The 57,671-nt window shown below is 63.3% G+C and carries 48 protein-coding genes, 1 tRNA gene and 1 riboswitch; of the genes, 26 read left to right on the forward strand and 23 right to left on the reverse strand.

Annotation, left to right across the window (positions count from 1 at the left end):
• Positions 1-144 precede the first annotated feature (144 nt).
• The gene (locus ABD833_RS11675) at positions 145-819 is read right to left on the reverse strand and encodes a TetR/AcrR family transcriptional regulator (RefSeq protein WP_345073174.1); all 675 of its coding nucleotides are present in this window, start codon (positions 817-819) and stop codon (positions 145-147) included.
• A gap of 93 nt (positions 820-912) precedes the next feature.
• A complete protein-coding gene (locus ABD833_RS11680) occupies positions 913-2,397 on the reverse strand; it encodes an NADP-dependent isocitrate dehydrogenase (RefSeq protein WP_345073175.1) in 1,485 nt (494 codons plus the stop codon).
• A 230-nt stretch (positions 2,398-2,627) separates the two neighbouring features.
• On the opposite strand from ABD833_RS11680, the gene ABD833_RS11685 reads away from it, so the two are divergent.
• From ABD833_RS11685 to ABD833_RS11720, 8 genes are all read left to right on the forward strand, one after another.
• Positions 2,628-3,680, forward strand: a complete 1,053-nt coding sequence (locus tag ABD833_RS11685) for a prohibitin family protein (RefSeq protein WP_345073177.1) — start codon at positions 2,628-2,630, stop codon at positions 3,678-3,680.
• Between the two features lie 14 nt (positions 3,681-3,694).
• Positions 3,695-4,519, forward strand: coding sequence for a hypothetical protein (locus tag ABD833_RS11690; protein WP_345073178.1), 825 nt, complete (start codon positions 3,695-3,697; stop codon positions 4,517-4,519).
• Positions 4,520-4,564: 45 nt separating this feature from the next.
• Positions 4,565-5,065, forward strand: coding sequence for a hypothetical protein (locus ABD833_RS11695; protein WP_345073179.1), 501 nt, complete (start codon positions 4,565-4,567; stop codon positions 5,063-5,065).
• Positions 5,066-5,123: 58 nt separating this feature from the next.
• On the forward strand, positions 5,124-5,648 hold the full coding sequence (locus tag ABD833_RS11700; RefSeq protein WP_345073180.1) for a hypothetical protein: 525 nt from the start codon (positions 5,124-5,126) through the stop codon (positions 5,646-5,648).
• A 69-nt stretch (positions 5,649-5,717) separates the two neighbouring features.
• Positions 5,718-6,032, forward strand: a complete 315-nt coding sequence (locus ABD833_RS11705) for a hypothetical protein (protein WP_345073181.1) — start codon at positions 5,718-5,720, stop codon at positions 6,030-6,032.
• Positions 6,033-6,357: 325 nt separating this feature from the next.
• Positions 6,358-7,146 (forward strand): TonB family protein, encoded by a 789-nt coding sequence (locus ABD833_RS11710; protein ID WP_345073182.1) that lies wholly within the window; start codon positions 6,358-6,360, stop codon positions 7,144-7,146.
• A gap of 433 nt (positions 7,147-7,579) precedes the next feature.
• A complete protein-coding gene (gene gatB, locus ABD833_RS11715) occupies positions 7,580-9,037 on the forward strand; it encodes an Asp-tRNA(Asn)/Glu-tRNA(Gln) amidotransferase subunit GatB (RefSeq protein ID WP_345073183.1) in 1,458 nt (485 codons plus the stop codon).
• A 402-nt stretch (positions 9,038-9,439) separates the two neighbouring features.
• A complete protein-coding gene (locus ABD833_RS11720) occupies positions 9,440-10,573 on the forward strand; it encodes a redoxin family protein (protein ID WP_345073184.1) in 1,134 nt (377 codons plus the stop codon).
• Between the two features lie 298 nt (positions 10,574-10,871).
• On the opposite strand, the gene ABD833_RS11725 is transcribed toward ABD833_RS11720, so the two are convergent.
• From ABD833_RS11725 to ABD833_RS11735, 3 genes are all read right to left on the reverse strand, one after another.
• Positions 10,872-11,720 (reverse strand): hypothetical protein, encoded by an 849-nt coding sequence (locus tag ABD833_RS11725; RefSeq protein WP_345073186.1) that lies wholly within the window; start codon positions 11,718-11,720, stop codon positions 10,872-10,874.
• 114 nt (positions 11,721-11,834) lie between these two features.
• A complete protein-coding gene (locus ABD833_RS11730; protein WP_425553641.1) occupies positions 11,835-12,353 on the reverse strand; it encodes an acyl-CoA thioesterase in 519 nt (172 codons plus the stop codon).
• Between the two features lie 162 nt (positions 12,354-12,515).
• A complete protein-coding gene (locus ABD833_RS11735) occupies positions 12,516-13,175 on the reverse strand; it encodes a protein-L-isoaspartate(D-aspartate) O-methyltransferase (protein WP_345073188.1) in 660 nt (219 codons plus the stop codon).
• 190 nt (positions 13,176-13,365) lie between these two features.
• On the opposite strand from ABD833_RS11735, the gene ABD833_RS11740 reads away from it, so the two are divergent.
• The 4 genes from ABD833_RS11740 to ABD833_RS11755 all read left to right on the forward strand — a co-directional run bounded on the left by ABD833_RS11740 (position 13,366) and on the right by ABD833_RS11755 (position 17,476).
• A complete protein-coding gene (locus tag ABD833_RS11740; protein ID WP_345073189.1) occupies positions 13,366-14,784 on the forward strand; it encodes a sugar transferase in 1,419 nt (472 codons plus the stop codon).
• Positions 14,785-14,888: 104 nt separating this feature from the next.
• A complete protein-coding gene (locus tag ABD833_RS11745) occupies positions 14,889-15,479 on the forward strand; it encodes a riboflavin synthase (RefSeq protein WP_345073190.1) in 591 nt (196 codons plus the stop codon).
• A 232-nt stretch (positions 15,480-15,711) separates the two neighbouring features.
• Positions 15,712-16,104 carry a hypothetical protein gene (locus ABD833_RS11750; RefSeq protein WP_345073191.1) on the forward strand — a complete coding sequence of 131 codons (393 nt, stop codon included), beginning with the start codon at positions 15,712-15,714 and terminating at the stop codon, positions 16,102-16,104.
• Between the two features lie 139 nt (positions 16,105-16,243).
• The gene (locus tag ABD833_RS11755) at positions 16,244-17,476 is read left to right on the forward strand and encodes an NADP-dependent isocitrate dehydrogenase (RefSeq protein WP_345073192.1); all 1,233 of its coding nucleotides are present in this window, start codon (positions 16,244-16,246) and stop codon (positions 17,474-17,476) included.
• A 920-nt stretch (positions 17,477-18,396) separates the two neighbouring features.
• Here the strand turns inward: ABD833_RS11755 and ABD833_RS11760 are convergent.
• The 3 genes from ABD833_RS11760 to ABD833_RS11770 all read right to left on the reverse strand — a co-directional run bounded on the left by ABD833_RS11760 (position 18,397) and on the right by ABD833_RS11770 (position 20,568).
• Complete coding sequence (locus tag ABD833_RS11760; protein WP_345073194.1) at positions 18,397-18,972, reverse strand: phosphatase PAP2 family protein; 576 nt, start codon at positions 18,970-18,972, stop codon at positions 18,397-18,399.
• The gene (gene hemF, locus ABD833_RS11765; RefSeq protein WP_345073196.1) at positions 18,969-19,928 is read right to left on the reverse strand and encodes an oxygen-dependent coproporphyrinogen oxidase; all 960 of its coding nucleotides are present in this window, start codon (positions 19,926-19,928) and stop codon (positions 18,969-18,971) included. Before hemF ends, ABD833_RS11760 begins: the two co-directional genes overlap by 4 nt.
• A 121-nt stretch (positions 19,929-20,049) precedes the next feature.
• The gene (locus tag ABD833_RS11770) at positions 20,050-20,568 is read right to left on the reverse strand and encodes a GNAT family N-acetyltransferase (protein ID WP_345073198.1); all 519 of its coding nucleotides are present in this window, start codon (positions 20,566-20,568) and stop codon (positions 20,050-20,052) included.
• Between the two features lie 153 nt (positions 20,569-20,721).
• Here ABD833_RS11770 and ABD833_RS11775 point away from each other — a divergent pair, with 153 nt between their 5' ends.
• Positions 20,722-22,926 (forward strand): alpha-ketoacid dehydrogenase subunit alpha/beta, encoded by a 2,205-nt coding sequence (locus tag ABD833_RS11775; protein ID WP_345073199.1) that lies wholly within the window; start codon positions 20,722-20,724, stop codon positions 22,924-22,926.
• 115 nt (positions 22,927-23,041) lie between these two features.
• Here ABD833_RS11775 and tamL read toward each other — a convergent pair whose 3' ends face one another.
• On the reverse strand, positions 23,042-25,555 hold the full coding sequence (gene tamL / locus ABD833_RS11780) for a translocation and assembly module lipoprotein TamL (protein WP_345073201.1): 2,514 nt from the start codon (positions 25,553-25,555) through the stop codon (positions 23,042-23,044).
• 47 nt (positions 25,556-25,602) lie between these two features.
• On the opposite strand from tamL, the gene ABD833_RS11785 reads away from it, so the two are divergent.
• On the forward strand, positions 25,603-26,346 hold the full coding sequence (locus ABD833_RS11785) for a TrmH family RNA methyltransferase (RefSeq protein WP_345073203.1): 744 nt from the start codon (positions 25,603-25,605) through the stop codon (positions 26,344-26,346).
• A gap of 94 nt (positions 26,347-26,440) precedes the next feature.
• Here the strand turns inward: ABD833_RS11785 and ABD833_RS11790 are convergent, their stop codons facing one another.
• The 8 genes from ABD833_RS11790 to ABD833_RS11825 form a co-directional block, all read right to left on the reverse strand.
• Positions 26,441-27,559: an outer membrane beta-barrel protein gene (locus ABD833_RS11790; RefSeq protein ID WP_345073205.1), complete on the reverse strand. Its 1,119-nt coding sequence runs from the start codon at positions 27,557-27,559 to the stop codon at positions 26,441-26,443.
• A 19-nt stretch (positions 27,560-27,578) separates the two neighbouring features.
• Positions 27,579-28,472: a hypothetical protein gene (locus ABD833_RS11795; protein WP_345073207.1), complete on the reverse strand. Its 894-nt coding sequence runs from the start codon at positions 28,470-28,472 to the stop codon at positions 27,579-27,581.
• On the reverse strand, positions 28,453-29,031 hold the full coding sequence (locus tag ABD833_RS11800) for an RNA polymerase sigma factor (RefSeq protein ID WP_345073209.1): 579 nt from the start codon (positions 29,029-29,031) through the stop codon (positions 28,453-28,455). Before ABD833_RS11800 ends, ABD833_RS11795 begins: the two co-directional genes overlap by 20 nt.
• Before the next feature lie 557 nt (positions 29,032-29,588).
• The gene (locus ABD833_RS11805) at positions 29,589-32,882 is read right to left on the reverse strand and encodes a CHAT domain-containing protein (RefSeq protein WP_345073210.1); all 3,294 of its coding nucleotides are present in this window, start codon (positions 32,880-32,882) and stop codon (positions 29,589-29,591) included.
• A gap of 123 nt (positions 32,883-33,005) precedes the next feature.
• The gene (locus tag ABD833_RS11810; RefSeq protein WP_345073211.1) at positions 33,006-35,849 is read right to left on the reverse strand and encodes a caspase family protein; all 2,844 of its coding nucleotides are present in this window, start codon (positions 35,847-35,849) and stop codon (positions 33,006-33,008) included.
• Positions 35,850-36,037: 188 nt separating this feature from the next.
• Positions 36,038-36,397, reverse strand: coding sequence for a CoA-binding protein (locus tag ABD833_RS11815; RefSeq protein WP_345073212.1), 360 nt, complete (start codon positions 36,395-36,397; stop codon positions 36,038-36,040).
• Between the two features lie 136 nt (positions 36,398-36,533).
• Positions 36,534-38,099 carry an NAD(P)/FAD-dependent oxidoreductase gene (locus ABD833_RS11820; protein WP_345073213.1) on the reverse strand — a complete coding sequence of 522 codons (1,566 nt, stop codon included), beginning with the start codon at positions 38,097-38,099 and terminating at the stop codon, positions 36,534-36,536.
• A 433-nt stretch (positions 38,100-38,532) separates the two neighbouring features.
• Positions 38,533-38,922, reverse strand: a complete 390-nt coding sequence (locus tag ABD833_RS11825; protein WP_345073214.1) for an acyl-CoA thioesterase — start codon at positions 38,920-38,922, stop codon at positions 38,533-38,535.
• A 162-nt stretch (positions 38,923-39,084) separates the two neighbouring features.
• A riboswitch (cobalamin riboswitch) is annotated at positions 39,085-39,279 on the reverse strand.
• A 302-nt stretch (positions 39,280-39,581) separates the two neighbouring features.
• Between ABD833_RS11825 and ABD833_RS11830 the strand changes: the two genes are divergently transcribed.
• Positions 39,582-40,919: an MFS transporter gene (locus ABD833_RS11830; RefSeq protein ID WP_345073215.1), complete on the forward strand. Its 1,338-nt coding sequence runs from the start codon at positions 39,582-39,584 to the stop codon at positions 40,917-40,919.
• Between the two features lie 223 nt (positions 40,920-41,142).
• Positions 41,143-41,679, forward strand: a complete 537-nt coding sequence (locus ABD833_RS11835) for a DUF2911 domain-containing protein (protein WP_345073217.1) — start codon at positions 41,143-41,145, stop codon at positions 41,677-41,679.
• An 83-nt stretch (positions 41,680-41,762) separates the two neighbouring features.
• Here the strand turns inward: ABD833_RS11835 and ABD833_RS11840 are convergent, their stop codons facing one another.
• Complete coding sequence (locus ABD833_RS11840; protein WP_345073219.1) at positions 41,763-42,740, reverse strand: tryptophan 2,3-dioxygenase family protein; 978 nt, start codon at positions 42,738-42,740, stop codon at positions 41,763-41,765.
• 212 nt (positions 42,741-42,952) lie between these two features.
• Here ABD833_RS11840 and sdaAB point away from each other — a divergent pair, with 212 nt between their 5' ends.
• The 6 genes from sdaAB to ABD833_RS11870 all read left to right on the forward strand — a co-directional run bounded on the left by sdaAB (position 42,953) and on the right by ABD833_RS11870 (position 48,863).
• Complete coding sequence (sdaAB, locus tag ABD833_RS11845; protein ID WP_345073221.1) at positions 42,953-43,633, forward strand: L-serine ammonia-lyase, iron-sulfur-dependent subunit beta; 681 nt, start codon at positions 42,953-42,955, stop codon at positions 43,631-43,633.
• Between the two features lie 30 nt (positions 43,634-43,663).
• Positions 43,664-45,199: a TolC family protein gene (locus ABD833_RS11850; protein WP_345073222.1), complete on the forward strand. Its 1,536-nt coding sequence runs from the start codon at positions 43,664-43,666 to the stop codon at positions 45,197-45,199.
• Positions 45,200-45,372: 173 nt separating this feature from the next.
• Positions 45,373-46,779 (forward strand): efflux RND transporter periplasmic adaptor subunit, encoded by a 1,407-nt coding sequence (locus ABD833_RS11855; protein WP_345073224.1) that lies wholly within the window; start codon positions 45,373-45,375, stop codon positions 46,777-46,779.
• Between the two features lie 175 nt (positions 46,780-46,954).
• Positions 46,955-47,944 (forward strand): NAD(P)H-dependent glycerol-3-phosphate dehydrogenase, encoded by a 990-nt coding sequence (locus ABD833_RS11860; protein ID WP_345073225.1) that lies wholly within the window; start codon positions 46,955-46,957, stop codon positions 47,942-47,944.
• Positions 47,941-48,426 carry a hypothetical protein gene (locus ABD833_RS11865; protein WP_345073226.1) on the forward strand — a complete coding sequence of 162 codons (486 nt, stop codon included), beginning with the start codon at positions 47,941-47,943 and terminating at the stop codon, positions 48,424-48,426. Before ABD833_RS11860 ends, ABD833_RS11865 begins: the two co-directional genes overlap by 4 nt.
• A gap of 8 nt (positions 48,427-48,434) precedes the next feature.
• Entirely contained in the window at positions 48,435-48,863 is a 429-nt protein-coding gene (locus tag ABD833_RS11870; RefSeq protein ID WP_345073227.1) for an EamA family transporter, read from the forward strand.
• A gap of 123 nt (positions 48,864-48,986) precedes the next feature.
• On the opposite strand, the gene ABD833_RS11875 is transcribed toward ABD833_RS11870, so the two are convergent.
• A complete protein-coding gene (locus tag ABD833_RS11875; protein WP_345073228.1) occupies positions 48,987-49,409 on the reverse strand; it encodes a hypothetical protein in 423 nt (140 codons plus the stop codon).
• Between the two features lie 178 nt (positions 49,410-49,587).
• Here ABD833_RS11875 and ABD833_RS11880 point away from each other — a divergent pair, with 178 nt between their 5' ends.
• Positions 49,588-49,992, forward strand: coding sequence for a DUF4259 domain-containing protein (locus ABD833_RS11880; RefSeq protein ID WP_345073229.1), 405 nt, complete (start codon positions 49,588-49,590; stop codon positions 49,990-49,992).
• Positions 49,993-50,442: 450 nt separating this feature from the next.
• Here ABD833_RS11880 and ABD833_RS11885 read toward each other — a convergent pair whose 3' ends face one another.
• From ABD833_RS11885 to pdxH, 3 genes are all read right to left on the reverse strand, one after another.
• Positions 50,443-51,042, reverse strand: coding sequence for a Maf family nucleotide pyrophosphatase (locus ABD833_RS11885; RefSeq protein WP_345073231.1), 600 nt, complete (start codon positions 51,040-51,042; stop codon positions 50,443-50,445).
• On the reverse strand, positions 51,008-52,330 hold the full coding sequence (locus ABD833_RS11890; RefSeq protein ID WP_345073232.1) for a DUF1015 domain-containing protein: 1,323 nt from the start codon (positions 52,328-52,330) through the stop codon (positions 51,008-51,010). Before ABD833_RS11890 ends, ABD833_RS11885 begins: the two co-directional genes overlap by 35 nt.
• Positions 52,331-52,675: 345 nt before the next feature.
• Positions 52,676-53,326, reverse strand: coding sequence for a pyridoxamine 5'-phosphate oxidase (gene pdxH / locus ABD833_RS11895; RefSeq protein WP_345073233.1), 651 nt, complete (start codon positions 53,324-53,326; stop codon positions 52,676-52,678).
• A 241-nt stretch (positions 53,327-53,567) separates the two neighbouring features.
• On the opposite strand from pdxH, the gene ABD833_RS11900 reads away from it, so the two are divergent.
• The 3 genes from ABD833_RS11900 to ABD833_RS11910 all read left to right on the forward strand — a co-directional run bounded on the left by ABD833_RS11900 (position 53,568) and on the right by ABD833_RS11910 (position 56,952).
• A complete protein-coding gene (locus ABD833_RS11900) occupies positions 53,568-54,134 on the forward strand; it encodes a YqgE/AlgH family protein (RefSeq protein WP_345073235.1) in 567 nt (188 codons plus the stop codon).
• Positions 54,135-54,190: 56 nt separating this feature from the next.
• On the forward strand, positions 54,191-56,668 hold the full coding sequence (locus ABD833_RS11905) for a DUF349 domain-containing protein (RefSeq protein ID WP_345073236.1): 2,478 nt from the start codon (positions 54,191-54,193) through the stop codon (positions 56,666-56,668).
• Between the two features lie 211 nt (positions 56,669-56,879).
• A tRNA-Thr gene (locus ABD833_RS11910) sits at positions 56,880-56,952 on the forward strand.
• Between the two features lie 143 nt (positions 56,953-57,095).
• On the opposite strand, the gene ABD833_RS11915 is transcribed toward ABD833_RS11910, so the two are convergent.
• Positions 57,096-57,485: a hypothetical protein gene (locus tag ABD833_RS11915; RefSeq protein ID WP_345073238.1), complete on the reverse strand. Its 390-nt coding sequence runs from the start codon at positions 57,483-57,485 to the stop codon at positions 57,096-57,098.
• Positions 57,486-57,671: the final 186 nt, after the last annotated feature.

The raw sequence follows: 57,671 nt of genomic DNA on the forward strand, positions 1-57,671 counted from the left end.
GTAGAGGTAGGTGATGTCGCGCCGCTCGGAGGCCAGTAGCCGCCACAGGCGCTGGCCGGGCGTGAGGGAAAAAGGGGGCAGGTCCGCCATGAGGGGAAGAGAGTCGGATTAGTCAGGTACTTAGAGCGGAGCCGGGTGCGGCCGCTAGGCGAGGGTGGCAAAAGCCACTTGGGTCAGGAAGGCTTGAAGGGTGTTTTCGACCCCGTCCCCGGTGATGGCATCGGTGAGCGAGGGCAGGTGCTGGGCGAAGAAGAGCTGCTTGCGCGCCGACTCCAGCAGGGTGCTCACCAGCGCGTGGGGGTAGGGGTAGGCGGGGTTAATTTCCTGCACCACGGTCACGATGCCGGCCGCCAGCTGCTTGTACTCCCGAAACAGTCCCTCCCGGTTGTCGCCGTCCACGTCGCGGGTCAGGTAGGATTTGGATGCCTCGTGCACCACGATGCGGTACAAGGCCGCCTCATCGAGCTGAGTGGTGACCGGGTCGTCCTGGTGGGCCCGGGTGAGAATGCCCAGAATCAGCCGCAGCCGCTCGCGGGCGTCGGGCACGTTGTGGGTGTGAAACCGGATCTGGTAGCGCAGCCAGGCCCAGTGCCAGCTCACGAGGTAAACGAGCAACTTGTGCTTGTTCTCGAAATAGCGGTAGAGCGAGGCCTCGGTGGACTCCATCCGTTGGGCCAGCTTCTTGAAAGTGAACTGCTCGAAGCCGATTTTGTCAATCAGCAGCACGCTTTCGGCCACCAGCCGCCGGCCCAAATCGGTGCCCTGAGGGTCGCGCAGGTAGAGTTTTTCGTTTAAGTCGATGCGGAGGATGTTGTGCATACAAAAGGAAGACTAGTGTGCGTGAAAGGAAACCCCATCCCAAAGGAACGGTTTACCGCGCGTTCGGGTGGCCTCTTCCCCCCGAGTGCGGCGCTATTCGCCCTGGCCCAGCGAGAAAACCCGTTGGCCGTCCATCAAATACAGGTGCTCGGTTTTGATGATGTACAACTGGTTGTCGACCAGGCGGTGCAGCAGGGCCAACACGTCCAGGAACGGCACGGGGGTAAACTTGAGCGTTGAGTCGCCCACCAGGGCATCGGCTGCTACGAAGCGGCAGCGCCAGTGGTCGGTGCAGAACGTCTCGGGGTGGCCGTCGGGGTATACCTTCACCCCGCGGTTCGTGATGAGCTTGAGCTGCATCCGGTGGCCGGTGATGGTTTCGAGCTGGCGGCCTAACTCGGCGGGCTGCTTCCCGTCCCAGCGCAGGAACACGTCCACGCCCACCAGCTGCTGCTGCACGGGGGCCTTGCCGTACAAGGGCGCGGGGCTAACCGTGGGGGCCGGCGTCGCCGCTCCCCGCGCGGGCATGGCCGCCAGCTGCCGCGGCTCCTGGCCGAGGCGCGCAATCACGGCATCCGCGAATTCCACGGTGCTGACTTTCTTCTGGCTGGTTTCGGGGTGGAAGATGTCGGCCGGGTGCAGGCCGTCTTCCAGCGCGCACAGCCAGGCATTGTGGAGGCGGGCCGCCACGTCGTGCTGGCCCAAGTGGCCCAGCATGAGCACCGCAGCCTGCAGCAGCCCCGAGGGATTGGCCACATTCTGGCCCGCAATGTCGGGGGCCGAGCCGTGGATGGCCTCAAACAAGGCCCCGTGGTCGCCCACGTTGGCCGAGCCGGCCAGCCCCACCGAGCCCGTGAGCTGGGCCACCACGTCGGAAATGATGTCGCCGTACAAATTCATCGTCACCACCACGTCGTAGCGCTCGGGCGTGTCGGCCAGCCGCGCCGTGCCGATGTCGATAATCTGGTGGTCCTGCTCGATGTCGGGGTACTCGCGCCCGATTTCCATGAACACCCGGTGAAACAGGCCGTCGGTGAGCTTCATGATGTTGTCCTTGGTCATGCACGTGAGCTTGCGGCGTCCGTGCTGCCGGCAGTACTCGAAGGCGTAGCGCACGATTTTCTCGCAGCCGGGCCGCGACACCAGCTTGAGGCACTGCACCACGTCGGGGGTTTGCTGGTGCTCGATGCCGGCGTACAGGTCCTCCTCGTTTTCGCGGATAATGACCACGTCCAGGTTGGGGTGGCGGGTGGCCACGGCCGGGTGCAGCGAGCGGCAGGGCCGCACGTTGGCGTAGAGGCCCAGGGTTTTGCGCAAGGTCACGTTCAGACTTTTGTAGCCCCCGCCCAGCGGCGTGGTGATGGGGGCCTTAAGCAGCACCCGCGTGCGCCGCAACGACTCCCAGGCGGCCGGATGGATGCCGGAGCTGTAGCCGGCGTGGTATACCTGCTCGCCGACTTCGATGAATTCCGGCTCCAGCGCCGCCCCGGCGGCTTCCAGTATCCGCAGGGTCTGGGTCATGATTTCGGGACCGATGCCGTCGCCGACGGCTACCGTGATGAGGGTTTTGGGCTGCATGAAGGGGGAAGTGTAGTGAAGGAATGACCACGGACCAACCGGGCCCGGTAGTTGCAAATTTAGCCACACTTTTCTAAATAATAGTTTTACTTCTCAAAAAAGAAGTCGGATAATCTATCGCGGAAGCTTTACTAAAAATAATTAGTGGCTGCTGCAACCTTAATATCCCGACTCTGGTATATAATAGTAAAACTACTAATAATGGTAGTTTAACTTAATTTTCATCCACCATGATACAGCTCCCTGTTTTCCGCCCCCGGTTGATAAGGCGGCCGTTCGCTACGCTGCGCCCCATACTCGCGCTCCCGGCGTCGGCCGTGAACAAGGTGCTGGGCCGCGAAAAGGTGCGCGTGCTGCTGGAAACGTTCCGCTCTTACAGCCTGCACCGTTCCCTGATGACGCTCCGCCGGCCATTGGTGCTGCTGCTGCTGGCCGGGGCCACGGCGCTGAGCAGCTGTACCACGGTGCGCCAGGGCGAGGTGGGCGTGAAGCGCACGCTCGGCCGCCTCGACCAGCAAATCGTGGTGTCGGGCCCGAAGGCGTTCAACCCTTTCCTGACGACCATCATCAAGGTGCCCGTCACGACCCAGAACCTGGAAATCCGCTCGAGCCTGCCCTCGAAGGAAGGCTTGTCCATTGCTTCCGACATTTCCATTCTCTACCGCGTGAAGGCCGACCAGGTGCCCAACATCCTGCAAACCACCGGCCTCGCGTACGAGAACATTCTGATTCTACCCGTCTTCCGCTCGGCCGCCGCCGACGTGTGCGCCCGCTACTTCGCCAAGGACATGTACAGCGCCGAGCGCTCGGCGATTGAGAAGGCTATTCTCACGCAGATGAACGGGGTGCTCACCACCCGCGGCTTCGAGATTGAGAACGTGCTGCTCAAGAACATTACCCTGCCCGCCGGCCTGGCCAAGGCCATTGAGGACAAGCTCGAATCGGAGCAGGAGGCTTTGCGCATGGAGTTTCTCAAGCAGCGCGAAACCCGCGACGCCGAGCGCCGCGTGATTGAGGCCGAGGGCCAGAAGCGCATCGCCGTGGTGCGGGCCACGGGCGAGCAGGAAGCCGCCATCATCCAGGCCCAGGGCAAGGCCGAGGCCATGCGCATCGAGGCGCAGGCCGTGCGCTTCACCAACCAGCTCATCCACCGCGACCTGAGCCCGGCCGTGCTCCGGTACAAGTCCATCGAGGCCTTCCGGGAGCTGGCGAAGTCGCAGAACGCGAAAACCATCATTACCGGCGGTGGCAACACGCCTATCGTCAACATGCTGGCCGAATGACCCTACCTGTTTTTTTGCGCACCTCATCCCGGTCGCCGCCCCGGGCGGCCGGACCCCGCCGGTATTCCGGGGCCCCGCCGGCGTGGTGGCTCGGGCTGGCTTTGCTGCTGGGGCTAGCGCAACCGGCGCGGGCGCAGCAGAACCTGTTCAACATCCCGGCCGGCGACCTCACCCCGCGCGGCAAGGTGTTCTACCAGCATCAGACCAACGTGTACGGCCTCGGGGACCTGGAATCGAAAAATCACTTCGTGTACGGGCTGGGCCGGGGCTGGGAAGCAGGCTTGAACGTGCTCAACCTCAAAATGGATTTCCGCAACCGTGGCGACGTGTTCACCGTGAACCGCGACGACCCGGGCCGACCGCTCAAGCCGCTGGTGCAGCTCACGGGGCAGAAGTTTTTCGTGGTCGGTCCCGCGCTTAGTACCAGCCTGGGCACCCAGGTCGGCACCAACCCGCTCCGCTTCGGCGGGGCCCGCCGCCGGCTCACCCACTTCAGCTACAACACCTGGGTGTGGAGCCCGCGGCACCACGTGAAGGTGGTGGCCGGCCCCTACCTCTCCGACCGGGGCACGCTGGGAGCCGGCAACCGGGCCGGAGTGCTGCTGGGAGCCGAATACCCGGTATCGAAAAAGCTGCTGCTCATGGGCGACTTCGTCTCGGGCCGCAACGCCACCAGCGTGTCGGTGCTGGGCATCAACTACCTGGCCACCCGGCGGGTGCAGCTCTGCCTGGGCGTGCTGCTGCCCAACCCCGGCAGCCAAAACCGGGCCGGGGTGGTGTTCGAGCTGAACCTGCTCGGCTACGACGCCGAAGACGATGCCCCGCCCGGCCCGCTCTGAGTGGGCCGCAACTTTCTCTCTTTCATCTCCTAATCCTTCTGCGCCATGTGCCGTTTGCTGCTGTTGCTTTTCGCGTTGCTGCTGCCCGGATTGCCCGCCGTGGCCCAGGACCTGGAACCGGTCCAGAACCGTGCCTTCCAGGTGAAATACGCCGTGCCCCCGCACTGGACCGTGACGCACCAGCGCACCGACTCGGTGGAGGTGCTCCGCTACCACAGCCCCGAGGACGACGCCCGGCTGTGGGTGGGCCAGCTCCGGGGCCGCCACGCCGCGCTGCCGCCCGCCCGCGCCCTGCAGCGGCTGCTGCGCCACCTGGGCGCCACCCGCCACGAAGAGCACCGGGTGTCGTCCCACGGCCTCGACTTTCTGGAGAGCACCGGCACCTGTTTCGTCGGGGGCCGCGAGCTGCGCTACGACGCCCGCGTAACCACCTACCAGGGCCACGTGCTGGTGGTGTACTTCTACGCCACCCCCGCCACCTTTACCACCCAGGCCCCGCTGCTGCACCGGGTACTGGATAGCCTCACGCCGCTTAGGGGCAAGTAAGTGCCCCTAAGCGGCTCGCTTTTTCACTTTTTTTACCACCCTTTTTTCGCGTATCGCCATGAAATCTTTGCTCCTGCTGCTCGCCCTGCTGTTGCCGCTGGGCCTGCGGGCCCAATCCGAACCCGAAATACACTATGAGTCCGTCCACAGTCCCCAGTACCAGCTGCAGTACCAGGTGCCGGCCGGCTGGGACCAGGTGCGCCAGACCAACGACACCATGGTCGCCCTCACCCACTTAAGCCCCGGCCGGGACATGATGCTCTACATCAGCCAGCTGCGCGGGGCCGCCGCCCGCATGACGCCCGATCAGGCCCTCCACCACCTGGCCGAGCAGTTTGGCATCACGGTTAATAAGCAGTTCGCTACCACCTACAACGGCATTCAGTTCCTGGAAACGACCGGTACGGGCAGCCACGACGGCCAGCTGCTGCGCTACGATGCGCTGGCCGCCCGGCACCGGGGCCATGTGCTGCTGGTCTGCGTTTCGGGCACCCCCGACGCCTTTATGACCCACGAACCCTTGGTACAGCACATCCTGCACAGCCTGGCCCCTTACAAGGTGCGCCGGGCGCCCGGCCGCTAGTGCCGGGCTCCCGCCGAACCCGGCCGCCGGTTATCCTTGCTCATTGCATACCCATTTTTTGCGCCTCCCATGATATTGTTCAACCTGCTCACGCTGAGCGCGCAGCACGCGCAAACCGCTACCCACCTGGTGCTAACTGAGCACCTGGCCACGGATGTGTTTCTCGACGAGGCCATCGGTAATCATTGCCTGGCCGCCGACGGCACCATCGGCACCCAGCCCCTGTACCGGGTGCTGTTCCTGACCAAGGCCCTGCTCTACCGTCGCATCGAGCTGTTGCTGCAGGCCCACTTCCCCGGCAATGACTTCCGCATTTATGCCACGCCCGTCACCCACGTCAACGATGCCGAAGCCGACCGGGTGCGCCAGCTCTGCGCCGTTTGATTCGGCCTGCTGAACACAATAGTCTTGTTCCTGAATAGTCTAGGATTTACGCACTTGCGGGAAACGGGGCAGGAATGAGGGGCTTGGCGAGCAGTTAGCGCAAGTAGGGTGCCCACTGCTGTTGGTGCGCCTGATAGATAGTTTGGGCCGTTGGGTTGCTTGCGTCACCATAAAATCAGGCTTTGTCGTAAGTTACCACCAAGTGCGTACGTCCTACAAGGATTACCTTCTGGCTTGGGCACTGAAGTATCCGCCGTCATAGCTGCCTTACCGACCGGGTATTCGGCTGATTTTATTCTACTTATCTATGCTTGCTTATTTGGTAATGAATCGTGCCACGACGTTATTAGCAATAACCGCGCTGCTGACCAGCCTGACTACCCAGGCTCAGCAGAAGTGCCTGCCCGATTCGCTGATCGACTACCTGGACGTGGATTACGTGAAAGTCCCGGCGGGCAATAAGGGCGCTTACACCCGCGTGAGGCACTACACTTCTCCCGAGGGCGGCACCTGGGACCTGTATTATCCCAGCGGACAGCAGCGCTCAGTAGTCACCTACGCCAACTTCCGCAAGGCCCGGATTCAGGGCCTCGTGCAGGATTATTACCCCAGTGGCCTGACCAAGCTGCGCTACGTGGCCGACGACGGCCTGATCGACGGCTACCTGCTCACCTACTACCCCAACGGCACGCTCAAGCGCAAGGACCTCTACGACCACGGCCGGCTGATAAAGGGCCAGTACTTGGGCCCCGATGGCCAGCTGATCGAGCCCCACGTGCCGCTGAAGCAGGACCCTGCGTTTCCCGGCGGCAATGAGGCGCTGATTGCCGCCATCAACCAGCGCGTGGTGTATCCGCCGGATGCGGGGCGCGACGCTGCCGAGGGCCGGGTGCTGGTCCACTTTATCGTGACGGCCCGCGGCGACGTAACCCAGGTGCGGGTGCCCCAGCCCGGCAATGCCCTGCTCGATGCCGCCGCCGTGGCCGCCGTGCGGCAGCTGCCGGCCTTCGAGCCCGGCCGCGTCGACGGGGAGCGGGTGCCCATTGATATGACCGTGCCCATCACGTTCAAGGCTTCGGCCACGCTGAAAACCCTGCGGCGGCTGGGATTGTAGGAGGGAGGCTTAAAAAGCCGGGGCGGCCCCGGATGCGGCACCACGATTCAATGACTCCCTGGCACGAAAGCGGCCAAAGGCCCGCCAGACAGGAGTATTGGCCGGGCAAGCGCAATGGTGAGCTGCCTGTGCTCCTGACTACGGCGCTTAGCGCCCTATTTCCTTGGGGTGCCGCGCGACCAGTGGGCGAAAATGCAGGACCTGATTGCCCGCAAAGACAGGCCCGGTCCGAACGACGTGGCCAGCAAGAACTTGGGCCGCAACTTCTGATTCCCCTTTCAGATTCGTGGATTGAGCTTATTGCTCGCAGGATCAAATAATCTTAACCCAGCTATTTGCTGAAGCCCACTAACGCATAAAAACCGGTCCATCGAGTACCTTAGCAGCCGTAACCAGCGCCATCCGCCGCGAAGAGTGCGGAAATCTGTGATTTATGGACGAGAACATCAAAGCCAAATACCAGCCCGTCATCGGCCTGGAAGTACACGCGCAGCTGCTCACGCGGAGCAAGATGTATTCTTCGGACGAAAACGAATACGGCGCCCTGCCCAACAACAACCTGAGCGTGATTACGCTGGGCCACCCCGGCACGCTGCCCCGGGTGAACCGCACGGCGGTGGAGTTTGCCATGAAGATGGGCCTGGCCACCAACTGCCACATCACCCGCGACAACCTGTTTGCGCGCAAAAACTACTTCTACCCCGACCTGCCCAAGGGCTACCAGATCACCCAGGATAAAACCCCGATCTGCACCGCCGGCCACGTCCCGATCCGGCTGGCCGATGGCTCGGTGAAGGAAATCGGCGTCACGCGCATCCACATGGAAGAGGATGCGGGCAAATCGATGCACCTGGCCGGGGAGGTGGAAACGCTGGTAGACCTGAACCGCGCCGGCGTGCCGCTCATCGAAATCGTGAGTGAGCCCGACATCCGCAACGCCGACGAAGCCTACGCTTACCTGGCCGAAATCAAGAAGCTGGTGGTGTACCTGGGCATCTGCGACGGCAACATGGAGGAAGGTTCCCTGCGCTGCGACGCCAACGTGTCGGTGATGCTGCACGGGGCCGCCCAGTTCGGCGTGAAGGTGGAAGTGAAGAACATGAACTCCTTCCGCAACGTGCAGCGCGCCATCGAGCACGAGATTGAGCGGCAGATTGAGATTCTGGAAGCCGGCGGCACGCTCGACAGCGAAACCCGCGGCTTCGACGCGACCACCGGCACCACCAATGCCCAGCGCAGCAAGGAAACGCTGAACGACTACCGCTACTTCCCCGAGCCCGACCTGCCGCCGCTCATCATCAGCGATGCCTGGCTGCACGAAATTCAGGCGGCCCTGCCGGCGCTGCCCCAGCAGCTCTACGCCCGCTTCACCGGCGAGCTGGGGCTGTCGGACTACGATGCCTCGGTGCTCACCGACCAGAAGGAGGTGGCCCTGTTCTTCGATGAGGTGTCGCGGCTCACGCCCAACGCCAAGGCGGCGGCCAACTGGGTGCAGGGCCCGGTGAAGTCGTATCTGAACGAGCGCGCCATTACCCTGGCCGACTTCCCGCTCACGCCCCGGCACCTGGCCGATATCATCCAGCTCATCGACGAGAACAAAGTGGGCCACTCGGTAGCTTCCAAGCAGCTGTTCCCGTTCCTGCTCGACAACCCGACCCACACCGCCGCCGCCGCCGCCGAAGCCCAGGGCCTGCTTCAGCAGTCGGATGCCGGCGCGCTGGAAGCCATGATTCAGCAGGTGTTGGCCGCCAACCCGGCCAAAGTAGAGGAGTACCGGGCCGGCAAAAAGAGCCTGACGGGCATGTTCATGGGTGAGCTGATGAAGCTCACCGGCGGCAAGGCCGACCCCAAGCTGGCCAACCAGCTGCTGCGCCAGCACCTGGACGCGTAACGCAGTGGTGCCACGACTCAAAGTCGTGGTACCACTATCGTCGCTGATGCCTGCCTGCCGTGCAACGATAGTGGTACCACGACAGGGCCTTCCGGGCTACGGTGCTGATAGTGGGCCCGTTGTCGTGCAACGATAGTGGTACCACGACCAAAAAGTCGTGGCACCACTGCGGGCTTATGGACCCGGCGGGATGCAACCGGCGGGGGAGGCCCCGGGGAAACGTCTGCGTCAGCTATTGTAGCGGCGGGAACCTGCGCCCGGCAGGTTGAGTTGAACCGGGGTGCGGGCCGCCGGATATGTTCCGAATTTGGCAACTTGCCCCTTTGTTTCCTGTCCTTGCCTTATCCTCAACGGTTCGTGAGCCCGTAGCTTGCCCGTCAATTCGAGATGAAACCACGACCTATGAAGAGTCTTTTGCTGATCGGCAGCGTGTTGGCCATGGCCAATGCCTGTAACAAGGGGGCCACCCCAACCACGGCTACTACCACCGGGGCCGGCTATCAGGTGAGCGGGCAGCTCACGAACGCGCCGGCCGGCACCAAGGTGTACCTGGCCGAGCTGGGCGAAACCCAGTTTGTTTCCCGCGATACCGCCACCGTAGACGCTCAGGGCAAGTTCAGCCTGCAGGGCACGACCACCGAGCCCGGTCTCTACCAGGTGAAGCTCAACGATGCCAACCAGGTGCTGCTGGCCCTGGACAACCAGAGCAAGGTGCAGCTGTCCGGCGATGCCAACAAGCTCACCGAGAACTACACCGTGCAGGGTTCCCGGGACTCGGAAGTGTGGCAGCAGCTCAACCGCAGCATGATGCAGTCGAAGCGGCGGATAGCGGCCGTGGAGCAACGCTACGGCCAGAATGCCCAGGCCGGCCGCACCGACTCGCTGCAGCTGCTCAAAGACCAGTACTTCGCCGTGCAGACGGCCGCCGCGGCCGATATCAAGCGGCTGGTGCGGGCCAACCCCGCCTCGGTGGTATCGGCCTTTGCCGTGGGCAACCTGCTGAACCCCGACGAGCAGTTTCCCTTCGTGGACTCGATGGCGACCCAGTTCAAAAAGACGATGCCCGATTCGCGCTACACCAAAGCGCTGGTGGCCCGGCTCGCCCCCTTGCGCGTAACGGCCAAAGGCGCCGTGGCTCCCGAAATCAATTTGCTGGCCCCCGATGGCAAAGCCGTGGCCCTGAGCAGCCTGCGCGGCAAGTACGTGCTGATTGACTTCTGGGCTTCGTGGTGCGGACCCTGCCGCCAGGAAAATCCCAACGTGGTGAAAGCCTATAAACGCTTCAAAAACAAGGGCTTCGAAATCTACAGTGTGTCGTTCGATCAGGACCGGGGCAAGTGGCTCAAGGCCATTCAGGCCGATGGCCTGACCTGGACCCACGTCTCGGACCTGAAAGGCTGGGAAAGCGCCGCCGGCCAGACCTACGGCGTGAAGTCCATCCCCCTGTCCATCCTGCTCGACCCCCAGGGCCGCATCATCGACAAAAACCTGCGCGGCGAGGCCCTGGAAGCCAAGCTGGCGTCGGTGTTGAAGTAGGGGGTTGGTTTTTGGTTGTTGGTTTTTGGTTGTTGGTTCGGCTGTCATCCTGAATGCAGCGAAGGACCTTCCTCTTTGCCACTGGAAGCTTTTTGAAAGGAGAAAAGCCCTTTACCGCCGCAACGGTAAAGGGCTTTTGCATTGATAATGGCTGGTAGGTTGTCCGAGGAAGGTCCTTCATTCCGCTTCGCTGCATTCAGGATGACAGCCGAACCAACAACCAACAACCAACCAACAACCAACAACTAAAAACCAACAACTAAAAACCAACAACCAACAACCAACAACCAACCAGCCCCTAACCCAGAAACATCCGCTGCATGGCCCCCCAGAGGAGCTTTTTGCGACTGTTGTCTTCTTCCAGCAGCTCGATTTCGGCGGCGGGCAGGTAGGCCAGGTCGTTGACCAGCAGCACGGGCTCGTAGAGCTGGGTTTTGTACACGGCCACGTCGAGCAGGTTTTTGCCGAAGCCGATAACCTGCTTGGCGGCCAGCTTCTGGCGCAGGGTGCTCAGCGCCACCGGCAGGGGCGACTCCACGTTGACAATCACCACGTCTTCCACGATCAGGCGGATAGCTTTGAGCAGGTTGTTGAGGAACACGTTTTTGGGCAGGCGCTGAAACCGCACCGGGTCCATGCGAACCAGAATTACCAGGCCCTGGGCGTTGCTGCCGAGCGTGGAGTAGGGCGTTTGCGTCAGGGGCGGAGCCGTGCGCTGGGGCGGGGCGGGAGCCGCTTCCGGCGCGGGCGCCGCGGGCTGAACCGGCGCGGGCGCTGGTACCGCTACGGCGGGTCTGGGCATAAGCCCGGCCAGCAACGACTGCTTGTCCGGTATCGGAATGGCGGTGGGCGGCGGAGCAACTACCGGCGCGGCGGCGGGCGGCGCGGCTTGCGCAGGAGCTGCTGGCGCGGCCGCGAGTGGCGGCGCTGGTTGGGCTGGTACTGGTCTAACAGAAGCTGGCGGCGGGCTGCCGGCCGCGGGAAGATTTACGACCGGGACTACTACCGAAGCAACAACAGCCTCAGTTGTCACCACCGCACCCGTCACCACCGCCGGCGCTGATGCCGTCGTTTCCGGCTCCGTCACCACGTAGAGCGACACGTTGGTGTAGAAATTCTGAAAGAAAGCCAGTGATGCCTGCTCCATGAAGTCAATTAAGAATTAAGAATTAAGAATCAGGAACCGGAAGGAGAGAAGCAAGTCAACCACGGCTCGGGCAGGAGCCGCCGCGGGTGTCAATTCATAGTTCAGCCTTCAGCATTAATTGATGTCGAACAGCGACTTCAGCTCCGTGGCTTCCTGCGGCTTCATGCGGCCGCCCAGCACCAGGCGCAGCTGCCGCCGGCGCAGGGCGCCGTCGTAGAGGCGGATTTCTTCCTCCGTTTCCGCCACCGCTTCCGGCACGTCAATCGGGCGGCCCGACTGGTCCACGGCCACGAAGGTGTAGAAGGCTTCGTTGCTTTTTACCTTGGTGCCGCTGGGAATGTCCTCGGCCCACACGTCGATGTGGACTTCCATGCTGGAGCTGAAGGCACGGGTAACCTGCGACTGGAGCGTGACCACGTTGCCGAGGCGGATAGGGTCGCGGAACGAGACGTTGTCGACGGAGGCCGTAACGACGATGCGGTTGGAGTGGCGCTGGGCCGACACGGCGGCGGCAATGTCCATCAGGTGCATCATGCGGCCGCCCATCAGGTTGTTGAGCGTGTTGGTATCGTTGGGCAGCACCAGCTCGGTCATAATCACGAACGAGTCTTTCACGGGCTTCTGTTTACGCATCATGCGGGAAGTTCTTCAGGGGTAAGTGGCGCAAAGATAAGCTCCCGCTGAGCGGGGAATTAAGAATTAAGAATTAGTAATTAAGAATTAGCAGTTGCCCCAGCCGCCTCGGTCAGAGCCGCCGTACCCAATTCTTAATTCTTAATTCTTAATTCTTAATTCTTAATTCTTAATCCCCCACCCCGCCTGGCCCAGCAGCGGCACGAAGCGGAACTCCTCGAACTCCTCGCTCACGAAGCCGGCCTCACTTTCCCGCGTCACCCGCATCATGCGCTGGGTTTGCTCGGTGCCGACCGGAATAACCAGGGCTCCGCCCACCCGCAGCTGCTGGAGCAGGGCGCGCGGAATAGTGGGCGAGCCGGCCGTGACGAGAATCTTATCGAAGGGGGCGTGCGGGGGCAGGCCCACCGAGCCGTCGCCGCAGAACAGGTGGGCCGCCTGGTGCAGCAGGGCCAGCCGGCGGCGGGTGCGCTCAAACAGCACGGGGTTGAACTCGATGCTGCACACGTGGGGCGTGAGCTGGAGCAGCACCGCGCACTGGTAGCCCGAGCCCGTCCCGATTTCCAGCACCCGATCCTGGGGCCGCGGGCTGAGCAGCGCGGTCTGGTAGGCCACGGTGTAGGGCTGGGAGATGGTCTGACCCTCGCCGATGGGGAAGGCCTTATCCTGGTAGGCGTGCTCCTGAAAAGCCGGCTCGAAGAATAAATGGCGCGGCACCGTGGCCAGGGCCATCAGCACCCGCTCGTCGACGATGCCTTTGCGGCGCAGCTCTGCCACGAGGGCGCGGCGCTGGCCGCGGTGCCGGTAGCTGTCAGCGGACATGGGCAGGAAAATGAGGGCGGGCCATAAGCAGGGGGAAGCAGGTCGTCGGCGGTTCCGCTTTATTGGCCTACCTTTGCGGGGCTCTAAAACGGCACCAGCGGCCCGGGAGAGCGACATCTGCCGCGAAACTACGGCTTCGAACCCACAAAACCACCTAGTGCCGGCGTCCGCTGGTCTGCCCCGAACCCTCTTGATTCGCACCGCTCAAAAACTGAAGCTCATTGCCGCCGACTTTCTGGCGGCCCTGCTGGCCTGGATCTGCTTCTTTCTGCTGCGCAAATACCTGCTCAGTGAAATGACGGCGGGCTACCGCTTCACCGAAGGCGCCCTGTTTACCCTCACCGGGGGAGCCATCATGATTGCCGCTTTCTGGCTGGTGCTCTACCTGCTGATCGGCGAGTACCGCGACATCTTCCGCAAATCCCGGCTGTCGGAAATCATCCGCCTGGCCCGCGTATCCATCCTGGGGGCGCTGATTATCTTCTTCGCCTTCCTGCTCGACGACCAGGGCGTGAGCAACTACCGGCTTTACTATAAGACGATTACGGCCTACTTCCTACTGCACTTCTTTATCACCGCCATCCTGCGCACCTGGGCCGTGACCAGCGTGCAGGGCCTGGTGCACGACGGCACGATTTACTTCAATACCCTGCTGGTGGGCTCCAACGCCCTGGCCCACGAAACCTACCACGAGCTGACCCGCACTAGCCGGCACCTGGGCCTGAAGCTGGTGGGCTTTGCCCCGGTCGGCGACACGATAGATACGGCCCTGGCGGCCGCGCTGCCCGCCCACGGCTCCTACAAGCGCCTGCCGGCCCTGATCCGGGCCCTGCACATCGAGCAGATTGTTATTGCCATCGAGCCCAGCGAGCACCGCATGATTCAGGAAATCCTGACGCTGCTGGAAGGCACGCCCACCCGGGTGAGCATCCTGCCCGACCTCTACCAGATGCTGCTGGGCTCGGTGAAGGTGAACCACCTGTTCGGTACGCCCCTCATCGAAATCAAGCACGATCTGCTGCCGCTGTGGCAGGAGGTAACCAAGCGCGGGCTGGATATCGTGGGGTCGTTGCTGTTTCTGCTGCTGGCCTGGCCGGTGTATGCCTTCACGGCCATTATGGTCCGCAACTCGTCGCCGGGGCCCATTTTCTACTCCCAGGACCGGATCGGTAAGCTCGCTCAGCCCTTCCGCATCTACAAGTTCCGCTCGATGTACATCGATGCCGAGCAGCAGGGGCCATCCCTGTCCTCCGACCACGATCCGCGCATCACGCCCTGGGGCCGCTTTATGCGCAAGGTGCGCCTCGATGAGCTGCCCCAGTTCTGGAATGTGGTGAAGGGCGACATGAGCCTGGTAGGCCCGCGCCCCGAGCGGCAGTTCTACATCGACCAGATCGTGAAAGTAGCGCCCCACTACCGCCACCTGCACCGCGTGCGGCCCGGCATCACCAGCCTGGGGCAAGTGAAGTACGGCTACGCCGAAACCGTAGCCCAGATGGTGGAGCGCCTCAAGTTCGACATCCTCTACATCGAAAACATGAGCCTGGCCATGGACTTCCGGGTGATGCTCTACACGCTCAAAATCATCGTGGAAGGAAGAGGGAAGTAATTAATAATGAACAATTAGTAATTAAGAATTAAGAATTGGGTACGGCCATGCTGCCGGTCCAATTCTTAATTCTTAATTCTTAATTCTTAATTGTGCGAAGCACCATGTTCACTGGAATTGTAGAAGCCCTGGGTACCATTGCCGCCGTGCGGACGGAAGGCACCAACCGCCACTTCACCGTGGCCACGCCCTTCGCGGCGGAGCTGCGGATTGACCAGAGCGTAGCCCACGACGGCGTGTGCCTGACGGTGGTAGCCCTGGATGCCGCCGCCGGAACCCACGTGGTGACGGCCATCGACGAGACGCTGCAGAAAACCAACCTGGGCCAGTGGACGCCGGGCCGGCAGGTGAATCTGGAGCGCTGCCTGGCCGCCAACGGCCGCTTCGACGGCCACATCGTGCAGGGCCACGTCGATCTGGCCGCCGTGTGCGAGTCCGTCACGGACCAGAACGGCTCCTGGGTGTTTCGCTTCGGCCACGAGCCCGGCGCGGGCCGCGTGACGGTGGAGAAAGGCTCGATCTGCATCAACGGCACCAGCCTCACCTGCTTCGACAGCACCGATACGGGCTTCGCCGTGGCCATCATTCCCTACACCTACGAGCACACCACCTTCCGCCATCTGACGGCCGGCGACCGGGTGAACCTGGAGTTCGACATCGTGGGCAAGTACGTGGCTAAGCTGCTGGGGAAGTGAGCTGCCGCCTGTAAGTAGGCCGAAGGAATTAGTTTGACTTATCAGCACGTCATGCTCATCTGGCGTCCGCGAAGTTGAAGCATCTCTACCGCTTCGCTGAACGGACCTGATGAAGCGGTAGAGATGCTTCGACAGGCGGACGCCAGATGAAGCATGACGTTTTTTTTATTGCAAAGTAATTTTCACGACCTACTTACCCATGAGCTTTGGAAAGCGTTGGTTTGGAAGGCTAATGGCCCTGCCCATTCTGGTGCTGGGTGCAGTATTCAACGTGCTGGATGCGCAGAATGGCCATGCGGTGCTGAATCAGCTGAATAAGCTGTCGGTTCCGCAGGGTGCCGGGCTGCTGGCATTCCTGGTTGTCGGCTTTCTGCTCTTTACCCGCCGTTTTTACGCGCGCTGGTCATGGCTTACCTGTTGGCTGTTCGTGGTCGTGGCGGTGCTGGTTGATTACCTGGTGTCCGGCCTTTGCCAGCACGGGCTCGATGCCTCCCGCAACCCTGAGGAGGTCGACCTGCTGAATAATGTCGATTTCGTGGTGATTCTGCCGGTAATACTGCTGGCTCTGCTGCTCTGGGGCTGGGCTTTTGACCGGGTGAAGAACAAGGCCGCCAAGAGTGGCTGAATTGAGCGTGCCCGCGCCGAAAACCCGGATGGGTTACTTTCGCCGTTCCGGCCCGGCCGCCAGACCCGGCGCGCCCGGGGCCGTATTCCCTCCGTCACCGCGGTGACCAAACCACCCACCACCACCCAATCCCTTTGGAATGAGCAAAATCAAAGTAGCAAACCCGGTAGTTGAGCTCGATGGCGACGAGATGACGCGCATCATCTGGAAGTTCATCAAGGACAAGCTGATTACCCCGTACCTGGAGCTCGATATCAAATATTACGACCTCGGCATTGAGCACCGCGACGCCACCAACGACCAGGTAACCATCGATTCGGCCCACGCCATCCGCCAGTACGGCGTCGGCATCAAGTGCGCCACCATCACCCCCGACGAGGAGCGGGTGCAGGAGTTCGGCCTGAAGCAGATGTGGAAGTCGCCCAACGGCACCATCCGCAATATCCTGGATGGCACCGTGTTCCGCGAGCCTATCGTGATGAGCAACGTGCCCCGGCTGGTGCCCAACTGGACCGCGCCCATCTGCATCGGCCGCCACGCCTTCGGCGACCAGTACCGCGCCACCGACTTCGTGACCAAGGGTAAGGGCAAGCTTACCATTAGCTTCCAGCCCGAGGACGGTGGCGAGGCGCAGTCGTTTGAGGTCTACAACTTCCAGAGCGACGGCGTGGCCCTGGCCATGTACAACACCGACGAGAGTATCCGCGGTTTCGCTCACGCCTGCTTCAACCAGGCCCTGATGAAGGGCTGGCCGCTGTATCTGAGTACCAAGAACACCATCCTGAAGAAGTACGACGGCCGCTTCAAGGACATCTTCCAGGAAATCTACGAGCAGGACTACCTGGCCAGGTTCAGGGAAGCCGGCATCACCTACGAGCACCGCCTGATCGACGACATGGTGGCCTCGGCGCTGAAGTGGAACGGCAACTTCGTGTGGGCCTGCAAAAACTACGACGGCGACGTGCAGAGCGACACCGTGGCCCAGGGCTTCGGCTCATTGGGCCTGATGACCTCCACGCTGGTGACGCCCGACGGCAAGACCATGGAAGCCGAAGCCGCCCACGGCACCGTGACCCGCCACTACCGCGAGCATCAGAAGGGCAAGCCCACGTCCACGAACCCCATTGCCTCCATCTTCGCCTGGACCCGGGGCCTGGAGTTTCGCGGTATTCTGGACGGCAACCAGGAGCTGATCGGCTTCTGCAAAGCCCTGGAAGCCGTGTGCATCGAAACCGTGGAAAGCGGCCAGATGACCAAGGACCTGGCCGTCTGCATCCACGGCAACCAAGTGGAGCACGGCCGCGACTACCTCTACACCGAGGAATTCCTGGCCGCGCTGGATGAAAACCTGAAAGCCAAGCTGGGCAAGTAAGCCATGTTTCGATTCGATTAAAAGAGGCTCATCCGCACGGCGGATGAGCCTCTTTAGGTTAAATCAGGACGGCAGGCTGCGTGCAGCTGATGCTTCCCTACCGCTTTTGTTGCAGGTAACGTTACGGCTTGGCGTTGTGGCGGTATTTGAAAATCGTCAGCCCGTAACCGCAGTTATAGCGGTTTCGCAACTGGCGCACACTTTTTAACTCTCAAGCTACTGTTTAACAGTAGGTTAATGCCAAAAATTGGATGCACCGTTCACGAAACCGCTATAGCAGGCAACATTAGGGTTCCCGAAACTCGGCACCCGTGTAAGTTTCGGGAAGCAGCGCTATATACGCAATGAACATTCGGGAAGCAAGATGCTTTGGGTATGCTTCCCGAAGGTTTGTCTAGGCGTCGGGTGGGGCAGCGGGGGGGCTGGGTTGTGCAGTGTGTACATAAATCGCCGGGATTTTAATAGCCGCTATGACCCCATACGCCTGCGACCAGCTGCCGGTGTAGCTTCCCTATCCCCAACTGTGGCAATGGCCCGCGGAGAAGGTTGCGGTGGCCTGCCGCGCCACCCTATCCCGTAGCACGTCGGCAGGGCGGGAGCCGTTGCTCGAGAGCAGGACGTATGCCGCTACCAGGAGGTGCCGCCACCCTTGGCCCGGTTTGCTCCCTGCCCAAGTCTACGATAGCCCGGGAGGGGCGGCATATGGGTAGCAAATGCTGCCCTGGTAGAGTAGCAGAGCCCCAGCGGGGCGACACCTGGCGGAAGCAGTGTCGCCCCGCTGGGACTCTGGTAACTCAAAAAAACAGGCTTCTACCGACCTGTCGCCCCGCTGGGGTTACGCCGCAACTTGGGTTGAATACTATGGCAACGACCGCACGCGAGATTCCCCGGCTTCGCTCGGAACGACTATTCTTGTCGCCTTACCCGGCAGCCGGCCACCACCGTTCGGCCCCGCGCTGGTAGAGCGCGGCGCAGCCCCAGGCCAGCAGGCTGCCCAATACGGCCCCGGCTACCACGTCGGAAGGGTAGTGGGCCCCCAGGTAGATGCGGCTGTAGGAAAGCAGCGAGGCCCAGACCAGTGCCAGCCACTTGGCCACCCGGTAGCGCCGGGGCAGCACCCGCCACAGAAACACCACCAGCACGAAGCTGTTGGCCGCGTGCGACGACATGAAGCCGAACTGCCCGCCGCAGCCGTTGGCCAGGTTCAGCACCGCCGACAGCTGCGGATCGTGGCAGGGGCGCAGGCGGGCGAAGAAGGGCTTGAAGAACCGGCTCGAAATACCGTCGGCCAGGGCTACGCTGAGCAGCAGCAGCGGCACCAGCAGCCGGGCCCGCTGCTCAAACAGGTAGCCCAGCGCCAGCAGCACCACCAGGTAGGCCGGAAACCACACGAAGCGCTCCGAGAAGAAAATCATCCACTTGTCCAGCCCGGGCGAGTGGGTGCTGTTGGCGGCCAGCAGCAGCCGGCGGTCCAAGTCTTGCAGCAGCTCAATCAAGACGGGGCGGGCGTTTCGTCGAGCCAATCCACGCCCTTGCGCAGCCAGCTTTGGGTGAGGGCTTCGGGGGTACCGGCGGCGGGCACCTGGTTGTAGTGCCACTCGCAACGCGGCGGCAGACTCATCAGAATGCTTTCGGTGCGGCCCCCGGTTTCGAGGCCGAAGCGCGTGCCCCGATCAATGGCCAGGTTGAACTCGGCGTAGCGGCCCCGGCGCACCAGCTGCCATTTCTCCTCGGCTGCGCCGTAGGGCAGGGCGCGGTTTTGCTGCATCAGGGTGGTGTAGGTGGGCCCGAAAACGTCGCCCACGGCCTGTACGAAGGCGAACAGCTCTTCGGCGGAGCCGTCTTTGCCCACCGTGAGGCGGTCGAAGAAGATGCCGCCCACGCCCCGGGTTTCCTGGCGGTGGGTGATGAAGAAGTAGTCGTCGGCCCAGGCGTGGAAGCGGGCGTAGTAGGCCGGGTTGTGCGCGTCGCAGACGGCCCGGAGCTGCCCATGAAACCAGCGGGCCTGGGCTTCATCCACGTAAATCGGGGTCAGGTCGATGCCCCCGCCGAACCAGGCTTCGCCGTTGCCGGCCTCGAAGTAGCGCACGTTCATGTGCACGATGGGCACGCGCGGGCTGCGCGGGTGCTGCACCACGCTCACGCCGGTGGCAAAGTATTCGGGGTTGGGCATCAGCAGCACTTTGGCGGCCTGCTCGCTCATGGTGCCCGATACGGCCGAGAAGTTCACGCCGCCCTTTTCCAGCACGTCGCCTTCCGTCAGCACCCGGCTGCGGCCGCCGCCGCCGCCGTGGTGTTCCCAGCCGTCTTCCTGAAAGCGGCCCCGGCCATCGGCGGCTTCCAGCTGCCGGCAGAGGCGGTCCTGAAAATCACGCATCCAGGCTTCGACCCGCGCGCGAAAAGGCAGGGCGGCATTGGTGGGCGGGGAGGAAATAGGGGAGGTGGTGGGCATAAATGGAAGAACTACCGAAAAACAACCGGGGCGAAGGGCTGTTCGCCCCGGGCCTGAAAATGAGCTCAGCTCAGCGGATCGGACCACAAAGGTAGTGTCTGGCGGGGGAGGGAGGCAAACTTCAATCCAGCGGCTTTTCCAGCACCACCAGCTCCAGCGGCTGCCGGGGCAGGCCGAAGCGCGGGCCGGTGGGGAAGGGCTCGGTGGCCCCCGTGCGCTGGTAGCCGTGCCGCTCGTACCAGGCCAGCAGCTCGGTCCGCACCGAAATAACCGTGATGCGCAGCCGGAAGCAGTCCTGCCGGCGGGCGTAGTCCTCGGCGGCCCGTAGCAGGTGCTTGCCGAGGCCGTGGGCCTGCAGGGTGGGCGCTACCGACAGCATCCCCAGGTACAGCGCATCGGTCTGCTTATGCAGATAAACCGAGCCGGCCAGGGTTCCGTCTTCAGTCCGGGCGAGCAGGAAAACGGCATCTGCGGCCGCCAGCATTTCCCGGAGCGCGTCGGCATCGGTGCGTTGCCCGCCCAGCAGGTGGGCCTCCGTGGTCCAGCCCTTTTCCGATTCGGGGCCGCGGTAGGCACTGTTGACCAGGGCGGCCAGCTCGGGTACATCGGCCGCGGTGGCGGGCATCAGCGGATGAATCATGGGGCGAAGGTAGGGAGGCAGAGGTTTTTGGTTGCTGGTTTTTTGTTTTTGGTCAACAATCACAACCACGACCAAAAAACCAGCAACCAAAAACGAACAACCAAAAACCAGCAACCAACCGCTACTTTTGCATTTCTCACCCGCCGCTCCTGCATGTCCACGCAAACCACTCCCGCCCCGGAACCTCAGTTTATTGATTCACACGCGGCCGTCGATCCGGACCGGGCTACCCAGCTGCGGGCCTATGAGCTGATGCGCACGGCCGACGAGCTGGCCCGCCTCTACGAAGAAAACAAGGCCGTGACGGCCAAATACGTGCACGCCACGGCCCGGGGCCACGAAGCCATTCAGCTGGCCGCCGCCTTTCACCTGCGGGCCACGGACTTCGCCACGCCCTACTACCGCGACGACGCCATGCTGCTGGGCATCGGCATCACGCCCTACGAGCTGATGCTCCAGCTCATGGCCAAGCGCGACGACCCCTTCTCGGGCGGCCGTACTTACTACAGCCACCCGTCTTTGCGGCGGGCCGGTTTCCCTATTATTCCCCACCAAAGCTCCGCTACCGGCATGCAGGTCATTCCGGCCACCGGCATGGCCCACGGCCTCAAATATTTTGAGTCAATTAATAATGAAGAATTAATAATTAAGAATTCTCAACGTCTGGAATCGACGGACACAGACCACGCGGACGATTCAATTCTTAATTCTTCATTACTAATTACTAATTCACCAGCGGCAAAGCCGCTGGTGCTGTGTTCCATCGGCGACGGGGCGATGACGGAGGGTGAAGTGTCGGAGGCCCTGCAGATGGCCGTGCTCCACCAGCTGCCCATCATCTATCTGGTGCAGGACAACGACTGGGGTATTTCGGCTACCGGCCGCGAGATGCGCGCCATGGACGCCTACGAGTTTGCCGCCGGCTTCAAGGGCCTGCAGCGCCTGCGCGTGAATGGGGCCGACTTCGCCGACTCCTACGCCGGGCTGGCCGCCGCTTTCGAGTACGTGCGCCGCACCCGGGGTCCCATCCTGGTTCACGCCAAGTGTCCGCTGCTGGGCCACCATACCAGCGGCGTGCGCCGCGAGTGGTACCGCGGCGACGATCTGGCCGAACACACCCTCAACGACCCGCTGCCCCGCCTGCACCAGCAGCTGCTCGAGCTGGGCGTGCGCGAGGACGAGCTGGACCAGCTGGGCCAGCAAGCGCGTACCTTGGTGCAGGCCGACTACGAGCGCGCCCTGGCCGCCCCCAATCCCGACCCCGCCACCTTCGCCGACCACGAGTTCGCCCCGCCCGCCGTGACGGAGGAAGCCGGGGAGCGGGCCCCCGCCGGGGCCGACAAGGCCCTGATGGTAGACGCCGCCCTGCACGCCGTCGACGACATTCTGCGCGAGTTTCCCGAGGCTTTATTTTACGGCCAGGACGTGGGTGGCGAGCTGGGCGGGGTGTTCCGCGAGGCGGCGCTGCTGGCCAAAAAGTACGGCGACACCCGCGTGTTCAACACCCCGATTCAGGAGGCCTACATCGTGGGCAGCACGGCCGGCATGAGCGCCGTGGGGGCTAAGGCCATCGTCGAAATCCAGTTTGCCGACTACATCTGGCCGGCCCTGAACCAGCTGGTGGAAGAGCTGTCGAAGTCGTGCTACCTCTCCAACGGGCAGTTTCCGGTGCAGGCCCTGATCCGGGTGCCCATCGGGGCCTACGGCGGGGGCGGGCCCTACCACTCGGGCTCCATCGAAAGCACGCTGCTCACCATCCGGGGCATCAAGGTGGTGTATCCGAGCAACGCGGCCGACATGAAGGGCCTGATGCGCGCCGCCTTCCTCGACCCCAACCCGGTGGTGATGCTGGAGCACAAAGGGCTGTACTGGAGCAAGGTGCCCGGCACCGAAGACGCCAAAACCGTGGAGCCCGCCACCGGCTACGTCATTCCGCTCGGTAAAGCGGCCATTGCCCAGGCCGCCGACCCGGAAAAGCTGCGCCAGGGCGAAACCTGCGCCGTGATAACCTACGGCATGGGCGTGCACTGGGCCAAAACGGCGTCGAAGCAGTTTCCCGGCCAGGTCGAAATCCTGGATCTGCGCACCCTGAACCCGCTCGACTTCGAGGCCGTGCAGGCCGCCGTGCGCCGCCACGGCAAAGCCCTGGTGCTGACGGAGGAGCCCCTGATGAACTCCTTCGCCGAGAGCCTGGCCGGCCGCATTCAGCGCACCTGCTTCCGCCAGCTCGACGCCCCGGTTTTCACCCTGGGCGCTGCCAATCTGCCCGCCATTGCCCTGAACGTGGAGCTGGAAAAGCAGATGCTGCCCAGCGCCGAAAAAGTAGCCGCCGCCCTGGCCGAGCTGCTGGGGTATTAGGTGGTGAGGTGGTGAAATTGTGAAGTGGTGAAATGGTGAGTCTGATGTTCGGCTGGCGCGGTTCTGCGCGGCTTGAACATCAAACTCACCACTTCACCATCTCACCACTTCACCCCTAAAACGGATACCCGATACCGATGTTGAAGGCGGTTTTGTTGTCGCTGAAGCCGAACTGTGAAACCACGAACTTGTTGCCCAGCGCGGTGGGGTCGTAGATTTTGGTGGCTACGTCGAGGCGCAGGATGAGAAACGTAAAGTCGAAGCGCAGGCCGATGCCCGAGCCGACGGCGAACTGCCGGTAGAACTTGCCGACCTCGAACTGCGCCCCGGGGCGCGGGTCCTCGTGCAGGGCCCAGACGTTGCCGAAGTCGGTGAACAGCGCGCCGTTGATAAAGCTGTACAGCGGGAAGCGGTATTCCAGGCTGCCTTCCAGCAGGATGTCGCCGGGTTGTTCGAGGTCGAAGTTCTGCACCGTTTCCCCCCCCACGGTTTTGGTCGAAGCGTACGAGCCCGGCCCCAGGCGGCGGGGCTTCCAGGCCCGGACGCTGGAGCTGCCCCCGGCAAAAACGTACTTGTCGTAGGGAATCACGTAGCGCTGCTGGTAGGTGGTGACCCGGGTGATGGGGTCGACAACCTCCACCGTGCTGGTGGTTAAGGCACTCACAAAGCCCCCGTTCAGCCGATAGACCACGAAGGATTTGGCTGCTACTTTGTAGTAGCGGCGGTAGTCGGCGTTGAGCTTGGTGAAGTTGTAGACGTTCAGCCCCAGCTTATCCTTCAGGTAGCTCTGGTAAAGACCTTTGGTGAGGCCCCCGACCTCCGCGAACAGCCGCAGATACCGGGCGTTGCGGGTTTGGTTGAAATCGTTGGAGTTGTAGAGCGACGTCACGTTGAAGCTCGGGACCAGCTGCCGGGCAAAGCTGCGGATCAGGGGCGAGCCCCGGCGCTCCAGGGCCTTGAGGGAGTCTTCGTAAATGGGGTTGAGATACGGGGTGTTGACCACGCTGAGGTCAATTGGGGTCAGTACGTACTGGTGAAACGCGGAGCGTTGCCAGATATAGTCGTAGGTGGCTTCCAGGTTGGTGCGGGTGTACTCGGGCCGAATGACGTAAGTATAGGCCGCGTTGATCCGGGTGCGCGGATCGAACCGGGTCAGGTAGCGGTTGGCCCGCCAGGGCATCAGGAACTGCGGCAGCACCAGATTGGCATTAGCTCCGATCTGGGTGGTATACACGCTGGTGGTAGTAACCACGCCCTCCACCTGGGTGCTGGTCGACTGCCCCTCAAAACCAGCGCGCACCCCGAATTCCAGCGTTTCCGCCCCTCCGAATACGTTTCGGATCTTGATGCGCTCATTCACGAACGGGCCCGCGAGCTCGGCTACGTAGGTAGCGCCGGCTTCGCTGGTTTCCTGGAATTTCTTGGCTGGCGAGGCGCTAATGACGGCGTCCAGCTGGCGCCGCGTGGTGTCGGGGCCGGCCGGCGCGGTGCGCACCCGGAAGTAGTTCACGGTATTGAAGCGGAACACGTCCAGGTTGCTGAGCTGGCGCTGGGTGAGCTGGGTGCTGGTCAGGCTGTAGGTGTCGCCGGGGCGCACGGTGAGCTTGCGGTCCAGCGTCTTGGGACTGATGCGGTGCTGGTAGGCCAGGTAGTAGACGGAATCCTGCACCAGCGTGTCGCGGGCCTGTTCGAAGCGGGTGACGCCGGCATCGGCAACAAACTGCACGTGCCGGATGGTGTACTGGTAGTGCCGCTCGCCAGGACCGGGATTGGCAATGATGGTGCGCAGCCGCACGGTAGCGGGCGCAAAGCTGGTGTCCGCTTCCAGGGTCACGTACTGCTGGCGGAAATCGTAGTAGCCCTCATTTTTGAGCAGGTTTTCCAGCCGGCTCCGCTCCGTGCCAATGGCTTCCTCGTCGTACTGTTCGCCCACGCGCAGCAGCGAAGCCGGCTGGCTGGCCATTACCCGGCGGGCAATGGCCGAGTCGGGGATGGCGTAATCGAGCTGAGCATACCGGAAGGGCTCGTTCTCGGTGACGCGGTAGGTCACCAGCACGCGCCGGGTGAGGGTCGTGTCGGGCCCACCCAGCAGGCGGCGGAGCGAGAAGCCCCGGTCAGCCACGGTGTCGGTAGCCGTTACCCGGCTGCGGAAGAAGCCCTTCGATTTCAGGAAAATGCCGATCTGCTCCACCGTCTGGCGCGTGAGCGCCGAATCGTAGATGACGGGGGCCTCGCCGATGCGCATGATGGCGTTGCCTTTATCGAGCGTGCGCTGGAGGCGACTGGTGCGTTTTTCGCGCCGCACCAGTAGCCGGCCCACCTGCACCGAGTCGGGCCGGGCGGCCTGCATGCGGGCCGCAAATTCCTGCTGGATGCGGGTACGCTTGGCCTGGAGGCGCGGCTCGTCGTAGAAGGTGCGTCCCAGCTGGTAGATTGCTAGCTTTGGCAGCGGAAAGCTCGTGTTCGGCTGTTGCTGGTAGAGGGCCGCGATGCGCTCGGCATCGGCCTGCTTCACGCCTTCGAGCCGTACCCGGCTGAGCAGCTTCTGTTTGGGTTCCAGCAGTCGTAGCGGCGAGCAGCCTGCCAGCAACAGCAACAGCAGCACCGCCCCGGCCCAGGCCGCGGGCATTCGTACACTAAAAATAGCCCGGCCAAGGGCAGTAGGCAACAGCGAATATGGTTTCAAAAGCAGTAGCGAAATATGTGCACGCGCTGCACCTGAAGAAATACCGGCTGCGGCACGGTGCTTTCCTGGTGGAAGGCGGCAAAAGCGTACAGGAGCTGCTAAGTTCCGCACTTCAAACGGAACGCGTGTTCCTGACGGCTGAGTTCGCGGCAAAAATCCCGCCACTGCCCGCGAATGTACCGGTTGAAATCGTAACGGAAGATGACCTAACCCAGCTCGGCACCCTGGCCAACAACACTACGGCCCTGGCCCTGGCCCGCCTGCCGGCGGAAACCCCGCTGCAGCCGGCCCCCAACCGCCTGCTGCTGGCCCTCGACCAGGTGCGCGACCCCGGCAACCTGGGCACCCTCATCCGCCTGGCCGACTGGTACGGCCTGCACGGGGTGGTGTGCTCCGATACCTGCGCCGACCCCTGGGCGCCCAAAACTATTGCCGCCACCATGGGCTCGTTCACCCGCGTGGCCATCTGGCAGCGCGACCTGCCCGCCTGGCTCGATACGCTGCCCCCGGAGCTACCGCGCTACGGCGCCCACCTCGACGGCGACAACGTGCACCGGCTCTCATTGGCGCCCGGCGGCGTACTCATCATGGGCAGCGAGTCGCACGGGCCGCGGCCGGAGGTGCTGGCCCGCCTTACCCAGCGGCTCTACATTCCCGGGGCCGGCGGGGCCGAAAGCCTGAACGTGGCCGTATCGGCCGCTATTCTGCTCGACAACTTCCACCGGGCGCTGTAGCGGGGGCAGCATACTTCACGGCTTCTCCGCCCGATGAGCGTAAAAAAGCCCGGCAGATGAATTCTGCCGGGCTTTTTCGCTGGGGCCAGGTTGGTTAGATTGAGAAGCCGAAGCTGACGGTCTGACCTTGGGGGCCGCGATTTTCCCTGAACAGCTCGGTCAGGCTGTACTTTACGAACAGGTCGATGCCGCGCACGCCGATGGTGCCTTGCAGGCCGTACTGGAAGTCTTCCAGGTTGTACGAGCCGCGGTCCTTGTCCTTGCGGGTGTTGCCTTCACTTTCGTACTTGATTTTGGTGTGGCTGTTGAGACGGTAGCCGGCGTAGCCCCCGGCTCCCATCCGAAAGGCAGTGTGGCCCTTTTTATCCCTGAAGCTCAGCTGCGCCATCAGGGGCAGGTTGACGCTGGTTACGGCCAGCTTGCTTTTCTCCAGGTTCAGGGTGGGGTCCGGCAGAATATCGGTCCGGGTGTCGGTGGCCGTCAGGCGCCGGTTGTTCTCGAACATATAGTTGTTGAACGCCAGCTCCGGACCCGTAACGAGGTAGAACGGGCTGCCTTTGCCCCCCACCCGGATGTCGTAGCGCCAGTTCAGACTCAGGTAGCGCGAGCCGGTAGGCTTCAGCTCGAAGGGCTGTTCCCGGCCGTTGGCATCTTTCCAGGGGCTGCGGTTGGTGAGCGTGTTCAGGCCCAGGTCGATGCTGAAGTTGCTGTGCACGGCGCGGTTGGCCTCTTCGTCCTTTTTGCGCTTTTTCTCCGCCGTCCGCACCGAGTCGCTGCCGCTTTGGCCAATCTTGATGTTGACGCCTTCGTTGTCGTCCTCATCCACCGTCACCTTGATAAACCGGCCGCTTTTGGTCGTGGACTTGGGGTCTTCGGCCCGCACCGTGATGCGGATTTCCTCGGGGGCGCTGGTGCCGGGGTAGTCTTTGCCGGGATTGAACTCCATCGTCACGGCCTTGTTGCCGGCGTTCCGGCTGGCCGTTTCCGCCTGACTGATGTACTTATCCAGCAGAATCATCAGCGAGTCGAGCTTGTAGGTGCGCAGCTCTTTGAGCTGGGCCTTGTTTTTGGTCACCAGGGTCAGCAGGGCCTGGTTGGGGAGTTTCACCACGATGGTGTCGTCGGCGGTAGGGCGGGAGGCGGCCTGGGTGCGGCAAGGCGCGGCCAGAACTGTCAGCAGCAGGACTGCCAGCAGCGAGGAGAGACGTTTCATGACGAAGGGATTGAAAAACTTAGAGTTGAATGTTTTTGGTAGAGAGCGAGTGGTTCAGCACACTGACTGTAACCGCTGGCAATTCTACCCGGGGCAGGTTTTCGCGGGCTTCGCGCAACGCTGCCGTGCCGGCTTTGCGTAGCAGCCGCCCTACCAGCTTGGGCTGCCGGTCAGACTCGTCCGGCGCGTCCGCCAGGGCTACTGTCCGGGCGGGGCTGCCCCGCCGTACTTCTACTTCAATAGTGCCGGCCGGTGCCGGGGTGACCAGCGCCAGGGTTTCCGGCTTCGGTAGTACTTCCGGGCCATTTTCCAGGGTCACCGGGCGTTCCGGATGCGCCGTGGTGGTCGTGGCTAAGGCCTGGGGTACAACCGGGGCGGCCTGGTTGTCGGCGGTCAGCGGGCGGCGGGGCGCTACCGTAGCGCGGGCCACGGCCCTGTTCGCTACGGTACCGGCCTTGGCCCGCGGCTGGGAAGCAACGTTGGCCTGGTGCGCGGCCAGGCGGGCCGTGGTTTCCGGGGCCGGTGGCGTTTCCACCGTTACTGGCTGTTCAGCCCGATTGGCTTCTGTGGGGTTAGATGGATACGCTTTAGTCGGGGTTGCCTGGGCCACGGAAGATTTTTCGGCAGCTTCGGCGCGGTCGGTCCGTGGTGTAGCCTTCCCGGCCGGGGCACTTGTCGGGGTCGTAGCCAGCGTACCAGTTAGGGTAGCGGAGCCGGGCATCTGCCCCAGCCAGCCCCCACCGGCCACGAGCAGCAGCGCCACCACGGCGGCCGCGGCGTAGAGCCACAGGGCCGGGCGCTTTTTAGCGGGCTGCAGTTCCGCTTCCAGTTGGGCCCAGAGGTAAGTGGGCGGCGCAGGGGCATGGTTCAGGAGCTGGTCCCGAAACAGCTTATCAATATCTTCCGGTTGCATAATATTCTTTCGGTTCGGGGGTGGGAGAGGCGCTTAGGCTGGCGGCCGCGAGGCGGCGCTGCAGCATAGCGCGGGCTTTACTGAGCTGAGATTTGGAAGTGCCTTCCGAAATGCCCAGCATCTCAGCAATTTCGACGTGGGAGAAGCCCTCCAGGGCATAGAGGTTGAAAACGGTGCGGTACCCGGCGGGCAGCTGGGCTAGTACGGCCAGCATATCGGCCGCGTTGAGCTGACTTTCCGCTTCGGGCGGCGTCACGGCCAGCTCAATGTGGGAATCGTCGATGGCCAGGTGCATGGGCTCCTTGCGGCGCAGCTGGCCCAAAGCCTCGTTCACCATGATGCGCCGGATCCAGCCTTCGAAGCTGCCTTCGTGCCGGTACTGATCCAGGGCCCGGAACACTTTGGCAAACCCGCCCAGCATCACTTCCTCGGCGTCTTCGCGGTGGCGCAGATAGCGCAGGCAAACGCCGAACATCATCCCCGAAAACTGCTCGTAGAGCTGTTTCTGGGCACGAACACTGCCTTGGCGGCAGGCAGCGATGAGGTCGGCGTCAGTCACGGAAGTAAGGGTAGAATCGAACGATAGAAGGCGGTTTGGCAGGATAGATACCAAAGACAGGGCGCGGGTTGCCCGGTCCGGAAAAATTAAGCGGAAGGCCACCACGTGGTGCCACGACTTTTTGGGTCGTGGTACCACTATCGTTGTTGCCGTTGCAGCCGTGGCCACAGACGGGCGGGTGGCCCGTTTCGTATCGTGGTACCACTATCGTTGCTGGCGTTGCAGCCGTGGCCAAGATGGGCGGATGGCCCGTTTTGGGTCGTGGTACCACTATCGTTGCTGCCGTTGGAGTAGATAGCAGGATACCGGGAGGCCTGTAGTTAGCGTGGTACCGCTTCGTTGTGGTCGTTGCCGGTCCCGCTCGCTGCCTGCTTCAGCACGGTTTCGTAGGAGTATACCGGGACAACGCGAAGTAGAACTTCGCGGCTCATTACCCGGTTCATCGTCTGCCATCCGTAGCAGGTCGCGAAGGGGAGCTTCGCGTTACCAGGTAGCCGTCCTCTGGCAGTAGCCCGCGCCAAGGCTTGGGCGGGCTACCGCTACCCCTGAATAACCGCTTATCGGGCCAGCAGCAGGTCGTTGGCCTGGCCGTAGTGCTGATAGGCCCCCCAGGTGGAGCCGCGGTGGGCAATCAGGGCCCGGGCCTGGGCAATGGCCCGGCTCAGGGTCGGCGGCGGCTCGGTTTTATGCTCACTGTAGTTGGTGGGCAGGAATACTTCTTTCGTGCTCATCCCCACCAGGGCCTGGGCGTAGAATTCCTGGGCAAACAGCTCCGCCAGCGTATCGTTCACGGGCCAGCCGGTGCCCACGTAATTGCGGACGCCGCGCTCAAAAAACGCCTCGGCAATGCCCGCCAGGTTGCGGTTCAGCTCCTCAGCGGCAGACGTTTTCTGCCGGGTCGTAACCTGGGCCGAGAAGCAGGCGTTGGCAAATACGAGCCGGGGCACGCGCCGGGCCTGAAAAATCTCCCGGGCCGACAGGAAGATCTTTTTGCCGAACACCCAGCCGCCGCAGTCGGGGTGAGTGGCGTCGAAGGTGCCGTGGCCCGCGAAGTGAATCACGTCGAAGTTGCCGTCGAGGATGAGGCCCAGGATTTCCAGCGGGTCGCAGTCGGCGTCGCCGATGCGCTCAACTACGTCCAGCTTCAGGTCCCAGTGCTGCTTGAGGTGGCTCAGGATCTGCACCACCGCCCGGCCTTCGCGCCGGGCCCCGGGCAGCTGCAGCTCGGGCTCGGGGGCGGGGTCGGCCACCACCAGAATCCGCAGGTTCTCGTTGCGCGGCGGCGGCTGGCCCGGGCGGGGCGTGAGCATGGAGCGGAACTGGCGGGTGAGCTGCAGCTGGGGGCCGAAGTATTGCAGCTCGCGCCGCTGGCGGTGGGCAAAGCAGGCCATTTCCCAAGGCAGCCCGGCCGTGTCGCGGTCCAGAATAAAGGTGAGCGGCTCGTTCAGGTGTTCCTGAAAATCGATTGGAAACAGGGCCGTGGTCAGCAGCTGCCCGTAGGTTTCCTGCTCCTCACGCGTCACCGACTCCATCAGCCGGCCCGAAAGACTGCTGGGAAAAAAGGCCTGCACCTTCACCTCCCGCACCGGAATGACGGCCCCATCGACCAGGGCGGAAAACCGGAACTGGTTGCCGGTGCGCTCAATGGTGATGCGGGGGCCGGACTGGATCGGCGGCAGGTCGCGGGGCCGGTTCTCGTCGTCGGCATCCGCCGCTTCGGGAAACGGCGGCCCGCCGGCTAAGGTCCTGGCTATTTCTTCGGCTTCCTGCGTCCGCTCGTACCGCAGCCGCAGGCAGGCGACGGATTGGTCCTGAATCAGCTCCAGCAGTAGTTTGTCCAGGCGCTGGTACTGCCGGCCCTCGTCGTAGGAGCGGGCTACCACAATGAGGGTTTTCAGGGGGTGGCGGTGGGTCCGGGCCGAGTCGGGTTTGGCCGTGAGCACCTCGGCCAGCCCCTCCAGCATGCTCAGCAGGGCTTGCTTCTCACTCATGGTGCCGGCCCGGGTGCCGATGAGAATGGTGGCCACCTCCGTGCAGCCCAGCATCTGAATGGTGCGGGCAATGTTGGTGAACAGGTAATGCAGGTCGTGGTGGGTGAACCGGCCTTCCTCGCCCATGCCCGCCAGCAGCAGGGCTTGGCTGTCGGCGGTGCCACCTTCCGCCGGGGCCGGTATGACGCAGATATGGCCCAGCGTTCCGCTGAGCATGGCATGATCCTGGGCCTCGCTGATCCAATAGTTCAGGGCCCGGTCCATTTCGCGCAGCCGGGTAGCGGGCGGCGCCCCCTGGTAGTGGCCCATTACCAGCACCGGCGCGCTTACCTTCACTACGGGCCGGCACTCGAGCCGGAGCGTGAGCGAGTAGGTCGGCCTATTGCCTTTGGTGCGGTTGGGGGAGCGGTTGAGGCTGCGGGCGGGCTGGTCGTCGCCCATGGCGGCGCGCAGCAACGTCTGCCCCATGGCGGTCTGGTTGAGCATCCGGCTGTGGTCAACTGCTTTCCGGGCCGCCCCGCCAGCCGCCTCCTGATTGCTGCGGGCCATTTTTTCCAGGGCCGTGGCCACCAGATCGTCGCCGATGGGGCGGTGCCAGGGGTTGTCGGGGGCCAGGGGCGCGCGGGTGATGACGGGGTGGGTGGGGAGCACCAGCGTGTGACCGAAGGCCAGCAGCTCGCCCACGGCCTCAAGCACCAGGGGATTATCGGCCAGGTTAGCGTGGTTTTCATCCACGAAGTAGGCGGGAATGCCGGGCAGCACGGCCAGGGCATTGGGGACCCGGCCGTCGCCGGCCAGCGTTTCGAAATAGCGAAACTCCCCGGGCGCCACAATGGTAAGCCGGGCCATGGTCCGGTGGTTGCAGCCCACGATGCAGGCCGTACGGGCCGCATCCAGGGGCGGGGCGCTACCAAGCTTTTCCTGGAACTGTCGCCCCCGTTCCAGCAGCCGGGGCTGTACGGCCTCGTTGTTCCAGGTGCCCGCGTGGTAAAGGGAGTGCAGCTCCGCGGGGAGCCGGGCGGGGGCCGGCAACAGCTGGTAGGTGGCGGGAAAGGTGTTGAGAATGCGCAGTACTTCGGGCAGGCTGTTTTTTAAGTCCAGCTTGGCCAGCCAGCGCACTACCTTGTCGGAGCCCGTGAGTAGGGGCACGGTGGCGTAAGTGCCAAAGTTGGGCGTGCCCAGCAGCACCAGCCGCCCCCCGCCCCGGGCCGTCATAGCAGTCCAGAGCTCCGGATGATCCTGAATGAAGCACCGGGCTACCAGCCCGCCCACCGAGTGAGCGACGATATGGACCGGTCGGTTCTGCAGGTGCTGCCGGATATAAGCCGCCAGGCGGGTGGCGGCCTCAGTCAGATCCTGCCGCCAGTCGTAGGCCCAGGGCTCCACGGTGCCGTAGGGCTCCAGCGTCAGCAGCAGCCGCGCGTAGTTCCGGAAATCGGGCGGCCCCACCTGCACCTGGTCCTGGTGGGGCGCCGTGAGGTCCAGCTCATCGATGCCACCGGCAATACGGGCCGGGTTCACCCAGACCGGCTCGATGCCGCCGCCGGGCCTGCGGGCAGTCAGTACCGAGGCCATCATGCCCGGCAGAAACAGGATGTGCGGGCGACTGGAACCGGCCGGCGCGGGAGGCAAGGCGGTGCGGGCCAATTGCTGCAGCTCAGCGAGCTTCTCCTCCCCAAAAAAATCCTGCAGCGCCTGCGCAGTTACTTTCTCCGTTTCTGAGGCGGCTTTCGGCACCCCGGGGTGGGCCAGCCGGGCGCGCAGGGTGGGCCAGTCCAGCAAAGCCGGGTAGGCAGGCGGGAGCTGGCCATTGGCGGAAGGGCGGGCCAGGATCACCGGCCGGGAGCGGGAAAGAGCCATGCAAGTGCAGTTAGGTAGGCAACAAAGGGTAGTCTGGCAACCAGCGAATTGCGGCTAGCAGCAACGCCTGCCCCACCGCAGAAAATCCGGGCGGGGCAGGCGTTGCTGATGGCCAATGACCGACTACCGGGCGGCGGCGGAAGCCTGGCGCCGGGGCCGGCGGGGCGCGGTGGCGGTCAGGGCCTGGAGTAAGGGCAGCTCTTCGGCCGTGGGCGCGCAGTCCAGCGTGGGGTGCTGCACGGGCGAGTGGCGGCTGAAGGCCCGCCGCAGCTGGTCCTGGAACTGGCGGTGGGTGAGGCCGGCACTGGGTTTCTCCAGCAGGCGCAGCGCCCGGGTTGTGAAGGCCCCGCTGCCATTGGTTTCGTAAGCTACTTCCTCGGGCAGACAGGCGGAGAAGTTAACTACCCGCATGGCGGCGCGGCCGGCATCGGCAGGGGCCGGATGATTGCCATTGGCTGGTAAGCTGGCCCGGAACGCCCGGTGCAGGGTATTAAAGTCGGTATCGCTGGCGCGGGCATTCATGAAGCGGGCCCGCTGGTCGACCACAACCGGGGCCGGCGGCGCGCCGAACAGCCGGGCAACGCTGCCCGAGTGGCAGCAGTCGGCGAAGAAAGTGACGCTGACGCCGGCGGGCACCCGCCGGAATACCGTCCGCAGGTCGTCGTCGAGGACGAAGGCCCCGCGGGCATAGTCGTGGGGGCACAGCGCCTCATCCCGGCGGTCATCCTCGTCGCCGCCGCGGCCGGCGTCCTGGAGCTGGGTGCCGTGACCGGAAAACTGCACGACCAGCACGTCGCCCGCCCGGCTCGTAGTCAGCAGGCTGCTGATGCGGTCGAGAATGTTCTGGCGGGTAGCCTCATCTTCGAGCAGGAGCTCGGTTGCGAAGCCCCGGTGCTTTAGGGCGTCGGCCCAGGCGCGGGCGTCGGCCACGCAGCCCTGGAGCGGGGCGGCCGGGTAGTCGTTGATGCCGATGCACAGGGCCCGCTGGCGCGGGTGGCCGTTGGTTGAAGCCGGCTGTGGCCGGGGCGGAGCGGCTTTCTTGGCGGGCTTGGCGGTCGTCTTCGCCATGAATTCGGCCTGCAGCTGAGCCAGCATTACCACCTCTTCGGGCAGCTCAATCGGCTCATGCCAGAGGTCAACCAGCTCCCGGGTTCGGGGGAAGGGCACGATGTCGGTCTGGTCGACGACGCGCCGCAGCACGCTTTCCATGGTGGCCGCGTCCTCGTCGAACCCGCCGTGGGTGGCGCTGGTGCTCGAGCTCCGGCCGCTGGCCTCGGTAGTATTCGACCAGATTACCTCCGTAGCCGGGGCGGCTTGGTGGCCGGTACTCAGCCCCAGGAGCCGGCTGACGTCGGCATCAGCCCGCAGGCAGGTTTCCAGGCCCAGAATGGGCGTTTCGCGACCCGATTCCAGGGCATTGTAGAGCAGGTAGAGCAGCGACTTGCGGTAAAACAGGGAGCAGGTATCGTCCCGCTCCAGCTGGTCGCGCATGGTGAAGAGCGTCAGCTGGTCCACGCCGTGGCCGACGAGGCCCGCCAGGTGCTGCTTGAAGGCGTCGACCCGGATGGCGGGGGCCAGCAGGTGCAGGGTCCGGAAAGACGGTACGCCCAGCTGCAGGGCCGTGGGCAGGAAGTGGGCGTGGAAGATGGAGCCGGCGCTGTGGCCCACGGCGTGCAGGCGCAGGGTGCCGTCGGCTACCTCGGCCGGGTGAGCGGCGCAGAACTGCTGGAGCTTGCGGGCCACGTAGCGGCCCCCGCCATCGGCTTCACTGGCCCATTCGGCGCTGTCCTTCATGTTTTTCCAGATCTGCCCGCCCAGGGGACCCACGGCCCGCTCAATCAGCTGGTCGCTCAGGTCGGTGATGCCCCGACCGGATTCGCGGGCGCGGCTGCCCCGGATGAGGGCCCCCAGCGTGCCGCCCAGGCCGGTTTCCCACACGAAGTACAGGGGATACACGTGGTTGGCCTTCCACCACGGAATGGCCCGCAGCGCCCCGGCCAGCCCCGATTTCTCCGACACCAACCCCCCGTGGGCATACAGCACCAGCTGGAGGGGCCGCCCGGCCTTGCGGGCCGCGCGCAGGGCCTGCTCCAGGTGCTTGTCGAACAGCGCGTCCACGTCGGAGGCCGCCGTGGTGAAGGTGCCGTCGGTGGAAAAGCGGCCCTGGTCGAGGTTGACGACGTGGGCGCGAAGCAGCTGGCGTTGGGCGGCGGTCAGCTCCCCGGGGCCACGGGACTGGAGGGCGCGGGCAGCGGTTTTGCCCGGGACGGGCTCCGTGAGCAGCAGCAGCTGCTGGCGGCTCATGCCTTCTTCGGCGGGCTCGGCCAGGGCTTCGGCTTCCAGGCCGCGGGCCCGGCTGGCAATGGAGATGTAGCTCAGCGTGCGCAGCAATTCCACTACCCGTTCCTCACTCACGGCCGGCTCCGCGAGCAAGGCCCGGGAGCCCAGGTTTTGTTTGATGTGCCGGACTTCCTGGACCGTGGCCTCGTAGCCGATGCTGCTGCCGGGGCAGGTTTTGCCCGACAGCTGGCTGTGGAAGTGCAGCGACTTGGTGGCCAGCTTAAAATGACGCTGCACGTGGGCCACTACGTGCAGGGCGGTGCGGCGCTGGGCTCCGTCGAAGGGGTCGCGGCCCTTGTCGAAGTCGCCGATCATCTCGAACATGAAGGGCCCGGCCAGGCGGTTGCCATTGTGGCCCGAGGAGCTGGCCGGGGCCAGGTTCCAGTTGCGGCCGGTCCAGATGGTGCCATCCGGGGCAATGCTGATGTGCTGGGCAATGTCGGACCAGCCGTTGTGCTGGGTATGATACTGCCACATGGCGTCGATGCTGGCCCGGCCCGCGTACTGCGCCCGGTTGGGCCGCCAGGTATGGTGCATGTGCACGCCCGTAACCCGGCGCGTGAAGGGGAACTGGTCGAGCACGGCAACGAACTCGGCCAAGGTCAGCTGTTTGAAACGACTAGCCATGGGAATAAATGGTTTAGTGACACCCCGCGTTCCGACCGGAACGACATATTAAATATACATAAATGTGTTTATCAAATATTTACTTGAATTGAACGAGGTTGCATAGGTCTTGTAACGGAAAGCAAAAAGCCCCGGCCCCGGAGTTTATTCCGGGGCCGGGGCCGTTCTGAGGCTGTTTTAAAACTGCGTTAGTACTGCCCTATCGACAGCATGACCAGCGTACAGGCCTCTTCGGTCTGAATGCCGCGCTGCTGGGCCAGACGCTCCAGCTCCGCGTTTTCGGTGCCGGGGTTGAAGATGATGCGCTTGGGGTTCAGGTCCAGAATGTAGTCGTACCAGGCGGGCTGATTCTGCGGCCCCACGTAGAGCGTGACGGTATCCACATCAGCGGCGGCGGGCCGGTCGGTGTGAATGGCGAGGCCGGCCACCTGGCCCTTCCGGATGCCGACGGGCACTACCTCGTGGCCGTGCTGCTTAAGCTGGTGCACCGCCCGGAAGGAATAGCGGGCCGGATTGTCGCTGGCCCCGAGAACTAAGGTCTTTTTCATCTTGGTTTGTCGTTTTTGGTTTTTGGTTTTTGGCCCGGTAGGCGGCCGGATCCGCGGACCGGGCCCTGACTGCAGAAACGGGCTACCGGCTTAAACGAATTCCGCGGGCCAAAAACCAAAAACCACCCACCAAAACCTAAAAGCCTGCCAGCACCGCTTCGGCGCACCGCTCCCCATCCATGGCCGCCGATACGATGCCGCCGGCGAAACCGGCCCCCTCACCGCAGGGAAACAGGCCCCGGATTTCGGGGTGCTCCAGCGTGGTCCGGTCGCGGGGAATGCGGACGGGGGCCGAGGTGCGGCTTTCCACGCCCACAATCTGGGCGGCGTTGGTGGCGTAGCCGGGAATCTTGCGGCCGAAGTCGCGGAAGCCCTGGCGCAGGCGGTCGGCGAGGCCGGCGCCCAGCACCTGCTCCATGTTCACCGACACCAACCCCGGCTGGTAGGAGGTTTCGAGCAGCTCCGGCGAGACGGTGCCCTTCAGAAAGTCGCCGAGGCGCTGGGCCGGGGCGCGCTGGGTGTGGCCGGCCAGGGCGCAGGCCCGCTGCTCGATTTCCTGCTGCAGGCGCAGGCCCGCCAGCTCGCCGTGCTGCGCCAGGTCCATATCCTCGAGCTCAACGGCCGTGACGATGCCGGAGTTAGCGAAGCGCGAGTCGCGGCGGCTGGGGCTCATGCCGTTGACCACCACTTCGCCGGAGGCCGTGGCGGCCGGCACGATAAAGCCGCCGGGGCACATGCAGAACGAAAACACGCCCCGCTGCTTGCCCTGCCACTGGGTTTGGTGGACCAGGGCGTAGGAAGCCGCCGGCAGCGGCCCCCGGTCCTGGAGGCGGTACTGGGCCTGGTCGATGAGCTGCTGGGGGTGCTCCACGCGCACGCCCAGGGCAAAGGGCTTGGCCTCGATGCGCACCCCACGGCGGTGCAGCAGCTCGTAGATATCCCGGGCCGAGTGGCCCGTGGCCAGAATTACGGCGTCGGCTTCCAGCGCCTCGCCGGTAGCCGTAACCACGCCGCGCAGGTGGTTGCTGTCCAGAATGAGGTCATCGACCCGCGTGTCGAAGCGCACTTCGCCGCCCGCCGCCCGGATGGTGTCGCGCAGGGCCGCTACCACCGCGGGCAGCTTGTTGGTGCCGATGTGGGGGTGGGCATCGACGAGAATATCGGGGGTGGCCCCGTGCTGGACCAGCAGGCGCAGGATGCGCTGAATGTCGCCGCGCTTGGTGGCGCGGGTGTAGAGCTTGCCGTCGGAATAGGTGCCCGCGCCGCCTTCGCCGAAGCAGTAGTTGGAATCCGGGTTCACCACGTGCTCCTTGTTGAGCGCCGCCAGGTCGCGGCGGCGGGTACGCACGTCCTTGCCGCGTTCCAGCACGATGGGCTTCAGGCCCAGCTCGATGCAGCGCAACGCCGCAAACAAGCCCGCGGGCCCGGCCCCGACGATCAGCACCGTGCGCCGCGCCCGGCTTACATCCGAATACTGAAACCAGGGACCAAACGTGTCGGCCGGGGGCGGGGTGAGCCAGATATCGGCCCGCAGGCGAACCAGGGGCTGGCGGCCGCGGGCGTCGATGGAGCGCTTGCGCAGGTGCACGAAATCGGCCTCGCCGGGCTCCAGGCCCGTGGCCGCCAGCAGGGCGCGGTAGCGGGCAAATTCGTCGTAGGCTACTTCCGGGGGCAGCAGCACTTCTATTTCTCTCTTAGACACAGGGTCGATTGTAGGGTGAAAGGTGTCGAGCCTTTAAACCGGGAATCAGGTTTTGGGGAGGACAAAGATACGGTACCGGTCACACTAACGGAACTGTCATCCTGAGCACAGCGAAGGACCTGCCTCTTCGCCTCTGAAAAATGCACTTCAACGCACAACGCTCTTTACCCTACACGACGATAAAAGACGTGCTCCATTGAAATCAGCTGCTGAACCTGTTTAGGGTTTCGGTTTTTTCGTCGTTTGTCATCCTGAGCACAGCGAAGGACCTGCCTCTTCAGCTACTGACAAGTCTGATTTACTGAGTAAAGCCCTTCTCCAATTGCGCGGAAAAGGGTTTTGCTCAGTGAATGACAATTGCAGTAAACGATGAGGCAGATCCTTCGCAGGCTCAGGATGACAGCCGAAAAAACAGACTGCCAAAAAACGCCGCTTATGCCGGCAGAATCCGCACCGGGCGCTTGTCGGCGTCGATGGCGACGAAGGTGAACAGGCCCGACACGGCTTTGGTGCGCTCGTCGGAATACATCTGCTCCACAAACAGGTCGACGCGCACTTTCAGGCTGGTGTTGCCCACGTGCTCGATGTTGCCGATCAGCTCCACGAGCGTGCCGCCGGGAATGGGGTGGGTGAAATCGACTTTATCCGACGACACGGTCACCATCTTGAGGCGGCTGAAGCGGGTGGCGCAGATGAAGGCCACCTCGTCCATCATGTGCAGCGTCGCGCCACCGAAGAGGGTGTCGTAGTGGTTGGTGGTGTTGGGGAATACCGCTTTGAAGATGCGGGTTTCGGCCTGGGCAATTTTCTCGGCAAGGTCCATGGGGAGCGAAAAAGGGTTTGGGAAAATCAAAAGCCCTGGGCCGGATTCCGGGAAAGCTGTGCGAACGGGAAAAATCGGGGCTACGCCGGGAGGCACGCCGGCCGAAAAGGGCCGCCCGCAGGCCTCGGCACCCGATAAAGGCCTCAGGTCGCGAAGGCACCCTTATCAACTCAGCGGAAGGCAGGTTTCCTGACTTGTACCATTCTCCCCGCCCTTCTCAGGCCGGCCGGGGCCGCCCCAATGGGCTGCGCAGGGAAGAACTATGGGGGTACTTACAGTAGCGCGTCTGTCCGGGATTCGCACCCGGTTCCCTTGGCAGGGCGGTATTACCCGCCCACCTTCCGTCGTCTGAATGGAAATCAAACTAAGAACAACGGCGGCGAAGGTAGCTGTTTTGGCCCGCGCCTCCCCCTTCCGGCGCCCTGCCCGCGCTTTAAGCGCGACATGGAGGCCAGGGGGGCCGAACGGCCGGTGCTTAAAGCGGGTCTGACCCTACTTATGCAGAAGGAGCATTCCGGGACTGCAGCAGCGACGAAGTATCTTGCCTGGGACGTTGTGAGAGGATCTGGTTACCATTGCGGGCGCGCTGCTTCGTCTGGCTCAGCATGACAAGAGTTACTCAGCAATAACGACGGGCTCTTACCCCACCATTCCTAAGTATGCCGGAAACTCCCGCTGCGCCTCATCTGTCGCCGCTGCCCGTCGCCTCGCGCCTGCGCTCCATCATCAGCGGCTCGGTGGGCAACCTGGTGGAGTGGTACGACTGGTACGTGTACTCGGCCTTCGCCCTGTATTTTGCCCCTTCGTTCTTCCCCAAGGGCGACCTCACGGCCCAGCTGCTCAATACGGCGGCCATCTTCGCGGTGGGCTTTCTGATGCGCCCGCTCGGCGGCTGGCTTATGGGCGGGTACGCCGACCGGCACGGCCGCAAAGCCGCTCTGCTGCTGTCGGTGCTGCTGATGTGCGCGGGCTCTCTGCTCATTGCCCTCACGCCCTCGTACCAGAGCATCGGGGTGGCGGCGCCGGTTTTGCTGGTGGTGGCCCGGCTGGCGCAGGGGCTGAGCGTGGGCGGGGAGTACGGCACCTCCGCCACGTATCTGAGCGAAATGGCCGACGCCAGAAACCGGGGCTTCTACTCCAGCTTCCAGTACGTGACCCTCATTGCCGGGCAGCTGCTGGCGTTGCTGGTGCAGCTGGGGTTGCAGCAGGTGCTGAGTCCGGCGCAGATGTACGCCTGGGGCTGGCGGGTGCCCTTCGTGATTGGCGCGGCGGCGGCCGTGTCGGCGCTGTACCTGCGGCGCAGCATGGCCGAAACCGAGGCGTTTGCGCAGCAGACGCTGGCTCCCGGCCGCGCCGAAAAGGGCGCGGGCCAGCTGACCGGGCTGCTGCGCTACCCGCGCGAAGTGCTGACGGTGGTGGGCATGACCCTGGGCGGCACCATTGCCTTTTACACCTTCACCACCTACGCCCAGAAATTTCTGGTGAACACCGCCGGCTTCAGCAAGGCCGGGGCCACGCTGATTTCGTTCGGGGCGCTGGCCGTTACCATCGTGCTCCAGCCGCTGTTCGGGGCACTGTCCGATCGGGTGGGGCGGCGGCCGGTGCTACTGTTTTTCGGGGTGGGCGCCACGCTGGGCACGGTGCCGCTGCTCACGCTGCTGGCCCGCACCCAGGATGGCTGGGCGGCGTTTGGCCTGCTGCTCATCGGGCTGGTTATCGTCAGCGGCTACACCTCCATTAATGCTATTGTGAAGGCCGAGCTGTTCCCGACCCACATCCGGGCCCTGGGCGTGGGGCTGCCCTACGCGCTGACGGTGGCCGTCTTCGGCGGCTCGGCCGAGTACGTAGCCCTGCTGGCCAAGGACCGCGGCGTGGAGGCGTGGTACTACTGGTACGTAACGGCCTGCGCCGCTATTTCGCTGGTCGTGTACCTGCGCATGGCCGACACCAAAAGCACTTCCCGCCTGGACGACGAAAGCCGCGGAAAGCATGTTTAACAGCTCGTCATGCAGAGCGTAAGCGAAGCATCTCGCGTGGCATCGTCAGAGTAGTAATCCTGCGTCAGCGCGCGCGATGCTTCGACCATCGGACGCCAGATGAGCAGGATCGTCCGTCGTGCAACGTGACGACCTGGCCTGGCCGTCTCCTGTTGCAGGAGCGGAAAACAAAAGCCGCGCTTCCGTATTTCAACCTCACACTCACTCTCACTTCCCAACTCCCATGCGAAACCCCGCTGCCAGATTCCTGCTCGCCGCCGCACTGTTGCTCACCGGCCACGCCTACGCCCAGGATAAAAAAATGCCCGAAGACAAATCGAAGCGCCCGAGCCCGCCGGCTACGGCCACGGCCCTGGTGGGTGGCGCCACGGTTACCATCGACTACAGCCGCCCGGCCATGAAAGGCCGCAAGGTGTTCGGCGGGCTGGTGCCCTACAACGCCGTGTGGCGCACGGGGGCCAATGAAGCCACCATCTTCACCGTGGATAAGCCCGTGAAAATTGAAGGCCAGGCGCTGCCCGCCGGCAAATACGCCCTGTTCACCATCCCCGGCGCCACTGAGTGGACCGTTATCTTCAATAAGACCGCCAACCAGTGGGGCGCCTACGAGTACGACCAGAAGCAGGACGCCCTGCGCGTAAAGGTGAAGCCAATGAAAACGGCCGCCCCGGTGGAGCAGTTCAACGTGACGACCGCCAAAGCCGGGACCGTGACGATGGCCTGGGAAAGCACGCAGGCCAGCTTCAAGGTGAGCAAGTAGCCTAAGGATTAGTACAAACCGACCGGCCGCCGCACGTACCCAACGGATACATGCGGCGGCCGGTCGGTTTGTACTGCGTACAGTTACTTCCGCGCTTCTTCCAGAATACTCTCCACCCAGCCCTTGCCCCACTCGGCCAGGTCCTGCTCGGTCCAGAGCTGGGGGTAGAAGATGCGCTTCTGGAACTTGGGAGGCAGGTACTTCTTCCAGTTGGTACCGCCCGTGGCGGCCAGGGCCGTGGGGTCGCGCTCCAGGTAGCGCACCGCCGATTTGTAGTGCATCAGGGGCCAGTTCACGTTCACGTTCACGTCGAGCTGCCTGAGGGCGCGCAGCAGACGCGGGTGCCGGCGGTCGGCTTCGGGCAGGCGCAGCACGGTGCTCCACACGTTTTTGTCGTGGTACGCAGCGGCGTGGCGGGTGAGCTGCTGGCTGTATTTCTCCTCGAACTGAATCAGGGTGAGGGCCTTGGCCCCGGTTTCCTCGATAGTGGCCCCGGCTTTCCAGTAGATGCAGCCCATCAGCTCGTCGTGGGCGGCGGCCTCGCCCAGCAGGCGGCGCTGTTCCTGGTTGAGCAGGTTGTCGAGGGCCGTGCTGGCAATTTCGATCATGCGGTACTGCACGCTCTGAAAGCCCGAGGCCGGCATCAGGGCCATGCGGAACTGCAGAAACTGCTGCTTGTCCATGCCGTCGACCATCACGTCGAACGAGTCGATCAGGTTCTCGAAATAGCGGTTGATGCGGCCCACGCGCAGTACCAGCTCGCCCACGGTGGGCTCGCGCAGGTCCCCGATCTGCTCGTACTCGCACAGGCAAAGCTTGAAGTACAGCTCCGTGATCTGGTGGTACATGATAAAGATCCGCTCGTCGGGAATCTGGGTGAGCGGGCGCTGCAGGCTCAGCAGCGTATCCAGCTCGATATAGTCCCAGTAGTTGACGTAGTCGGCGAAGAACAGGCCTTCGAGGTAGGCGGCCAGATCCTGCCCGTCGGCGGCATATTTCTGCTGCAGGCGGCGCAGCTGGTCGAGGACGGCGGGGGAGAATTCGTCCGGGGTGGGGGACATAAGCGGGTGGCTTAGGACGGGTGAAAGGACGCCGCCCGGGTGGCAACGGCGGCACAAGGAACAAAAAAGCCGCCGGATGTGCCCGCCCCGGGCAACCGCGGACCGGGCCGCGGCATCTGTGAGCGTAGCGGCGCCGCCGGCGCGGCGCCCGCCGGGGAAACTCACGGCAACAGTTGGTTTCCCGGCTGAAACCTCTACTTTTAGCCCGTATTATGGCCGAGAAAAGCAGTATTTTTGATATGATCGGGCCAGTGATGATCGGACCCAGCTCCTCGCACACCGCCGGGGTAGTCCGCATTGCCAGCGCCGCCATCCGCATTCTGGGCTCCCTGCCCACCCATGCCACCGTCACGTTTTACAACTCCTTTGCCCGCACCTACGAGGGGCACGGCTCCGACCGCGCCATCGTGGCCGGCTTGCTGGGCATGGCCACCGACGACAAGCGCATCCGCGACGCCTTCGACCACGCCAAGGCGGCCGGGCTGACCTACGTGTTTCAGAGCGTAGGCAACGCCAGCACCATGCACCCGAACACCATCCGGCTCCAGCTGCGCGACGAGCGCACCGGCCACGCCGTGGAGGTGATCGGGCAGAGCCGGGGTGGGGGCGTGATTCGCATTGTGGAAGTCGACGGCTTTCCGTCCGACTTTTCGGCCTCGCTGCACACGCTCATTATCGATGCCGACGACCGCACCGGCTCCATTGCCTTCATTGCCTCCGTCATTGCCCACGACGACTGCAACATCGCCACCATGTTTGTGAGCCGCAAGGGCCGGAACGACGCGGCCCGGCAGTTCATCGAGATGGACTCGGGCCTGCGGGCCATTACCCTGGAGTACCTGCGCCAGCTCAGCTGGGTGCAGCGCGTGACCTACATTCCGAACATCGACTAAGCGCCTGATACCAAGACAACCCTACCGGCTATGAAACCAACCCGTACTCCGCTTTCCCGCCTGGCTGCCGCCGGGGCCGGCGCCGCCCTGCTGGCGGTGGCTGCGCTGCCCGCCGCGGCCCAGCAAACGCCGCCCGTGCAGCCCCCGGCCGGCAGTCTGCCCGTCGCCGCGCCCGGCGGGCCCTACACCCTGCGCCGCGCCGTCGACGTAGCCCAGCAGAACAACCTGACCGTGCGCCAGCAGCAGCTCACCACCCAGAACACGGACGCCATTCTGCGCCAGAGCCGGGCCGCGCTGCTGCCCTCGGCCAACGCCAACGCCACCCAGAACTGGAACTACGGCACCAGCGTTGACCCGCTCACGTTCCAGTTTCAGGACCAGACCATCCGAACCAACAACTTCTCGGTCAGCTCGCAGCTGACGCTGTTTTCGGGTTTCCAGCTGCGCAACACCATCAAGCGCAACGTCCTGGATTACGAGGCGGGTCTCAACGACATCGAGAAATCCAAGAACGACATTGCCCTGAACGTGGCCTCGTCGTATCTGCAGCTGGTGCTGGCGCAGGAAATCGTGCAGGCCAATCAGGCCCGGGTGAATAGCTCACAACAGCAGGTGAGCCGCACCGAAAAGCTGCTCAAGGCGGGCAGCGTGGCCGAAAGCAACCTGCTCGATGGCCAGGCCCAGCAGGCGTCCGACGAGCTCAACGTGATTACGGCCCAGAACCAGGTTGCCTTTTTTAAGCTCCAGCTGGCCCAGCTGCTGAATCTGAATTCGCCCACCGGCTTCGAAATTGAGGTGCCCGTGCTCGCCGACCCCGACGAGGAAACCGTGCTGATAGGCAACCCCGACGGGACCTACCAGACGGCCCAGGGCCTCATGCCCGAGGTGAAAGCCGCGGAGCTGCGCACGCAAAGCGCCCTGCGCACCGTGGAAATAGCCCGCGGGACCTACTATCCGCGCCTTACGTTTGGCGGGGGGCTCTTCTCGGGGTATTCCTCGTCGCGGGCGACGCCCGTGCTCACCGGCGACTCCACCCTGACGCCGTTCCCGATCTTCGCCATCAACCCTGCCACGGGGAAGCCCGAGATGGTGCCGGGGGTTTTCGCCGGTTTCTACCAGCCCGAAACCCGCCCCCTACCCGATAAATTTATCAAGCAGGTGAGAAGCAACTACGGCAAGCAGCTGCAGTTTACGCTCTCCATCCCGATTCTGAACGGCTTCCAGGCCCGCACCAACGTGCAGCGCTCCGAAATCGGGGTGAAGCAGGCCGAGCTGCGCGCCGAGCAAACCCGCCTCACGCTGCGCCAGAACATCCAGCAGGCCTACGCCGATGCCATTGCCGCCCAGCGCCGCTACTCGGCCGCTAAGCGCCAGACCCAGGCCCTGAGCACGGCCTACCGCAACGCCGAAATCCGCTTCAACAACGGGCTGCTCAACGGCACGGACTTCAACATCGCCAAAAACAACCTCTACGGCGCCGAATCGAGCATGATTCAGGCCAAGTACGAGTTCATCTTCCGCCGCAAGGTGCTGGAATTCTACGAAGGTCGCCCGCTGGATTTGTAGGCCAGCTGCGCTGGTTTGCTCCCCCGCTTTTCGGCACAGACCTCTCCCGCGGCAGAGGTCTGCGCTTATCCTTGCGGTCGGGGCTGCGCATTACTGCCGACTACTTCCTTTATTTGCCCCATCTTTTCGCGTATCCGCCACCCTCTTATTCTCCGGGTTCCTCTTTTCTGAGCATGAAAAACAACCGCTTACTCTACATTCTACTGGCCCTACTGGTACTGCTTCTCGTCGGGTTCTTCGTGGCCAAAAAGCAGGGCTGGGTAGGGCAGCCTACCGGTACGGAGGTTATCGTATCCAAGGCCGCGGCCACGACCATCGTGGAGAAGGTGAGTGCCTCGGGCAAGGTGCAGCCCGAAACCGAAGTGAAAATCTCCCCCGACGTCTCGGGCGAAATCACCGAGCTCTACGTGCAGGAAGGCGACTCGGTGAAGAAAGGCCAGCTGCTGCTGCGCATCCGCCCCGATAACTACCAGGCTATGGTCAACATGCAGTCGGCGACGGTGAATACCCAGCGGGCCAACGTGGGCCAGACCCAGGCCCGCCTGCAGCAGCTGATGGCCAACGCCAAACAAACCGAGCTGGTGTATCGGCGCAACGCCTCGCTCTACAAGCAGAAGGTGATTTCGCAGGCCGACTACGAAGCCAGCCAGGCCGCCTATAATGCTTCGCAGGAAGAAATCAACAGCGCCCGCCAGAGCATCCGCGGGGCCCAGAGCAACGTGGCCAGCGCCCGGGCTTCGCTGGAGGAAGCCCGCCGCAACCTCGACAAAACCACGATTTACGCGCCCGTCAGCGGCACGGTGAGCAAGCTCAACGTGAAGAAAGGCGAGCGGGTGGTAGGCACCTCCCAGATGGCGGGTACCGAAATCATGCGCATCGCCAACCTCAACTCGATGGAAGTGCGGGTGAGCGTAAACGAAAACGACATTATCAACGTCGACCTGGGCGACTCGGTGGAAGTGGAAGTGGACTCCTACGCCAGCAAGGATGAGAAATTCCGCGGCCTGGTGACCAGCATCGCCAACACCGCTAAAGACGCGCTGACGGCCGAGGCCGTAACCGAGTTTGAGGTGCGCATCCGCCTGCTGCCCGACTCGTACCGCCACCTGCAGCGCACGGTGAACGGCCGTACCATCGTCCCGTTCCGCCCCGGCATGACGGCCTCGGTCGACGTAATCACCGACCGCAAAAACAACGTGCTCAGCGTACCGCTGGCCACCGTGACCACCCGGTCCGACAGCACGATGGCCAAAGAGGAGAACAAAGCGAGTGGGCCGCGGGTGGGCCGCGGTTCCTCGGCTCCGAAGGAAGCCGACGACAAGCCCGCCCCGAAACTGGACGTGCAGGAAGTCGTGTTCGTGGTGCGCAACGGCAAGGCCGTGCTGACGCCCGTGAAAACCGGTATCAGCGACTTTGCCAACATCGAAATTCTGAGTGGCCTGCAGGCCGGTGAGCAGGTGGTGAGCGGCCCGTTCCGGGCCGTAGCCAAAACCCTGAAAGACGGCGCGGCCGTGGTGGTAAAAGATGCCAAGAGCATCAACAAAGCCGCCCTGAAAGAAACGGAGGAAGAAGATAAGTAAGTAAACCGGTCGGGGCCAGGAACGAAGTAGTTTGTCCTGCGCGAGGCCGAAAGCCGTATCATAGCCGACAAGCCCTTGACGCTGGTAGCGGTCAGGGGCTTGTCGGTAAAGGAGACTTCGCCCAGTTGAGCGGCCGGATTGCTTCGCTCGCAATGACAGTTTAATTACGTTCCCATTGGAAAAAATAGCCATGCTCGGCGGCGGCTCCTGGGCCACCGCGCTGACCAAGATCCTGTCGGAAAACGGCGCCCGCGTGGGCTGGTGGCAGCGCAACAAGGACGACGTGCAGCACCTGCGCACCACCCGCCACAACCGCCGCTACCTCTCGTCGGTGGCCTTCGACCTGACCCGGGTATTTCCCTCCACTGATCTGGAGGAAGTGGTGAAGGAAGCCGACTGGCTGGTGCTGGCCGTGCCCGCCGCCTTCGTGCAGAGTGCGCTGGACAAGCTGGACCGCGACGCGCTGAAAAACAAGCGCATCATCTCGGCCATCAAGGGTATGATTCCGGGCAAGAACGTGCTGGTGACCGACTACGTGGCCGAGCGGTTCCGCCTGCCGCACACTCAGCTGGGCATCGTGGCCGGACCCTGCCACGCCGAGGAGGTGGCCCTGGAAAAGCAGAGCTACCTCACCATCGGCTCATCCGACCACCAGCTGGCCGAAGACTTCAGCGCCCTGCTGCGCAACCGCTACGTGAAGGCCCACCCCATGGCCGACCTGGACGGCATTGAGTATTTCGCCGTGATGAAGAACATCATCGCCCTGACCTGCGGCATTGCCCACGGCCTGGGCTACGGCGACAACTTCCAGGCCGTGCTGGTGAGCAACGCGGTGCAGGAAATGCGCCGCTTCGTGCACGCCATGAACCCCCAGCCCCGCGACCTGTCGGCCTCCGCTTACCTGGGCGACCTGCTGGTGACGGCCTACTCGCAGTTTTCGCGCAACCGCACCTTCGGCAGCATGATCGGGCGGGGCTACTCCGTGAAGTCGGCGCAGCTGGAGATGAACATGGTGGCCGAGGGCTACTACGCCGTGAAAAGCATCTACGAGCTGAACAAGGAGCTGAAAGTACCCATGCCCATCGCGCAGGCGGCCTACCACATTCTCTACGAAAAGATTTCGCCGGCCGTGGAGCTGGAAATACTGAAGGAGAAGTTTAGATGAGCCGTTCCAAACGTCAAGTAATCAAGTGGACATCTATCCAAAGCCAGGCTGATGCGGACCACTTGATGACGGTATACAGAAGCTTCCACGACAGCTGCATCAGGGAAATAGCGGTGCAGAATCGGGAGTTCGTGGACGAGCGGCAGGCCATGCACGTTGATAACCGCACGCTCGTCCGGCTACTGTTTCAAAGCCGGTTCCCGAAAGATTCAGTGCTGGAAATGCTGTTTGAAGACGTGCTGGATTTCAACTGGGTTCAGGATGCAAGAGGCTCAGATATCACGGCAAGCCTGATATTTCAGGCCGTGTGTCGGTGGCACAATGATGCTTTGCACCGGGCCGAGAATTTAGACTGGAGTCTGGGTGCCGAGGATAGAAATGACTACCGGTGGCTGGTCGCAGAGCAGGCTCGCTGGCGCTTGGTAGAGTCAGGCCTCGGTCCAGCCACTTTGTTGTCAGAACCAGCTGCTTCCGCGTCCTGAAACTCACTATGCCCTGGATTCTGCTCGCCCTGCTCACGGCTTTGTGCCTGGCCCTCTACAACTTCTTCATCAAGCTGGCCGCCGACCAGCTGCCGGCCGCCGTGGGCGCGGTGGTGCTGCAGCTGGTGGCTGCCCTGCTGGGCGGGCTGTGGCTGCTGAAGCTCAGGCTGCAGGGGCAGCCGCTGCCCATCACCAACAAAGGCTTGCTGCTGGCCGCGCTGGCCGGGGTGGGCGTGGGGCTGGCCGAAATCCTGACGTTTGTGGTTTTCAGCCGGGGCGTGCCCTCCTCAGTCGGGACGCCGGTAATTGTGGGCGGCTCGGTACTGCTCACGGCCGTGCTCGGGCTGGTGGTATTGCGCGAGTCGCTCACCCTGCCCCAGGGCCTGGGCCTGCTCTTTATCGTGGTGGGCATTGCGCTGCTGGCCCGCGGACACTAGAATCAGGGCCGGGCTAACGCTGAATAGCCAGCCGGACCTCCGCTGGAGTGGGTGGACCGTAACCGAAAAGAACGTCATGCAGAGCAGAGCATGACGGCCGTTTTTCCTTACGGTCCAACCACTCTAGGACAACGCCGGGACCTTGCTGACCAGGGGGGGCAGGCTGTGGTGCAGCGCCGCCTGCAGCTTGGTATGGTGGCAGGCAATGTACGACTGCAGACTACCGCGCCGGTACACGGAAATGCGCGTATCGGCGGCGTCGGGCGCCGCATCGTGCGGCGGGCAGTACTCGGCCACGGTAAGCTGGCAGTCGTTGCGGAAATCGACGATAACGTGGGCTCCGTGATTAAGCGTGTCTTGCCAGCCTCTGACCCGGGTGGGGTGCAGGCTCAGCAGCAGCGGCAGACAAGCGGTAATCTGCTCGGCCACGGTTTCCTGACAGGTATCGGACAGCGAGCCGACCGCTTGCAGCTGCTGGCGTAATTCAGCTTGCAGCTGCTGGGCAAACGATTCGGCTCGGGGTAAGCGCCTTAAAAGTCTTCTCACGGACAAAACAGAAAGGGAATGAAAGCAGTAAAGATACTTGTTCTGCTGCGGGTCGGGGTATAACTTGCTGAAAACAAGTCAAATAGTGGTAGGCCGCCCTTGGCTTCCTATCACTAGCACATTTCGCGCCGGACACCAGGGCGCCCGTTCTTTTTATCTTCATTTAATTTTTTCGGCGATGAGCATCCTGGGTAATAGCAATTTTGATGACGATGCAGCGGCCGACTTTCTGGCCGATTTCAACGATGGCCCCGGCGAAGTCGCGTTGCTCGAAGCACTGGCCCCGGCCGCTGATGCCGCGGAGGATCAGGAATACCTGGCGGCCGAAGTGGCGGGGCCGGCCCTGGCGGCCGCCGAAATCGTGGCTGCTCTGGCGGATAAGCCCTTCCCAAACTTCCCCGCCGGTTTACTCCAGCAGCTGAAAAAGCTGGACATCAGCGACCTGGAGGAATTGCGGGAGCTGGCCGCGCAGGCCGTCAGGGCCGTAGCCCAGGATTCGGAGCCGCGGGCCCAGGCCGCCGCCGCCAGCACGCTCAACGACTGGATGAATGCTCAGCAGAATCTGCTGGAGCGCCTGTCTTAAGCGCAGGCCCCACCGCTTGGCCCGCGGGTGCGAACACCTCCCCACGGGAGTATAACCCGGCCGAAGCAGGGCGAGGGGAATATTTCTGGAAGCCGTTGCAGGGCGTCAGGAACCTGCGTCAGGCGCCGGTTCACGATGGCGCTGCTGTACTCCTTAAGCAGTATTCAGGTTAGCCCAGGGCAGGTGTGACGTGGGCCGTGAGCCATCGCGGCACCAACTGACGGTCAACGGTATGGCCGCCGATCAGGTAAGTGGCGACAATCTGAAATGGGGCCGGCAGGTCGGCGGAACGGACCCGCCGGCGGTCGGCTACGATATTTTCCTCAACGGGCTGGGCGGGGTGTAGGTCGTCGGCTCCTGCAACGATACGTTATACTCGTCACGCAATGGTTTGCGAAACCGCCGTAGGGAGCGGGGCCTGATTGGCGGATAGTCGGAGCCGTGAAGCAGCTAAACGGTTGGCCCCAGGGCGGTAATGCCAAGCTGCTCCAGCTCTTCCCACACGCGGTGTACCGGCAGGCCCATTACGTTGAAGTAGGAGCCTTCCAGCTTCGTCACGGCCACCATCCCGATCCAGTCCTGCGCCCCGTAGGCGCCGGCTTTATCCAGCGGCTGACAGGTGCGGACGTAAAACCCGATTTCGGCGGGGGAAAGGGCTCGGAAATGCACCTGCGTCCGGTCCGAAAAGACGGTGCGCCGCCCGTCGCCGCTGAGCAGGCACACGCCGGTGTACACGTCGTGGGCGCGGCCCTGCAGGCGGGTGAGCATGGCTATGGCTTCGGCTTCGTCGGCGGGCTTGTTGAGCACGTCGTGGTCGAGGCACACTATCGTATCGGCGGTGAGCAGTACTTCGTCGGGCGCCAGATCGGCGCGGTAGGCGTCGGCTTTGTGGGCGGCCAGGTATTCGGCTACTGCGGCCCGGCGCAGGTGGGGCGGGTAGGTCTCGTCTACTTCCCGCAGGCGAATTTCGTAGCTCAGCCCCAGATCGGTGAGCAGCTGCCGGCGGCGTGGGGAGTTAGACGCCAGAATTAAACGGGGAGTGGAAGACATGGTCGTGGTCGTCGTCGCGGATGGAGGTAAACAGGAAGCCGCCGATGGTTTTGGGGTAGAAGAACGTGGACTTGGGCGGCATCACGGCCCCGGAGTGGCACACGCGCTCTACCTCGTCCATGCTCACTTCGTTCACGATGAAGGCCGCCCGGGCCTCGCCGCGGTCTACGCGGGTGAGGCACTCGGAAAAGGTGCGCACGTAGGCCACCCCCGGCCAGGTCCGCTGGGCATCGGGCCCCACAATGCCCAGGGCTTTTTCCAGCACGAAGAAATGCAGCACCGACAAATCCAGCGCCTTCACCTCGGCCGTGGTGTCCCAGTTGAGCTGGTCGTGCGTTTCGGGGCGGAGACGCAGCTTGTAGGCCTGCCCGCCCAGATACAGCCCAAAGGCCCAGGGCTTGCCGGCAATCAGCTCGGGCAGATCATAGGCGTCGTCCTTGGGCAAAACGGTGAAATACGGCTCCAGCCGGCCCAGAAATTCCTCGTCTGATAAATTGCCGGGCAGCTCCAGCAGCAGCCGGTGCGTCGGCAGAATGCGCAGGTCGTCGGCGGCGGCGTTGGTCAGGTACATCAGGTGGAAGTTCCACGGTTCCCGGCCCGTGGCCTGCGGGTCGGCCGCCTGCCGCGCCTGCCGGTAGGCCAGGGAGCCTTCGTAGCGGTGGTGCCCATCGGCCAGAATGACTTCGCGGGCCGCCAGCAGCTGCTGAAAGCGCCGGATAATAGCCGCATCCTGAATCACGGCCAGCACGTCGCGGGCCCCCTGGTAGTCTTCTTCGGTTTCGTAGAGCGGATCCTGAATGGCTTCGTCCAGGTACCGCTCCAGCGCAAAGTCGTCGTCGCGGTAGAGGCCGTGGGTGGCGCTGGTTTGAAACTGGGTGCGGGCCAGCAGCTCGGCCCGGTCGTCGACGGCGGCGGGCAGGGTGTTTTCGTGGCGCAGCACCACGTTTTCAGCCCAGTCGTACGCCCGGATATGGCACATAAAGCCCTTGCGGCAATATTCGCGGGCGCTGCCGGGCAGGCGGAAATACTGGTAGTAGGCGTAAATACCCGGCAAGTCGTCCTGTTGCAGAATGCCGGTCTGCTGCCATTCGGTGAGCCGCCGCAGGGCTTCTCCGGCAGCATCGGCCCCCCGCGGCACCGACAGATGGATGCTGTTGAGTGGATTGCGGTACAGGGCCTCGCGCTGCTTTTCCGACACCACATCAAACAGCGGCGACACGTACGCATCGATATGCTCACTCAGCCCGGCATTGTAGCGCCAGCCGCGAACGGGTTGAATTTCAGCCACTCTCTTGGAATTCTGAATTATGAATGTTGAATTATGAATTAGAGCGTGTAGACACTTAGCTAAAAGGGCCTTTGAAGCCATCGAAACAGTCATGCTGAGCTTGTCGAAGCATCTCTACCGAACGTTTTGCCGCAAAAAAGCGGTAGAGATGCTTCGACAAGCTCAGCATGACCGCCTTTTTCGTTAAGTGTCCACACGCTCTAGTGGATTGCGACTGTTTCGCCGCTGAATTCTGAAGTGGTGGCCTGCGCCAGCCCTGTTGCTGAAAGCGGAAAGTGGAGCAGGAACATCCAGCTCCGGCCCCGCATTTCAACTCAGAATTCAGAATTCAAAATTCAGAATTATTCAGGGCGCCAGCCGGCTCAGCGCCCAGCTCGTTCCCGCCAGCTCGTACACGATCCGGTCGTGCAGGCGCGAGGGGCGCCCCTGCCAGAACTCCACCCGGTGGGGCCGCAGAATATAGCCGCCCCAGTGTTCGGGTCGGGGTAAGGGCTCCTGGTCGGCAAAGCGGGCGGCCACGTCGTGCTCCCGCTGCTCCAGCTCCTGCCGGCTGCCGATGGGCTGACTCTGGGGCGAGGCCCAGGCCCCAATCTGGCTGCCGCGGGGCCGGCTCTGGAAGTACTCCGTCGACATGTCCTGGGGGGCTTTTTCCACCCGGCCTTCCACGCGCACCTGCCGCTCCAGGCCGGGCCAGAAGAAGGTTAGGGCGGCCAGCGGCTGCGCGGTCAGGTCGTGGCCCTTGCGGCTGTCGTAGTTGGTGTAGAACAAAAAGCCTGCGTCGTCGGGCAACCCTTTCAGCAGCACGATCCGGGCGGAAGGCTGGCCGGTGTCGCTCACCGTGGCCAGCGTCATGGCGGTGGGCTCGTCGAGGTGGGCCTGCAGGGCTTCCTCGAGCCAGGCCCGGAACTGGGGTACGGCCGTGGGGAGTACGTCGGCTTCGGTGAGGGTACGCTGGGCGTAGGTCTGGCGCAGGTCGGCCAAGTGTTGATCAATCATCCTTAGTTTGGGGAAAAAGGCGAAAGGCCGGACGTAAGGTAAGCGCCCGACAAATTTCGCCGCAAGGTAGCATTATGCGGGCAGGGGGGGAAACCTAACTATTGTAGTCTGCCGTAAGGAGAAGTCGGTCCGGGCTGGTAACCGAACCACTCCTTCACTTGTTCCGCAGGCAGCTCCCGGCGGGCTTTCCCGGGCTTCCGGCCGGACCTACCCTCGTTTTCCATCTTTAGCCTTCCCTGTTATGCCCCGGCTCCGCGACGGTAGTTTGCTGATTTCCCAGCCCTTTCTGGGCGACCCCAACTTCGAGCGGACGGTGGTGCTGATGTGCCGGCATTCGGATGAGGAAGGCTCGTTTGGCCTGGTGCTCAACCGCGACTCCAACCTGCACCTGGGCGACGTGCTGGAGCTGCCCGGCGGTGATGCTTGCCCCGCCGCCTGCCTGCCACTGGGCCTGGGGGGGCCCGTGCAGCCCGACACCCTGCACTACCTGCACCACCGCGCCGATATTCCGAATGCCGTGAGCCTGGGACAGGATGTGTACTGGGGCGGCGACTTCGGGGTCGTGCTCGGGCTGCTGCTCAGTGGTGAGCTAGGCCCTGACCAGGTGCGCCTCTACGTGGGCTATTCGGGCTGGACGGCGGGGCAGTTGGCCGCGGAAGTCAAGGAAAATGTTTGGATAGTGCATCCCAATGCTGCCGGGAAAGTATTTACTTTGGATAATGATGCCTTCTGGCGCGCTATACTGCGCGAAAAAGGAGGCCGCTTCCGCGTCCTGTCCAACTATCCCACCGACCCCCGCCTCAACTGATTTTTTCGCCTTCGCGCCTCCACTGCTGGTTTTTTGCCGGCCCTTCTCCCTGCCTTATGCTACCCGAAAATGATAACGCCGCCCCGAACCAGTCCGACCAGCCGGAAGAGTCGCCGATGAGTATTTTAGAGCGCCGACTGGCTGAAATCCAGTCCCGCCAGACCACGGGCGCGGAGCCCGCCGCCGCCGGTGCCGCTGCGTCGGTAGACTCCCCCGCAAGTCCGGCGCCGGCCGCTGAAACGGCTGCCGACCGTGCGGCTACCGCCGACATAACCGAGCGCCCCGCCCAGGGTGCGGCAGTAGCCGCTGGGGAGCCCGCCGGCGCCGGCACCGCCGAAGCTTCTGCCGATGCCACTCCCGCCGCCGGGCCCGTGGAGCGGCCGGAGCCGGTAGCTCAGGTGTCGGACCCGCTGGCCCGGGCCGAAGATCATTATGGCAGTCATAACCCGGGCGTAGAAAGTGCTCATGCTGCTGTTGCCGATCTACCGCCCGTGGCTTCAATCCCGGAGCCGGCGACGCCGCCCGCCGGCGCGACGGAGTCTGCGCCGGTGGCTCCGGCCCATAAAGCAGTACCCACGCCCGAGCCGGAAGCCCTGATCGGGGCCGATGCGCCGGAGCCTTCTCAGCCGGAAGGGGTAGCGCCGGCCGCTGTTTTTGCGCTGGAATCTGCGCAGGATATTGAAAATGCCCCGGTAGCGGTGGCGTCGCTGCCCACTTCCGCGAATGCCTCGGCTACCGAAGCAGCTGCGGAGGCCGCGGCCTTGTCGCCGTCCGAGGATGAGGAAGAGTACGTGTCCGAAACGCCGGCTCCGGACTTTGCTCAGCTTGACCTGCCCAGCCAGGCCAGCCACCTGCTCACGCTGCTGCGCCGGGCCGATGCCCGCCAGAACCGTAAGCAGATCTTCGACCTGCACCGGCAGTACGAAACCGCTATCGGCACCGACCGGACCGCGGCCCGCCAGCGCTTCACGGAGCAGGGCGGCGAAGGCGACGATTTCGCCTACGCTGGTCCGGCCGGTCATCCCGAGCTGACCAAAGCCCTCCACGAATTCCGGGAGAGCCGCGTCCGCGACGCGAAAGCGGAAGACGAGCAGCGCGCCAAGAACCTTACCCATAAGCAATACCTGCTTTCCCAGCTCCGCCAGCTGATTGAGTCGGCCGAAACCAGGGACAGCTCGGTGCGCATTAAAGCCCTGCAAACCGACTGGAAAGCCACGGGTGCCGTGCCTCAGAAAGACGCCCAGGAGCTGTGGAACAGCTACCACGCGCTGCTGGACATGTACTACAACAACCGGGGCCTGTTCTTCGAAATGAAGGAGCTGGACCGGCGGCGCAACCTCGAAGCCAAGGAAGTGCTGGTGCAGCGGGCAGAAGCTCTGAATCAGCAGCCCAGCATCAATAAAGCGTTGCAGGAGCTGCGGCAGCTGCACGAGGACTGGAAGCACATCGGCCCCGTGCCCAACGAGCAGCGTGACCCGATCTGGAACCGGTTTTTGGCGGCGTCGGAGAAGATCCACGACCGTAAAAAGGAATTCCTGACGGCCCGGACCGTTCTGGAAACGGCTAATATGACCCGTAAAACGGCCATTCTGGACCAGATCAAGCCCTACGCCGAATTCCAGACGGAGCGCGTAAACGAGTGGCGGGCCAAAACCGATGAGCTCCAAAAGCTGAAGGAGGAGTGGGATGCCGCCGGCCTCGTGCCCCGCGACAAGGCCGAGCAGCTCAACAAGCAGTTCTGGGGAGCCTACAAAGGCTTTTTTCAGCGGAAAAACCAGTTCTTCAAATCCCTGGACGAAGAGAAGAATGCCAACCTGAAGCGCAAGCTCGACCTTTGCGAGCAGGCCGACGCGGCGCTGGTGAACCCCAACTGGGACGAAGGCCGGGAAATCGTGATTCGCCTGCAAAAGGAGTGGAAGCTGATTGGCCGGGTCCCGGAAAAGCAGTCGGACAAAGTCTGGAACCGCTTCCGCACGGCCTGTGATGCCTTCTTCGAGCGTAAGAACGAGGAAGCCAAGCAGCGCGTGCACCAGGCCCAGCAGGTGTCGCAGGAGCAGGCTACGCATCTCGATGGTGTAGCCGAAACCGTTGCGGCCCTTAGCACGGACGCTCCCGGTACACTAGCCGGCTTCCAGCAGCACGTAGCCGAGTGGCGCGCTTTCGATAGCGCGGCGGGTGGCCCCCGGGGCGGGTCGGAGCGGGGAGAGGAAAAATTCCAGGCGCTGATGGGTAAATACCTGGATATGGTTCCCGGGCTGGCCTACGCCGAGCGCACCGACCTGCTTTTCCAGCTGCAAGTGGAGCGCCTCAAATCCGGCGCCGATTCGCAACAGGCGCTCTACAAAAAAGAGCAGACGCTGCGTCGCGAAATCAACGAGCTGGAAAACGACATTGCCACGCTGCAAACCAACCTGGAGTTTTTCGCCCGCTCCAAGAATGCCAACCAGCTCCGCGAGGAATACCAGGGCCGCATCGACGAGGCCAAGACCAGAATCGAGGGGCTCAAGCGCCAGCTGAAAATAGTGCGCAGCTAGCCGGTTTTGAAGTAAGGAAGGCAGAAAGGGCTTCGACTGACCGTCGGAGCCCTTTTTTGGTGGGCAAGTGATGGAAATTAAGGTTCGGCTAACTGGTTTACGTTCAGGGATAAATAACCCGACCTGGTCGGCGGCCGCGGGAAATAGTGAAAAAAACCGGTCAACAGGAATTGCGGATTCCATCTGGATGACTAGTTTTGCACCACCATTCGCCTCCTTAGCTCAGCTGGTAGAGCAACTGACTTGTAATCAGTAGGTCGCTGGTTCGATCCCGGCAGGAGGCTCTGAGTAGTCAAAACCCCTCGTAAATACTTGATTTACGAGGGGTTTTTGCTGCTTGGCAGCCAAGCAGGGTCGTGGGACAAGGACAGGGAAGAAACGGTCAGCTTTGGCTCCTAAAACCCCTGCTCCGAATCTAGGGCAGCTGTTACGGCCAGGCGTAGGCCGTTGCCAGGTCATCGAAGGTAACGACCAGGGGCCGGACTATGTATTTCATTGCCGTATCCATAGAGGTACGGGCGGCCCAGTGCGGTGGGTACACCCAGGCTACGTAGCGCACCCCCAATTGGGCTAGCTGGTTATAGTAGTATTCGCCTACCCATTGGGCCGCCCTTTCCCAATCCGAAGTCACCTGGCTATTGTCGTTCAGGATTTTTGAGCAGGGCTGGCGGCTCAGACAGTGGATGACCTCATAGCCGCTCGATAAGGCGGAGGCTTCGCTATGTTCTCCTTTCCACTCCACGTACAGCCACTGGTTGGTGGGGTCATAAGCAATGGAGAGACCCGGGGCATCAACGAGTGACTGTAGTTCCGCCATGGCTCAAGGTGCGGTATTGGCGTCGCTTTCGCAAGTAGAAGCGGTACGCCGTAAAATCCGGCCAGCCTGCCGGGGCCGGAAATACGTACTTCCGACCTCCGCATCCTGCGCCGGAAAATACTATCCGGACGGGACCCTTTTGTTGGAAACGATGGTTAGGTTTGCGCCTGTCCCGGTGCCACTCTG

This window comes from Hymenobacter fastidiosus, assembly GCF_039539565.1.
GTDB lineage: Bacteria > Bacteroidota > Bacteroidia > Cytophagales > Hymenobacteraceae > Hymenobacter > Hymenobacter fastidiosus.

Coding starts and splice junctions, on each gene's coding strand:
- ABD833_RS11675 (WP_345073174.1), bottom strand. CDS start 819: ATGCACAACATCCTCCGCATCGACTTAAACGAAAAACTCTACCTGCGC.
- ABD833_RS11680 (WP_345073175.1), bottom strand. CDS start 2,397: ATGCAGCCCAAAACCCTCATCACGGTAGCCGTCGGCGACGGCATCGGT.
- ABD833_RS11685 (WP_345073177.1), top strand. CDS start 2,628: ATGATACAGCTCCCTGTTTTCCGCCCCCGGTTGATAAGGCGGCCGTTC.
- ABD833_RS11695 (WP_345073179.1), top strand. CDS start 4,565: ATGTGCCGTTTGCTGCTGTTGCTTTTCGCGTTGCTGCTGCCCGGATTG.
- ABD833_RS11700 (WP_345073180.1), top strand. CDS start 5,124: ATGAAATCTTTGCTCCTGCTGCTCGCCCTGCTGTTGCCGCTGGGCCTG.
- ABD833_RS11705 (WP_345073181.1), top strand. CDS start 5,718: ATGATATTGTTCAACCTGCTCACGCTGAGCGCGCAGCACGCGCAAACC.
- ABD833_RS11710 (WP_345073182.1), top strand. CDS start 6,358: ATGAATCGTGCCACGACGTTATTAGCAATAACCGCGCTGCTGACCAGC.
- gatB (WP_345073183.1), top strand. CDS start 7,580: ATGGACGAGAACATCAAAGCCAAATACCAGCCCGTCATCGGCCTGGAA.
- ABD833_RS11720 (WP_345073184.1), top strand. CDS start 9,440: ATGAAGAGTCTTTTGCTGATCGGCAGCGTGTTGGCCATGGCCAATGCC.
- ABD833_RS11725 (WP_345073186.1), bottom strand. CDS start 11,720: ATGGAGCAGGCATCACTGGCTTTCTTTCAGAATTTCTACACCAACGTG.
- ABD833_RS11730 (WP_425553641.1), bottom strand. CDS start 12,353: ATGCGTAAACAGAAGCCCGTGAAAGACTCGTTCGTGATTATGACCGAG.
- ABD833_RS11735 (WP_345073188.1), bottom strand. CDS start 13,175: ATGTCCGCTGACAGCTACCGGCACCGCGGCCAGCGCCGCGCCCTCGTG.
- ABD833_RS11745 (WP_345073190.1), top strand. CDS start 14,889: ATGTTCACTGGAATTGTAGAAGCCCTGGGTACCATTGCCGCCGTGCGG.
- ABD833_RS11750 (WP_345073191.1), top strand. CDS start 15,712: ATGGCCCTGCCCATTCTGGTGCTGGGTGCAGTATTCAACGTGCTGGAT.
- ABD833_RS11755 (WP_345073192.1), top strand. CDS start 16,244: ATGAGCAAAATCAAAGTAGCAAACCCGGTAGTTGAGCTCGATGGCGAC.
- hemF (WP_345073196.1), bottom strand. CDS start 19,928: ATGCCCACCACCTCCCCTATTTCCTCCCCGCCCACCAATGCCGCCCTG.
- ABD833_RS11770 (WP_345073198.1), bottom strand. CDS start 20,568: ATGATTCATCCGCTGATGCCCGCCACCGCGGCCGATGTACCCGAGCTG.
- ABD833_RS11775 (WP_345073199.1), top strand. CDS start 20,722: ATGTCCACGCAAACCACTCCCGCCCCGGAACCTCAGTTTATTGATTCA.
- tamL (WP_345073201.1), bottom strand. CDS start 25,555: ATGCCCGCGGCCTGGGCCGGGGCGGTGCTGCTGTTGCTGTTGCTGGCA.
- ABD833_RS11785 (WP_345073203.1), top strand. CDS start 25,603: ATGGTTTCAAAAGCAGTAGCGAAATATGTGCACGCGCTGCACCTGAAG.
- ABD833_RS11790 (WP_345073205.1), bottom strand. CDS start 27,559: ATGAAACGTCTCTCCTCGCTGCTGGCAGTCCTGCTGCTGACAGTTCTG.
- ABD833_RS11795 (WP_345073207.1), bottom strand. CDS start 28,472: ATGCAACCGGAAGATATTGATAAGCTGTTTCGGGACCAGCTCCTGAAC.
- ABD833_RS11805 (WP_345073210.1), bottom strand. CDS start 32,882: ATGGCTCTTTCCCGCTCCCGGCCGGTGATCCTGGCCCGCCCTTCCGCC.
- ABD833_RS11810 (WP_345073211.1), bottom strand. CDS start 35,849: ATGGCTAGTCGTTTCAAACAGCTGACCTTGGCCGAGTTCGTTGCCGTG.
- ABD833_RS11815 (WP_345073212.1), bottom strand. CDS start 36,397: ATGAAAAAGACCTTAGTTCTCGGGGCCAGCGACAATCCGGCCCGCTAT.
- ABD833_RS11825 (WP_345073214.1), bottom strand. CDS start 38,922: ATGGACCTTGCCGAGAAAATTGCCCAGGCCGAAACCCGCATCTTCAAA.
- ABD833_RS11830 (WP_345073215.1), top strand. CDS start 39,582: ATGCCGGAAACTCCCGCTGCGCCTCATCTGTCGCCGCTGCCCGTCGCC.
- ABD833_RS11835 (WP_345073217.1), top strand. CDS start 41,143: ATGCGAAACCCCGCTGCCAGATTCCTGCTCGCCGCCGCACTGTTGCTC.
- ABD833_RS11840 (WP_345073219.1), bottom strand. CDS start 42,740: ATGTCCCCCACCCCGGACGAATTCTCCCCCGCCGTCCTCGACCAGCTG.
- sdaAB (WP_345073221.1), top strand. CDS start 42,953: ATGGCCGAGAAAAGCAGTATTTTTGATATGATCGGGCCAGTGATGATC.
- ABD833_RS11850 (WP_345073222.1), top strand. CDS start 43,664: ATGAAACCAACCCGTACTCCGCTTTCCCGCCTGGCTGCCGCCGGGGCC.
- ABD833_RS11855 (WP_345073224.1), top strand. CDS start 45,373: ATGAAAAACAACCGCTTACTCTACATTCTACTGGCCCTACTGGTACTG.
- ABD833_RS11865 (WP_345073226.1), top strand. CDS start 47,941: ATGAGCCGTTCCAAACGTCAAGTAATCAAGTGGACATCTATCCAAAGC.
- ABD833_RS11870 (WP_345073227.1), top strand. CDS start 48,435: ATGCCCTGGATTCTGCTCGCCCTGCTCACGGCTTTGTGCCTGGCCCTC.
- ABD833_RS11880 (WP_345073229.1), top strand. CDS start 49,588: ATGAGCATCCTGGGTAATAGCAATTTTGATGACGATGCAGCGGCCGAC.
- ABD833_RS11885 (WP_345073231.1), bottom strand. CDS start 51,042: ATGTCTTCCACTCCCCGTTTAATTCTGGCGTCTAACTCCCCACGCCGC.
- pdxH (WP_345073233.1), bottom strand. CDS start 53,326: ATGATTGATCAACACTTGGCCGACCTGCGCCAGACCTACGCCCAGCGT.
- ABD833_RS11900 (WP_345073235.1), top strand. CDS start 53,568: ATGCCCCGGCTCCGCGACGGTAGTTTGCTGATTTCCCAGCCCTTTCTG.
- ABD833_RS11905 (WP_345073236.1), top strand. CDS start 54,191: ATGCTACCCGAAAATGATAACGCCGCCCCGAACCAGTCCGACCAGCCG.
- ABD833_RS11915 (WP_345073238.1), bottom strand. CDS start 57,485: ATGGCGGAACTACAGTCACTCGTTGATGCCCCGGGTCTCTCCATTGCT.